The organism is Nostoc sp. 'Peltigera membranacea cyanobiont' 210A, from assembly GCF_002246015.1.
Lineage (GTDB): Bacteria > Cyanobacteriota > Cyanobacteriia > Cyanobacteriales > Nostocaceae > Nostoc.
The window spans coordinates 140,166-197,836 of record NZ_NOLJ01000007.1 but is presented as its reverse complement, the minus strand read 5'-3'; the positions used below and the strand labels follow the sequence as shown (position 1 = coordinate 197,836).

Sequence of the window (57,671 nt, the reverse complement as noted above, 5' to 3'; positions counted from 1 at the left end):
TGGGAATCATAACTATTTATTCGGACATGATATGAAACAGCCCTGCCCTTATAAAGGGGGGAAACAAGAAATTTAGTTCCCTCCCCAATACATACGGGGAGGGTTAAGGTGGGGTATTTTTAATGCTCTGTTAAATAACCACATATTACTGAGCAAAAATCAAAATATTCTTCCCTGTAAGAACTTCCGCTTTGACGTTTCCGTGTTATGCGCAGCCTGTAGCAGCTTCCGCCTTCCCTGTAAGAACTTCCGCTTTAACGTTTCCGTGTTACGCGCAGCCTGTAGCAGCTTCCGCTTTAACGTTTCCGTGTTTTGCGCAGCCTGTAGGAACTTCCGCTTTAACGTTTCCGTGTTACGCGCAGCCTGTAGCAGCTTCCACTTTCACGTGAAGCAAAACCATTTTGTCTCATTCCCAGTCTCCGACTGGGAACAAGGTTTTAAAAGAGTTTTAACTTATAGTTGACACCAGTTACAGCGGTTTTTTGACTTTTGCAAGAGGTCTAATCTGTTAACTTTGAGTCACAGCCTCTTTCGCCAAGAATTTCTCTAACTCTGTCAGCGCATCAGCATCAACTTTAGTTTGCATTGGACAGAACTTCGGCCCACACATCGAACAAAACTCAGCAGTTTTATAGATATCTGCTGGCAAAGTTTCATCGTGATATTCCTTAGCTCTTTCGGGATCGAGTGATAATTCAAACTGACGGTTCCAATCGAAGTTGTAACGCGCCTTAGAAAGTTCATCATCTCTATCTCTTGCACCAGGGCGATGTCTGGCAATATCAGCCGCATGAGCCGCTATTTTATAGGCAATCAACCCATTTCTGACATCTTCGGCATCTGGTAGACCCAAATGTTCTTTAGGTGTTACATAGCACAGCATTGCAGTACCGTACCATCCAGCCATCGCGGCTCCAATCGCTGAAGTGATGTGGTCATAACCGGGAGCAATGTCTGTCACCAATGGCCCCAACACATAGAAAGGTGCTTCAGAACACTCTTCCATCTGCTTACGGACGTTGAACTCAATTTGATCCATTGGCACGTGTCCAGGCCCTTCCACCATCACCTGTATATCATCTTCCCAGGCTTTGCGAGTTAGCTGTCCGAGGGTTTTCAATTCAGCTAATTGTGCTTCATCTGAGGCATCATGAGTGCAGCCAGGACGCAGGGAATCTCCTAAACTGAAGGAGACATCGTACTTTTTGAAAATCTCAATAATATCTTGAAAGTGGGTATAAAGCGGGTTTTGTTTGTGGTGATGTAGCATCCACCGCGCCAAAATCCCGCCGCCGCGAGAGACAATACCAGTGAGCCGATTTCTCACCAAAGGCAAATGCTCAAGCAAAATCCCTGCGTGGATAGTTTGATAGTCTACTCCTTGCTGGGCGTGCTTTTCGATGATATGGAGAAAATCATCAGCAGTTAGGTTCTCAATTGTGCCGTGGACGCTTTCTAAAGCTTGGTAAACCGGCACTGTACCAATGGGAACAGGTGAAGCCTTGATGATTGCGGTGCGAATTTCATCCAAATTACCGCCGCCTGTGGATAAATCCATCACGGTATCAGCACCATACTTCACCGCCAGATTCAGCTTATCAACTTCTTCTTGAAGATTAGAAGAATTAGGGGAAGCGCCGATATTAGCATTTACCTTACATTTAGAGGCGATGCCAATAGCCATCGGCTCTAAATTAGTGTGATTAATATTCGCGGGGATAATCATTCGTCCCCGTGCTACTTCCTCACGAATGAGATCGGCCGGGAGATTTTCCCGTTGGGCGACGTAGTGCATTTCTTCGGTGATAACACCTTGGCGGGCGTAGTGCATTTGAGATACATTAACCTGCCCACGTCGTTTAGCAACCCATTCAGTCCGCATATTGTATATTCCTCAATAAACAGCTTCCCTCCGCTGGTATTACCCAGACTCAGGTGTTAAGGGTTTGATCTCAGCCTCGTTATGTAGGCACCCCTAGCATGGATGTAGTGTAGCACCTTGGTTATATCTGGGAGCAAAGGTGTTAACAATTTATGAGGTAAAACAATTTTGGATTTTAGGGTTTAGGCGCGAATTTCATTTGCACAAGGACGACCCTGTTCAATATCGGTAATATTAGCAAAGGTTGTTTCTGCAATATTGTAGAGAGCTTCTGCTGTAAAAAAGGCTTGATGTCCGGTGATAAGTACATTGGGGAATGTTGTCAGACGCTGAAAAATATCATCTTGAATAATTTCGCCAGACAAATCCTCAAAGAACAATTCCGATTCTTGTTCGTAGACATCTACACCAAGATAGCCAATTTTACCAGATTTCAATCCCTCAATCACAGCTTGGGTATCAATCAGCGCTCCTCGGCTAGTATTAATTAGCATCACACCTGGCTTAATCTGTTCTATAGCCTCAGTGTTAATTAAGTGATGGGTTTCAGGAGTCAGGGGGCAATGCAGGGAGATAATATCGGAATTGGCAAATAGCTCAGGTAGTTCTACATACTTTCCACCTAGCGCCTCCAATTCGGGATTGCGATAAACGTCATAGGCGAGTAGGTTACAGCCAAATCCCTTCATAATCTGTCCTAAAATCAGACCGATTTTGCCGGTGCCAACAATGCCGACTGTGCGCTCATGCAAATTAAATCCCAACAGTCCATCTAAAGAAAAATTGCCTTCTCGAACACGGTTGTAGGCACGATGAATTTTGCGATTTAGGCTTAAAATCAATCCTACAGCGTGTTCTGCCACCCCATAAGGTGAATAGGCGGGAACACGCACAACGGTAATTCCTAAGTCTGCTGCGGCTTGTAAGTCTACATTGTTAAACCCTGCACAGCGAAGGACAATCAGACGAGTTCCCCGTGAGGCGAGAAGTTCTAAAGTTGTGGCATCAACCTGATCGTGGACAAATACGCAAACCGCTGGAAATTCGGCAGCAAGGATAGCCGTATCCCGATTTAAACGGGGTTCAAAAAATACTAACTCGTGTTGGATGGGAGAATTTGCAGCTGACAAAAACTGCCGATCGTAGGCTTTTGTACTGAAAACTGCTACTTTCATGCAAAACCTCAGATTTTATGTATGCTGCACGGTGTTCGAGTACATAATACCTTGACGTTTAGAAAAGCGATGTCTACAACGAGCGTAGCTGCGGCATTTTTGAATATTTTTTAATCGGTACTCTGGCAGGATAAGTTAAAGAAGCGATGTCTACGACGGGCTACGCCTACGCAATCCAGTACTCTCAATTAAAAGCTTTTAACGACCAGGTATGATGGGGCGATCGCCTTTTTGAAATCTGCTCCATGATTGTTGTAAAGCAGCAGGAGCAGGATTCTTAGCATCATAAACAACAATCACATTAGTTAGTGGGCGTCCGGCGGGGACTAAAATTTTACCGTTAGCAGCAAAAGCTTTCGATGCACCACCATCTAAATTCATCGCTTCGTGACAGCCGATTGCTTTCATTGCTTGCGCTTCTTGCTGTAAAGTTAATCCACTATCAAAATTGATCAAAAATAGCTTTTTACCATCAGCAGGAAACCCGATCGCAGTTCGGGCGCCAGTACCTAAAACACCAGGATCTTTAAATCCTTCAACATCCGGCTTCAGCCAAATTTGTCCCTGTCTCAACAGTCGAGGCCCGCAGGTAATAGACAACCAATGTTGATTCCATTCCGGTTTACCATCAACCCGTGCTGTCACCATTTCCGGTTTATTGCCAACTCGCAACCCCAAAGTAGTGCCATAATTTTCCCACTGGCTATATTTGATGAATCTTCCTGCTGCTACCATGTTACCCATCACTGTTTTCTGGGCATTCTTGGCAAAAAATGTACCATTAGCAACGACAGCGGCGCGATGACGAGCCACTAGGTTATTAAATTCTTCATCACCACTAGTTTTTTGATTAGTATTAGCCAAAGTTGCATTATTCGCTAAACCAATAGTAATGAAGGTTTTGGGGTCAGTGAGGTCAATAATAGTTTGATAAAAAGAGAAACCATTTACCTTACCCCTCTTAACTTGTACAGTTTGAGCGGCTGCGGGGAGTGCCAATGTTAATCCTTGTGCCAAGACAGCACCTCCTAAAAACAAGAAAGACCGTCGGCAAATTTTAGAACTTGGCATAAGCAACTCTTCACTATATTGTTTTTATTAGGATGCCCAAATCTTTGGATAATTTTGCCCAGTGTGATGGGGGCACTTCGGCTACGCTCAGTGACCGAGGAGTGACCGAGGAGCAGGGGAGCAGGGGAGCAGAGGAGAAGTTGCAGTAAGTTTTTCTCCTCTGCACCTTTTCCTCTTATACCTAATGACTAATGACCAATGACAAATGACAAATGACAAATGACCAATGACAAATGACAAATGACAAATGACCAATGACAAATGACAAATGACAAATGACAAATCATTACCGATATATTATTTTTTACAAACCATACGGCGTTCTCAGCCAGTTTACAAAAGATGCCCCTACACATAGCACCCTAAAAGATTATATTGATGTGTCTGATGTGTATCCTGTGGGGCGCTTAGACTGGGATAGTGAAGGATTACTGTTGTTAACCAATGATGGACAATTACAACATCGCCTTGCCCATCCGCGTTTTGGTCATAAACGTACTTACTGGGTACAGGTAGAGCGAATTCCAGATGCAGAAGCTATCAAAAGGTTGCAAACAGGTGTGGAAATTCAAGATTACCGCACTCAACCAGCAGAAGTTAAGCTCTTACCAGAAGAACCACAGCTACCTGAACGCACCCCACCGATTAGATTTCGCAAAAATGTACCGACAGCTTGGCTGGAAATAACTTTGACAGAGGGAAAAAACCGCCAAGTTCGGCGCATGACTGCGGCTGTCGGGTTTCCGACTTTGCGACTGGTCAGGGTCAGCATCGCTCACCTACAATTAGATGACCTACAATTGGGTCAATGGCGCGATCTCACCGCTTCTGAACTCCATAATTTTAGTAAATCGAAAAGTTTTACCCCAAAAGCCGCCCCATAATAGGAATATTGCTAATAATTCCAAAGACTCAATACGCTAGGGATTTCCAACATTACTAAATTTCTTTATACCGCGAATTACTAGCCAAGCTCCTCCAGAGGAGATCAACAACAACGGTGTTAACCAATCACCCCAACGCACATATAAAGTCTGTGTCTGTCGCCGATAAATTGTTTCAGCATGAGTTTCGTAGGTATTATATCCAGACATCCATAAGGTTTTGCCATGAGGATCTACAAAGGCTGAATATCCGGTATTAGTTGCTCGTGCTGACCAGCGATCGCTTTCAATAGCCCGCATGATATCCTGTGCATGATGCTGGAATGGCATGGATGCAGTGTAATGGGCATCGTTAGAAGAACTGAGAATAAATTGCCCACCCGCAGCCGCTTGACGGCGAAATTGTTCAGGAAAAGCAGATTCATAACATATACTAGCGATCGCTCGACCAAAAGGAGTGTCAAATAGCTGATTTGCTGAACCAGCAACTTGGTGTGCATCCAAAGGCGACAAGCGCTGAACTAGTCCACCTAAAATTCCTTCAAAGGGAATATATTCTCCCAAAGGTACTAGTTTTGACTTATCGTAGCGGCTAACAATTTCACCTTTAGGATTGAAAGTAAACAAACTAATTGTATAACTGTCTCCCCGTTCGCCAAAAGCTCCAATCCAAGCAACTACGCCTTTTTCCTTCACAGCTGCAACTAAGGCCGTTTCTAGCAAATTACGCTGGAAAATAGGTAAGGCTCCTTCTGGGGTCAGGACTGCATCTACACCTTGATTTGCTAAAGTTAGATATCCATTGGTGTAATTTTCTTGGGCGCGACGAAACCCTTCGGAACTTCGTAAAAGTCGGTTCGGGATATTACCTTGAATAATCCCCACTTTTAAGGCCGCTTCTGGGGGTTGAGCAATGGGGCGGCTGTATAAGATAAAACCTATGAGGTGTAAAGCAATTAATAATCCTGCGGCGGTAGCTAAGTATTTATTAACGAACCGCAGAGGCGCGGAGGACACGGAGGAAATTCTCTCTGCGCCCTCTGTGCCTCTGCGGTTCATCCATCCTTCAGCAATTAAGCCATTGACGGCAACGATCGCTGCTGTCACAGTATTAGGCCCAGACAGTTGCCCTAGATGTACAATTACAAGATTATGCGGACTTTGTGTGTAAGCAAGGGAACTCCACCACAAAGGCCCAGCACTCCACAGACTCTCTAAGCCACACCAGACGGCTGTACCAATTAGTATACGTAGCCACGGTTTTTGTCCGGCTAGGCGAACCATCACAGCCGCCCAAATAGCAAGAAATACCCCTCCCAATACACTGATAAATCCCCAACAAAAAAGGGTGATTGCCAAACTCGGCAACCAAGGAACGCCCAACCAAGTCATCGGATGAATTCCGGTAATCCAAGATAGTGCGACACCGTGATAACCTATACCCCACAGGAAAGCCGGGGGGAATTGGTTTTTGCCTTTGGCTGAGGTGACAATTAGCACCCATAAGGGGACTAGGGCAATCCAAGCCAGGAACCATGCACCTACTGGGGCTACGGTTAGCCCCATAAAAATGCCGCTAGCAAATGTAATCAAATAGGGGAGTAAGGCAATTAACCTCTCCCCCTGCTTTTTATTCTGCTTCTTCTGCATCGACAGCATCAGGTGGAACTATTGCTACTCCGGTAATAGCGTCATCTTCGTCTAAACGCTGCACTCTGACTCCAGTTGCCGATCGCGATTGGATAGAAATCGCATTCACTGCTTGACGAATGATAATACCGCGATTTGTCACCATCATGATTTCATCATCATCGTTGTTCACAATGCGTAGGGTTGCTAGCTTGTCTTTGGTTTTGCGGTTTTTGAACTTGGTTGCCATTAAACCCTGACCAGCACGATTTTGCAGCCGGAATTGAGCAACTGGTACGCGCTTACCATATCCACCCATTGTAATTACCAACACCCAAGGGCCAACTACGCCACTGCTAGGCACTTCTGCGGACTCTTCAGTAATTTCGGTAATTTCGATATCTTCTGTTTCGATTGTTTCGATTGCTTCGATATCTTCAATTTCGGCTTCTGTAACATCCAAAGTTTCCAGAATTGCTGCGGGCAGAATATCCATACCCACGAGTTCATCTTTATTTTTGAGTTTCATGGCTTTTACCCCACGAGTCGCCCTACTTAAAGGACGCAGTTGTTCGTGGTTGCACCGGAAGTTAATCGCCATTCCGTTACGAGAACCAATGATTACGCTGTCCTCTACTTTAGCGCGTCGTACCCAGCGCAGTTGGTCGCCTTCTTCTAAGGAAATGGCAATCAAGCCATTGGCGCGAATATGACTAAAGGCTGCCAATTCGGTTTTCTTGATATTGCCGCCCTTAGTGAGCATGACCAGATATTCTTCGCTGCTAAACTCGTCAACCGGTACAATTGAGGTGATTTTTTCCTCTTTGGGAATCGGTAGCATTTGGACGATTGGTGTGCCACGACTGGTACGCGAACTCGCTGGAATTTGATAAGCTCTCAGGCAATAAACAACACCACGCTCACTAAAGAATAAAATACTGTCGTGATCGCAGCAAGTCAAAAAATGCTCAATGGTATCATCATCTTTCACCTTGGCTGCGGCTTTGCCTCTGGTAGCACGGCTTTGGGCTTCAAAGGTGTTGACTGGCATCCGTTTGATGTAGCCTTGCTCTGTCACCAGAATTATCGCTTTTTCATTGGCAATTAAGTCGCGATCGTCTAATTCCCCTTCCCCTGGTAAAATCACCGTGCGGCGGGGTGTGGCGAAGTTAGTTTTGAGTTGCCCGACTTCAGTTTCAATGATTTCTAGCACTCTCTCCCGACGTGCCAAAATATCTTGCAAGTCGGTAATCTTCGTTTGTAATTCTTCGTGTTCCAGACGAATTTTATCTGCTTCTAAGGCAGTCAAGCGGCGCAATTGCATCTGCAAAATCGCATCTGCTTGCACTTCTGAGAGTCCGTAAGTTGTGATTAATTCGCCTTTAGCTGTGGGTGCATCGGGCGCATGGCGAATTAAGACAATAATCGGATCTAACTGAGATAGGGCAATTAATAACCCTTGGAGGAGATGATCGCGTTCCTCGGCTTTCCGCAATTCGTAACGGGTGCGTCTAGCAATGGATTCGATGCGGAAATCCAAGAAGACGGTTAAGAACTGCTTGAGGGTGAGTACTTGGGGTTCGCTATTCACCAACGCCAACATATTTGCGCCGAAGTTGGCTTGCAGTGGCGTTTGCTTGTAGAGGTTGTTCAGCACGACGCGGGGATAAGCATCACGCTTGAGTTCGATGACAACTCGCATCCCGTCGCGATCGCTTTCATCCCGGATATCTGCAATCCCTTCTAGACGCTTCTCGTTCACCATTTCGGCGATTTTTTCAATCAGCGCCGCTTTGTTGGTTTGATAGGGCAATTCGGTGATGATAATTGCTTCTCTATCTGGGCGTCCCCGTTGTTCAACGGTTTCAATGTTAGCTACACCACGCATGGTAATAGAACCGCGCCCGGTAGTGTAAGCTTCTCGAATGGCAGATGTTCCTAAAATTTGCGCCCCAGTCGGAAAGTCTGGGCCGTGGACATACTGCATTAATTCGAGATCGGTGATTTCTGGATTGTGGATTACAGCCACCAAAGCATCAATCAATTCGCCCAAGTTGTGGGGCGGAATGTTGGTTGCCATACCCACGGCAATCCCAGAGGAACCGTTAAGTAGTAACTGGGGAATCCGTGCTGGTAAAACTGTCGGTTCTTGCTGGGAACCGTCGAAGTTATCGGCAAAGTCTACAGTTTCTAATTCGATGTCGTGGAGTAGACCAGCACTAGTTAAAGCTTGCAAGCGGCATTCTGTGTACCGCATTGCGGCTGGCGGATCGTTGTCTACCGAACCAAAGTTACCATGCCCGTTAACTAGGGGCGATCGCATGGAAAAATCCTGCGCCATCCGCACCAAGGCATCATATACTGCCGTGTCACCGTGGGGGTGATATTTACCCAATACTTCCCCCACTACACGGGCGCATTTCTTAAAGGGGCGATCGTGGAGCAGACCTAGCTCGTGCATTGCGTAGAGAATGCGACGATGCACAGGTTTTAGACCATCCCTGGCATCTGGCAACGCCCGACCCACTATCACGCTCATGGCGTATTCCAGATAAGACTGCGACATTTCGGTTCGCAAGTCAATCGGGATAATCCTCTCCTGTGAGGTTGTCATAACCTAAAAATCTCCAAAAATCGTAGATTTTAGCTTTTTTACTCAACAAAGCGCAAAATTATTCTAAATTGCTCTTGAATAATTGCTATAATTTGATACAATCTTAGCATATATTGCTTTTTATTGCCTGGGCAGCTAACTCAGGCAATTGTTTGATCCGTAGCTTCTCTCTGGGATTTGAGTTGAGATGCAATCAGAGGAACTTTAGGGGCAAGAAAAAATCCAACCAAACTGGCAAAAAGGATTGGCGTAAAGGGACTCAAGTTAGTCAGTTTTGACAGTAGCAAAGTCGTACTGATCGGTGTGCGGGTTACGGCTGCGTTGACAGCCGCCATTGTACAAATCATGGCAAGGGCAGGATCGAGTCCCGGAACTAAGACTGCTATTGCTTTACCAATGCAAGCACCAGTGAAAAATAGGGGAATGATGAATCCACCGCGCCACCCACCTGTTACCGTAATGCTAATGGCAGCCATTTTCCCAAGAGCTAGAGTTAAGAGAAAAACAGCACCAAAGTTAGCAGTTAGGACTGAATCTAACTCCTCATGTCCAAAATAACGGGTGAGCGGTAATAAAACTGCTAAAATGCCAAGTCCCACTCCTGCTAGTGTTGTACGTACATAAATCGGAACAGGAGTTGGTGCAGAGACGCCCAGACGTGAAACGACTTGCCAAAAGGCATCGCAGCCGCGAAAAATACCCATAAAAATCCATCCTGCCACTGCCCCGATAATTCCAAACACGATCGCGATCGCAAAATCATCAATCCTTTCTAAGTGATACTGAGGAAAATGCCAAGTGGGGGCAATACCCAAATGTGTAATTGCTGCAAACACCAGATAGCTGGCGCAACTTGAAACAATAGCTGGCATTAAGGCTTCGTAATATTCCACAATATGCTCGTGGTGCAAAATCTCCAAAGCGAACATCGCACCACCAAGAGGTGCGCCAAACAACGCAGTGAAGCCAGCTGCCATTGCTGCTAAACTCATGGTTCTGAGGTCTTCACCTTGGAGTTTTAAGCGATCGGCAATCCAAGTACCAAAAGAACCTGTTACCTGTACGAGTGGTGCTTCTGGGCCAGCACTACCGCCTGCCGAGATGCTGACTAGAGAAGCAAGAATCATTGAAGGATTTTTGCGAATATCTAGGCGTCCGCCACGAAAATGAATATTATCAACAATCACAGCGATTTCACCGGGATTTCCCAAAAAATGAATCACCAGACCGATAATTAAACCGCTAAGTGGCATCACTATCAGCAGACTAAAACCCTCAAATCGCTGGAGTCTGTGAGTTAAAAACTCTAGAATATTCCAGTACAACGCCGCAAATAGACCACCAGCAGTGCCCACGACTATCCAGCGGATAACCCACTCCGAAATCATTAGGGGATTACGATTACGCTTTACCAGTCCAAAAAGTTGAGCAAATGTCCAGCGTTGAGTTTGATTGGGAGCGGGGGGCTTGTTTGGTAACACTGCTTATTTCCTATTTATTTGTGAAACCTAGAGTACTGAATATTTACGCTTTTTATGGTAGAGGCTATTTAGTTTAGTGAATCATTTTTGGTCTACAAAGTGCGATATTTTTGACGGGTCATAAAAAGGGACGTACATCTGTACGCCCCTAAAATATTTATCTGCGTAGGCGTAGCCCGCCGTAGGCATCGCTGTCACTGGAACCATAATATTTCCCTGACTGGAAGCATAACTTTTCCGTCAGGAGTGCTGTAACCAGTATTTCCCCGTTAGGCGATCGCACCCCTGATTGAAAAATTGGAAGCATAATATTTCCGAAAGTCTAAATTGGAAGCATAAGCTTTCCGTGAGACAAGATTAATTTTTATGAGGAAACTGCTTGACTACATCTCATCGCAAGTCGCTTAGAACAGAACCGTAATTCAGAAAACTAACGCAGCGAAAAACTATATCGAAGAAAAAAGAGATGAAAAAATACAAATTTGGTTTTTAGCGATCGCTCTCCTGCTCTCCTAAAGAATAGTCATACTTCCTAAAACTCCCAGGTTTGCTGTAAAACTATCTTTCTGCGCCCCGAAATGTAGATATAATAAGCAGATCGATATAGAGACACATGGCAGACCATCACCAACTCTCCAACTTCATTTGGCAAATTGCTGACTTATTACGGGGGCCTTACCGTCCACCGCAGTACGAGCGTGTAATGTTACCAATGACGGTGCTGCGTCGCTTTGATTGTGTACTTGCGCCAACTAAACCGCAGGTACTAAAGGAATATTACAAGAGGAAAGATACATTTAAGGATGATGCCCTAGACGCAATGCTGAATAAAGTAGCAGGGCAACGTTTTCATAATCGATCGCAACTTGATTTTGAGCAGCTTAAAGGTGATCCCGACAATATAGATCAACATCTCATCAGCTACATTAAAAGCTTCTCAAAAAACGTTTACGATATTTTCGAGCGATTTGAGTTTACTGCTGAAATTGAGAAAATGCGTGAAGCAAATATTCTCTATCTTGTTGTTTCTAAATTTTGTGATGTTAACCTGCATCCTGATGACTTGGATAACATCGATATGGGATTGCTGTTTGAGGATTTAATCCGCAGATTTAATGAAGCAGCTAATGAAACAGCAGGCGATCACTTTACGCCGCGAGAAGTGATCCGTTTGATGGTAGATATTTTGTTTGATCCCGATGACGATATCTTGACTAAACCGGGGATCATTCGCAAAATGCTTGACCCTACCTGTGGTACTGGTGGAATGCTGGCTGAGGCACAGAATTATTTACGCGAAAACCATGCAACTGCAAAATTGTGGGTATTTGGGCAGGATTTTAACCCCCGTGCTTATGCTATGGCTGCCTCAGATTTGTTGCTGAAAAGTAATGATAACAGTGATATTCGTTACGGTGATTCGCTGATTAATGACCAATATGAGAATGATAAATTTGATTATTTCCTTGCTAATCCCCCGTTTGGTGTGGACTGGAAAAGGCAACAAAAAGAGGTGCAACGCGAACACGAAAAGTTAGGTTTCGCTGGTAGGTTTGGCGCAGGTACGCCGCGAGTTAATGATGGCTCGTTGCTATTCTTACAGCACATGATTAGTAAGTTTGAGCCGTATCAACCTGAAGCAGGGAAAAATGGCTCACGTTTGGCGATCGTTTTTAATGGTTCACCGTTGTTTACTGGTGGTGCGGGTAGTGGTGAAAGTGAAATCCGTAAATGGGTGATTGAAAATGACTGGTTGGAAGCGATTATAGCCCTGCCAGAGCAAATGTTTTATAATACTGGTATTAGTACTTATATTTGGATTGTTACCAATCGCAAGCAGCGACACCGCAAAGGAAAGATTCAATTAATAGACTCTCGCACTCGCTGGCAACCTATGCGCCGTAGTTTAGGTGACAAACGCCGCTATATGGGTGAAGAAGATATCGCCGCAGTGGTGCGGGACTATGGTGAGTTTGTAGAAAGTGAAACAAGTAAGATTTTTGATAATGAAGACTTTGGTTATAATCGCGTTCCCATTGAAAGACCGCTACGTTTGCTCTACCAAATGGATGTAGAACGCAAAAGCCGATTTTTAGATGCTGTGCCTCACTTATTAGATGATGTGCAAGCGATAGATAGAGAATTAGGAAGAGAACCCCGTCCTAATTGGAGTGAGTTTGACAAGCTGATGAATGCTTTAATTAAGCGGCGTGGTAGCAAGTGGAAAAAGACAGAAAATAAGCTGTTTCGGGATGTTTTTACAGAGCGTAATCCAGAAGCCGAGGGGGTTATTCTCAAGCAACGTAAAGTGATTGACGAACCTAATGCGCGTGTTTGGGGTTGGTTCCGGGATGCTAAAGGCAAGGTAGAGCTTATGTATGAGCCAGATACGCAACTACGGGATTTTGAAAATGTGCGTTTGACAGATGAAATTGTGGGCTATTTTCACCGTGAGGTTGAGCCGCACGTAAATGATGCGTGGGCAGACGGTGATAAAATTCGCAGTGCTTATGAGATTAATTTTAATCGGCATTTTTATAAATACACTCCTCCGCGACCTTTAGCTGAAATTGATGCTGACATTAAACGCATGGAAGAAGAGTTTATGCGTTTGCTGCATGAGGTGATAATGTGACAAAGTTATGGTTACAACACCTGCCTGAGAGATGGAAAGCGGTGAGACTCAAAACAGTTGTTGAATTGAAAACACTTCGGGCTAATGGAAGTTCTATAGACGGAAATTATCTTGGGTTAGAAAACATCGAGCCGTGGACAGGAAGATTACTTAAGTCCGCAACGAGCGAAAACACATCTAATGACGAAGATGAAAAAGAAAGTGCAGTGAGTTGCTTTGAGCCAGGTAATATTCTATTTGGTAAGCTTCGCCCATACCTTGCTAAAGCGCATCTTGCACAAGAATACGGTATTTGCACAACTGAACTACTAGTCCTGAAGCCTAGTGAGCTTTTGTTTGAACGTTTTCTTCTTCAGGTATTGTTAACTCCTGAGTTTATTAACCTTGTCAATGCAGAGACATTTGGAGCCAAAATGCCTCGTGCTGATTGGAATACAATTGGTAATCTTTTAATTCCGCTACCCCCACTCTTTGAACAACGTGCGATCGCAAATTACCTTGATCGTGAAACTGCCAAAATAGACACACTCATCTCAGATAAAGAGCGTCTGCTTGATTTACTGACGGAAAAGCGCCGCGCTCTTATCACTGATGCTGTTACTCATGGTTTAAATCCCACTATTCCCTTGTGGAATTCAGGTTTTGAGTGGTTAGGGAAAATTCCACAACATTGGAATGTTAAAAGAATAAAGTTTTTGATATTTGGCATTGATACTGGCTTTTCACCACAGTGTTATAACTTTCCAGCACAGGAAAGAGAGTGGGGAGTATTGAAAACAGGATGTGTCAATGGTGGTATTTTCAATCCTCAAGAAAACAAAACTCTGCCTCCTGAAATTGAGCCACCTTTAGAACTTGAGGTAAAAAAAGATGATATTCTGATGTCTCGTGCCAGTGGCTCTAAAGACTTGATAGGTTCAGTAGTGCTTGTACAAAATCAACCTAGTGAGAGATTGTTGCTTTCAGACAAAATTTTTAGGCTTAAGCTTAATACTGAAATTTGTGATGCTAAGTTTTTTGTCATCACAATGGGATCATTCATTGTTCGACAGCAAATTCTACAGTTTGTAAGTGGTGCAGAAGGGCTTGCAAACAATATCGCTCAAAGTGATATTCGTGAGCTATTGTTTCCTGTACCTCTAATGGAAGAACAAATAAAGATTGTTTCATTTGTTGAAGAAAAAACAAGTAAAATTGATAAACTATCTCATGCTGCTGTAATGACTATCGACTATTTACATGAGCGTCGCGCTGCATTGATTACAGCAACAGTCACCGGACAAATTAAAATGACTGGATAATGTACTTAGTCAATATTAGTAAGTAAATTTTTATTTTCACCTCACTAAATGTATCAATTTTTGAAGAAAGAAACAATAAAATTGATACCTTATACAAACATGAGCTATAACCTATTAGCTTCAGCGTTTTGCTGCACAAATTATAGCAGCAATTACTGGACAGTTTACTGTAACAGTAGTCTAAAATGCAACTTAAGTCTCTGACACTTACTGATTTTCGTTCTTTCGAGCAAGCAACGTTTGAGTTCCAACCAGGTATGAATCTACTCGTCGGTATCAACGGTGTAGGCAAATCTAGTGTACTTGATGCCTTGCGGATTGTACTGTCAAGAGTGTTACCCAACTTTACTGCCTGTCAAGATAAACGCCTCAACTTTGAAGTTGATGACATTATGGTGGGGCGCGATCAACTTGCTGTTGACCTTAAATTTCAGGCGTTTGACATTCCTTTCGTCTGTAATGTAACCAGGGGTAAAAACCATAAGGTTGAGTTCAAGCCGGATAACAAGAATATTCTCGAACCTCTCAAAAGTGATGATGAGCAACCACTTGTAGTCTATTTTTCTACACGACGCTCTGTACCTATTGAAAAAGTGCTGAATGAGAAAAGTAGTGCGGGTAATCAGTCTGCTGCTTTTGCTGAGGCATTAACTCATCGAATGCTACGTCTCCGGGAATTTGCCGAATGGTGGTTGGTACAGCAGACTCTTTTAGGTGAGGACGCGGCGTTAGCACAGCAACGTCTGAAAGTTATGACAAACGTTGTTACAAGGTTTTTGGACTGGTGTACTAATCTGCGTGCTGTTGATAAACCGAAGACTACATTAATCCTAGACAAAGATGGAATGACAATTGATGTTAGTCAACTTTCAGATGGTGAGCGTGGTCTGTTGGCGTTGGTACTAGACCTAGCACGACGACTTTCTCAAGCTAACCCTAACCTAAAAGATCCACTAGAGAATGGTAAAGCTGTTGTCTTAATTGATGAAATTGATTTGCATCTACATCCACGCTGGCAACGCACGATTGTAGACCAACTAATCCAAACATTTCCAAAATGCCAGTTTATTGCTACGACACACTCCCCACAAATAGTGGGTGAAGTGCCAGCAGAGAGTATCCTTCTGCTGGAAAGTGGTCAGCAACCTTTCCGACCAGGCCAATCTCTAGGTATGGATAGTAACTGGGTGTTACGCTACTTGATGGGTGCTGCTACAAGGGATAGCACAACTGAACAGGCACTAAGCCGCATTGCGGACATGATTGAAAACGAGGAGTATGATGAAGCAACTAATGTGATCGATGATATGCGTTGTCAAATTGGCGAATTTCCAGAATTAGTACGTTTACAAACACGAATCGATAGGATACGGCTGTTAGGAGAGTAAATGAAGCATATTGCTAAAGGTTCTGAACCAAAAGAATTATGTAAATGGTTCGAGAGCGCGCCTATTGATGATCATGGCAAGCGAATTAATTGCAGTTATGAAAATGGTTTACCAAGTGATATCAGAAGGTTAGTTCAATACAATCTACTAAAAGAGCAAGGATGGCTATGTTGTTATACTGGCATCCGCATTAGTGAGGAAAGATCACATATCGAACACTTCAAGCCACAGAGCCTTTGTAGAAAGGAAGGCAACTATGAAGATGTAAATTACAATAATTTATTAGCAGCCTATCCTAAAGGAGAATGCCAATTCGGGGCAAGAGCCAGACATAACTGGTATGATGCTGATTCGTTTATAAGTCCGCTTGACAGACAGTGTGAAACAAAATTCATCTTTGATATGGAAGGACATATCAAACCTGCTGATGATAGAGATAAAACTATCCAAGATACTAATAAAAAAAATAATAAAAGTAGTCCTGCTAATATAACTATTAAAAAATTGGAGCTCGATCATGATCTTCTCATCGAAATGCGTCGAGAGGCTATTAACGAGGTATTTTTTTCAGAAAACAAAAAGTTGAGTGAAGCAAAACTACGCACAATTGTAGAGAATGGTTATAGTCATCGAGACAGACAGGGACGCTATCCACATTTCTGTTTTGTGATCGAGCAAGTAGCACAGGAACTTCTACGTAAAACAGAACAAAATCGCAGACGTAGAGAAGCCATTCACAGACAGTCACATCAATGAGCGATAATTCTTCTTCCTTTCGTCATAGCGAAACTGCATTTGAGAACGTAATTGAAAATCACCTTCTCACTCACGGCTATGTCAACGTAACAGATAAATTCGATCGCACTCGCGCTCTTTTTCCCAATATAGCGATCGCATTTATCCAGCAAACTCAATCCAAAGAATGGAAAAAACTAGAAGCACTCCACAAAGAAAAAACCAGTGAGCAAGTGCTGACAGACCTGTGTAAATGGCTGGACACTTACGGCTCACTACACACTCTGCGTCATGGATTCAAATGCTATGGTCGAACTCTGCGTATTGCCTACTTCAAAGCTGCCCACGGACTAAACTCAGATTTAGAAACCCGTTATGCTGCCAACTGCGTTGGTATCACCCGACAACTGCAATACAGTGAGCGAGAAAAAAAGCGATCGCTTGACATTACTCTTAGTCTCAATGGTATCCCACTTGTCACCCTAGAGCTAAAGAATCCACTCACAGGGCAAACAGTGGAAAATGCCAAACAGCAATACTGCCAAGACCGTGACTCCAGGGAAACTATCTTTGAGTTTAAACGCCGTACCTTAGTACATTTCGCCGTAGATACCGAAGAAGTATGGATGACTACACGCCTAGCCGGAGACGCTACCCACTTTTTGCCTTTTAACAAAGGATATGATGGCGGGGCAGGTAATCCACTAGACCCCCAGAGACGTAATTACCGGACTGCTTACCTATGGGAAGAAGTCTTACAACGCGACAGTCTACTTGATCTGTTGTGTCGATTTCTGCATCTCCAAACAAAAGAGAAGCGAGACGATGATGGTCGCAGGTTTAAAAAAGAAACCATGATATTTCCCCGCTATCATCAACTTCAAGTTGTGCGTTTACTGGTAGATGCGGCAAGGAGTGAAGGTGTAGGACACAACTATCTCATTGAACATTCAGCAGGTAGCGGTAAAAGTAACACCATTGGTTGGCTGACTCATCGCCTTGCCTCTTTATACAATGACCAAAACCGTCGTGTTTTTGATAGTGTAATTGTAATTAGCGATCGCCGCGTACTTGACCAACAATTACAAGACGCAATTTATCAATTTGAACATCGTCAGGGCGTTGTCGAGAAAATCGACGATAATTCCCGACAGTTGGCGCAAGCGTTGGAAAGTGCTGTTCCCATCATCATCACGACCCTCCAAAAATTTCCCTTTGTGACTCGCCAGTTAATCAAACTAGCAGAGGAACGTAACGAGCAGAGTAGTGGTATTCTACCTACCCGTCGCTGTGCCGTGATCATTGATGAAGCACACAGTTCACAATCAGGCGAAACAGTCACCGAGTTAAAAGGTGTACTTGGCGGCGAAGAGTTGCAAGCCCAAGCACGTAACCGCGCTCAGGAAGAAGGACTAGAAAATCTAGAAGAACTTTTCCGCAGTTTAGTCAAACGTTCTCATCAGTCCAACCTGAGTTTCTTTGCATTTACCGCCACACCAAAACATGAAACCCTAAAATTCTTTGGTCATCGCGGAGAGCCTTTTCATCGCTACACTATGCGTCAAGCAATAGAAGAAGGCTTTATCATCGATGTCCTGCGTAATTACACAACCTATAAAGTCTACTTCAACCTGATCAAAGCCGGTAAAAACGACCCCAACGTAGAACGCAAAAATGCTGCCCGCTCCCTGGCTCGGTTCATGCGCCTACACCCCCATAATATTGCCCAGAAGACAGAAGTAATGGTGGAACACTTCAACACCTTTACCCGCCACAAAATCGGTGGTCAAGCCAAAGCAATGGTAGTAACTAGCTCCCGCATAGATGCAGTGCGCTACAAACAGAGTTTCGACAAATACATCCAGGAAAAAGGGTATCCTATCAAAACCCTGGTAGCCTTTTCAGGTGTAGTCACAGACGACAAGATTCAAGATAAAACTTACAGCGAACAGGAGATGAATAAAGGTATTCGGGAGAAAGAATTGCCCGAAAGATTTGCTACCAATGAGTATCAGGTTTTACTTGTAGCTGAAAAATATCAAACAGGCTTTGACCAACCCTTGCTACACACCATGTATATTGACAGGCGATTGGCGGGTATTCAAGCAGTACAGACCCTTTCTCGCCTCAACCGCATTCACCCACTTAAAGAAGATACATTTGTCTTAGACTTCATTAACGATCGCGAAGAAATTCGCCAAGCATTTCAGCAGTTTTACGAAGGCGCAGAGTTAGGAGCAGAAGCAGACTCTCAACAACTTTACCAACTCCAGAGCGAACTAGACGCTTTAGGAATCTATTTAAATGAGGAAGTTGAACGCTTTTCTGAAATTTACTTTAAACCGAAACAGCGTCAGAGTATATCTGACCATCAAGGGATGAATGCAGCACTTGACCCAGCCGTTGACCGCTTCCGCGTTTTGGATCACGATCAACCAGAAGCAGCTAAAATTTGGCGTAAAAAGCTGACAGCATTTCGTAACCTTTACGCTTTTTTGAGCCAGATAATTCCCTACCAAGACTCTGATTTAGAACGCCTCTACATTTTTTTGCGTCACCTATCATCGAAACTGCCACGCCGCCCGAATGAAGTACAGTACGATTTTGATAGCGAAATCCAGCTAGAGTATTACCGCCTCCAGAAAATTAGTGAAGGCTCAATAGAGTTAAGCAAAGGTAATGCCCGTCCCCTAGATGGGCCAAAAGATGTCGGCACAGGTATTGTCCGTGGGGATACAGTCAAACTATCACAGCTAATCGACATTATCAACAATCGTTTTGGTACTGATTTTCATCAAGCCGATCAATTGTTTTTTGATCAACTTGTGGAGACTGCTGCCAATTACGAAGAATTACAACAAGCAGCACAGGTAAACTCTGCTGACAAATTCGCCTTGCTTTTCAATCAGATGTTAGATTCTCTGTTTGTTGAGCGAGTAGATCAAAACGAGGCAATTTTTGCACGTTACATGAATGACCGTGATTTTCAGAAGATGGTGTCAGATTGGCTAGTTTCAGAAGTATATCAGCGTCTCACTAGCAACTAAAAATCTGCGTATGACAATACAGTGATCCGCTATTTTTTTAGGATACAACGAGTTTGAAAACACGCTCTAGGCAATCTGTTGGGCTAATGAAAAATTCTCTCTCAGCAATGAATGTTAAAGGTTTCCCAAGCAGCAATAGCCGCCTTTTGCACGCGAAAGCTGAAGTCTACTACGTCTTTCATTAATAAGTGCCAGTTTCTCTCGGCTTCATCTTGAATTACCGCCCAAGAGTTTTCTAAGCGATCGCGTTGCATCAGTTTCTTTCCTTCAATATTATTTGCAGTATCTATATATTCTTTAAAAACTGCACCCTGTAATGATTAATCATTAGTCATTGTTAATTTCAAAAAGGACAAATGACTAATGACAAATGACTAACTAATAAGCTTTTGTTGGCAGTTGTTGCTCTAATTTTAGTAATGCTGCAACTCGCATTTCTGTAGCAGGGTGACTGGAGAATAAGTTACCCAGAAACTGTCCAGAGATGGAATTAATAATTAATAACGGCTCATAAGCTGGATTGGCATTTAAAGGTACTTGCTTTGCTGAGGCTTCTAAGCGTTGCAATGCCCTAGCTAAGGCGCGGGGATTACCAGTTAATTTCGCAGAACCTGCATCAGCAGAAAATTCTCGTGTGCGCGAAATAGCTAGCTGAATAATTGTCGCAGCCACAGGTGCAAGCATGACTGTTAATAAAACTCCTATTGGATTTCCACCTCTGTTGTCATCTCGCGAACCACCGCCAAACCATAGGCTGTAACTAACCATTTGGGCTAAGAATGAGATCGCACCAGCCACAGTAGCAGCAACGGCTTGGGTGAGGGTGTCACGATTAATAATATGGGTTAGCTCGTGGGCGATAACACCTTCAAGTTCATCGTCTGGCAATATATTTAAAATACCTTCAGTGACAGCCACAGCAGCGTGTTCGGGATCGCGCCCTGTTGCGAAGGCGTTAGCGCCTTGGCTTGGAACAATATAAACTCTAGGCATAGGAATGTTAGCGCGATCGCTCAATCTCTGCACCATCCGATAAAGTCCTGGTGCTTCCCTTTCACTTACCGGCTGTGCTTGGTATACTGCTAGCGCAATTTTATCTGATTGATACCAGGAAAACAGGTTTGTTGCTGCTGCCAAGCCAATGCCGATAATCAAACCACTAGAACCGCCAATTATCCAGTAACTAATTGCTATCAAAAGACCACTTAGTGCAGCTAGCAAAGCAGCCGTTTTCAATTGATTTGTCATGTTTTTGCTCTCCTGCTAATGCTGTGTAAATTTTTGAGAAAACAGCATTACTTCAGCTACATTTTGATTTTATCCAGCTAAACTTAGATATATGGTACAGAAAACCTATCAGATAAGTACGGTTTTCCTACTTAAGTTTTAGTCATAGAATTAATATTTATAGATACTAAAAACGCATCTATCTATAGGAATAAATTATTTATCTAGGCAGAAATTACAAGTGTGATGCTTAGATTGAGCTATGCCTAACTATTAGTTAAGATCCATTTACTTATAAAGGTTCTGAGTCTATTCCTTGTGCTTGATATATTTGTTGGGAAAATAGCTGAAAATCTAATTCACACGCCTTCAAAGCTTCAGTGGCTTGTGAGTATTTTGGGGCATCAAACAAATCGCGATCGCTAATTTTTGGCAACCAAGAACGCAGTTTCGTTAGTTCCGCTTCATTCTCTTCTAGTTCTGCAAAAGTGAGATTATTTATTTTCCGTTCCTCGCTCAATTCGCTATGGAAATCTCGACATTGCCCCAAAAACTCTTCATATTCTTGGTCTGCTTGCTGTTGAAAACGCTCTATCAACATAGCATTTTGCTCAGGTTCATCAATCCAAATAGTTAACAAATCTGCTTCACCGCTACCTGCTATAATGTTCGCTTTCAATTCTTCCAAATGGCTCTGCAAGTCTTTTCGCTGTGGTAGCAAGCAGACCGACTGCTGTAGATAAAGTGCGCCCAATCCCTTAAGTTTACGCCAAACATACACCCGCTGCGTCGAAGGCTGTGCGGGTACTTTGTAGACTAATAGGTTCCAAGATTCTCTATCCATAGAGGCATTGTAACAAGTGTTGCATTAGATTTAATTTATTGTTAAGTTGATTAATGAAACATCTGTTGCATTTAGAATAATTTATGAATCTGAACTATCAAGTTGGCAGCATTGACTGAAGTCCCATTATGCAAAAGATGGAACCTCTGGGGAATTGTCACTTACCCGCATATCCAGGGGATTTGAAAACTGTTTTACTGAATCATGCTGGTTTGGCTCAACATCCTCAAGGTGAGAAAGTCTATCAGATGGCGAGAGAAATTGCCCGATTGACTACCTTCAGCGATGCAGAAATCACCTATTGGTTCTCAAGAATTATAGAACTGATGTAGTATTTTCAAAAATCTTTGCAGCCAATAAATCTGCTGTAGAAGTGTACATAATAGATGTAGCAGAAACAGGCAATATGCAGGTACAAGATAAATTCGTCCAGAAAATTCCTCGGACTGTTTGGGTTTTGGGGTTTGTCAGTCTGCTGACAGATATTAGTTCCGAGATGATTAATTCTGTATTGCCTTTATTTCTAGTGTCAGTATTAGGGGCGAATATCTGGACTGTCGGCATCATTGAAGGTATTGCAGAAGCAACAGCTTCAATTTTAAAAGTCTTTTCGGGAGTGTTGAGTGATTACTTGGGACATCGTAAAGGATTAGCGGTGTTTGGGTACGGATTATCAACCTTTGTAAAACCTTTATTTGCTGTAGCTACCAGTCCAACTGGGGTGTTAATAGCTCGATTTGGCGATCGCATTGGCAAAGGTATTCGGGTAGCGCCCCGCGATGCTTTGGTTGCCGATTCAACTAACGCAGAGGTACGCGGTGCAGCTTATGGATTGCGTCAATCCCTCGATACTATCGGAGCATTTTTGGGGCCTTTGGCAGCATTTGCCCTGATGACTGCTTCCGAAAACAACTTCCGCCTAGTTTTTTGGTTAGCACTGATCCCTGGATTTTTCGCAGTGGCTTTATTAACAGTGGGAGTGCGCGAACCAACAAGTGAAACTCAAGAAAACCGAAGCAATCCTCTGCAATGGGAAGCTTTACGCAGTTTAGGTCAAGGATACTGGGTACTTGTAGCAGTGGCGCTGCTATTCAATTTAGGCAACTCCAGCAATGCTTTTTTATTGCTGCGAGCTGAACAAACAGGTATTTCAGCTTCACTCATACCGTTGACATTAATGGTGATGAACATCGCCTACTCATTCAGCGCCTACCCAATAGGAATACTTTCCGATCGCATAGGTAAATTTGGGTTATTATTAGGCGGATTTTTCCTATACGCTCTAGTCTATCTAGGCTTTGCTTTCGTGCAGACACCTTGGCAAGTCTGGGGATTGTTTGCCCTTTATGGTCTGCATTTAGGTATGAGTAAAGGATTGCTGTTGGCGCTAGTAGCAAATAGTATACCTGCAAATCTGCGCGGCACTGCTTTTGGATTCTTCAACTTGGCTATAGGATTAGCGCTTTTACCCGCCAGTTTGCTAGCTGGTGGATTGTGGCAAACACTGGGAGCAGAGGCAACATTTATAACTGGAAGCTTGTTTGCGATCGCTGCTGTCTTATTGCTGGTAATTAATAGAAAAAAATATTTACAAATCTAACTAGGACTTACGTAAAATATCTTTCAAACTCTCATTTCTCTGTGTCCTCTGCGCCTCTGCGGTTAGTTATTCTAATAAAATTTTAATTCTCAACAAGCCGCTGCACCCTGGCTGTAACTCTTAATTTACTGAGTCTTCGCACCAGTAACATAGCTTGTTGTTTATATAATGCTACTGGTAGCAGTCCAGGCAAATTATGCATCAACTCTCTAGCTGTGCCAATGTTACATCCCGATATTATACTTATTTCATTTGCACCATCAAAAATCGCATCTTGAGCTAAAACTTTCTCAACCTGCACTTGCCAATTGCGAGGAAACATTTCACCTCGCTCAATCCGCTGGAGGCTATTGCTATTTGCCAGAACAACCAGGCGATCGCCAACAGCAAGTTGTGTATGATCGGCAGGCATTAACTTAACAGGCGATCGCTTCAGGTTTTGGTATAAAATTGGTACAACTCCATAACCATAAGCAACTTCAGCTAATAGTAATCCATTCAGTGTATCTCCAGCTTCAATCGTGTACTCTACTACCAAAATAGTTTGAGTATCGAAATTAAACAAGCTGAGAATATTTTCTCCAAAAGCCGCAGCCGCAAATACTTCTGCTGAAATTGCAGAGGTGCAAATAACTTGAGCATAAGGAAACAAGCGTGCGACGTTATCACGAAAATATTGGTCATAAGTCCGAATAATCACACGAGTGTTAGGACTCTTAGCGTATGCCATCAAAGCTATTTCCAGATTCTCCATGTCATCATCCGTAACGACAACAACACTTTTACTATTAGCAAGATTCACCTTGCCTAGAGCATCAGCAATATTATCAATAATCAGTGGTATTTTGTTGAGAAAATCGGCATTTAGTGCTGTGGTGCTAATACCTACCAAAGGTTGCTTAAATTCTTGTAATAAAGCCGCGACTCGCTGGCCAACTCGATTTAATCCAATCAGAACAACATGGTCTTTTTGGGGGATTGATGGCCGGTAACTATTGAAAAACTTAAACCTTGAACTTAACAAAGCATCAGTTAGTAACGCATATAAAACCCCAACAAAACCTATACCCGTTAAAGTTAGTGCGAGACTAAACAATCGTAACCACCCTGGCATATTTTCCGCTGCCTCTGGTGGCGTTTTAAAATTCACACCGCCAAATATATCTCCGTATCCTCCTAAAAGTAAGATAGCAATAGCATAAAATGCTTCTAATATGTTACTTCCAGGATAATTTAAGATATAGATAATTGTTCCAAAACACCAAAGAAAAAGTACTGTAATTCCACAGATAATTGCCACCCGCAAACTCTGATAACGATATAATTTTCGCGAGAGATATGTTATTTTATATTTGAAATTATTCCAAGCTCTGCCTAATACAATTTCTTGCCATAACTGCTGCCAGTTGTATTTACGCACAGTAGCAAGTTGCTTCAAACTTTTAACTTGCTCTGTGACTTCGATATAAATAATCGTATCATCTGGGTGTAACGTCGCTTCTGGTTCCCACTGATGAAATTCTTTAGGCAAGGGAGATGAATCATTAGCGTGATTTAATACCCGACGATACAAGGTATTCAGTTCGTGTATACGCCATTTATTGCCCCAGTTATCACTCATTTTAATCTGACGCTTTACTACCCGAAATTGGCGTTCCTCCAGTTGGAAATATCCGAGATTATCATCTCCAAGGGCTGCGATAGCAAAGCCAGAAGCAGAAATTTGATTCGGTTCAAAGGCAATAAAATTACCAAGAGTTTGACTTAAAAGTTCATTGAGATTTTGTTTGTCAGAACGTACAACCAAGCGAATTTGAGGATTTAAAAGCCTCGCGGCAAAAGCAGCTTCTATATTTACCCGTTCATTACCAGTAACTAAAAGTACAGTTCGGCACTGAGAAATATTTGCCTGTTCTAAAATACTGGATTGACGGCAATCTCCGATTAATAAATGTTCTAATAAACTGGATAAATTTGATACCTGCAAATTTTTGGGTTGTTCTTGATCGATAGCATTGACAATAGCACCATACTCTTTCAGTACTGCAACACAATGCTGACCCAAACTTCCTAGCCCACAAACTAAAAACCGATCTAGTTTTGTTTGAGAATCTTTAACAGGCTGATAATTAGTTTCTGATGATGGCAGCATATAATACCGCCAATGATACACATGATTTATCTATATCGTAGAATACCAAAGATATTGACCTACAGCAAAAATGGTACTATTAATTAGATAATTAACGGCGATGGAGCTCGCCAAAACCGCCTTTCCAGCGCGATAAACTCTCTTCTGGAAGGCTGATGGCTCCTACTTTCCTTGCTGACTGCGGGAGAGTAGGGCTTGGCTAAATGCATTACCTGACTCTCCTGTAGAAAGTATTTGTCTACAAATCGCACTTCAAGGAGTCATGGTATGAAACACTTTCGTCAGTTTGAACCATTTATTGCCTTACCTCATCTAATCAAGTGGTTGCCTATTTCTTTTGTGGTCGGCATTCTTGCTGGAACAGCTTCGGCGGCGCTTTTAGCATCATTGGAATGGGCAACTGATTGGCGGGAATCACATCGCTGGATTATCGCCTTGCTTCCCCTTGGCGGCTTCTTGAGTGGTTGGATTTATCATCAATTTGGGCGGACTGTAGAAGCCGGAAATAACCTTTTGCTGGAAGAAATTCATAATCCTAAAAATATTATTCCCTTCCGTATGGCTCCTCTAGTTTTACTAGGAACAGACCTTACCCATTTTTTTGGTGGTTCAGCCGGTCGTGAAGGTACAGCATTGCAAATGGGTGCTTCTTTGGCAGACCAGTTAACTAAAATATTACATTTTAAAGGGGCTAATCGGCGAATTTTGTTAACCGCAGGTATCAGCGGGGGATTCGCTTCCGTTTTCGGTACTCCCTTAGCTGGAACCGTATTTGGTCTGGAAGTTTTAGCAATTGGTAAAATTCATTACGACGCTCTTTTTCCTTCTTTAATTGCTGCGATCGTTGGAAATCAAGTAACCTTGCTATTGGGTTTAAATCATACACCATACCGACACGCTCCGTTAATACCAACGCTCACAATTTGGGGGCTGATTTCTGCCATTATCGCAGGTGCAATTTTTGGAATAGTCGCAAGATTCTTTGCTAAAGTAACTCACCAAATTAGCCACTTGTTTAAAGCAAAAATATCTTATCCTCCAATGCGTCCTTTTATCGGCGGTGCAATGATAGCAGTAATTGTTGGGTTGAGTGGTACAACTAAATACATTGGGCTTGGTATCCCTACTATTGTTGATTCTTTTTTCACTCAGCTACCTCCTTGGGATTTTGCAGCCAAATTAGGTTTGACTGCTCTAACTCTAGGAGCAGGTTTTAAGGGCGGGGAAGTAACCCCTTTGTTTTTTATTGGTGCAACTTTAGGTAATGCTTTGTCGTTGCTTTTAGCATTACCTGCACCACTTTTAGCAGGAATGGGATTTGTGGGTGTGTTTGCGGGTGCAGCAAATACACCTTTAGCATCAACTTTAATGGGAATTGAACTATTTGGTCTGGAATCGGGGGTATTTATTGGTATTGGCTGTATAGTGAGCTATTTATTTTCAGGTCATTCAGGAATTTACTCTGCACAGCGTATTGGGTTGAGCAAATACTCTGCTGTATATTTAGAAGAAGGGGTGACTTTGGCTAATTATGGACGAGCAAAAGTTGAGCAAAAAATTGATTTACCTGATGATGGGGAAGAAGAAATAAGTAATTCTGAAAAATAATTTATAGACGCAATTAGAACCACTAAAATAATTTATCTGTTAGAGCTATTAAGCAAATTGTCTTAAGATTTTAAAAAAGCAAGGAATATGATATTTAGTGTCATTACTTTGTTCTGAATAAAATCTTCCTATTTCTAACAATAGTTGATCTTTAAATGTCTGAACTGAAGAAGTCCAGTCACTTGGTGGTTGAATTTGGTTCCAGTAAGACTTAGCTTTTTTAAGTGTTAATAAAGCTAAAATTAACTCATTCTTTTGAGTATCATCTTGAGCATTTTCAAACTGTTCTCTCCATGAATCTCTCAATTTATCTATTGCAGTACAATCTAATCCAGAGCAATGACTAATGCGATTAGATACTTTTGATAAATTGCTTTTTAAATCAGAATCAGTAATGATAGCATCTGCCATAGTCAGATAAATCTCTCTAAGTAGTAGAGAATTACTATTATAAAGTGTAGAAAAAGTATCAAATATTGGTTGTAATTCAGGTATGACAAAATATGCTTCTTTATGTATTAAACCCGTAACCCATATACGATGCTGTTTTGCATTTTCTTCATTTATATTGAGTTTTGTATAAAGATCACAGAAAATTGCTTCTGTATCTGAAAAAATATAACTATATTCTTTTGTTATATTTTGTGTTTGTAGATCAACATCTACAATTGCAAAAAGTTTTTCTAAACTTAAATAAGAGTTATCCTTATTTTCATCATGTAACTTTGAAAGAGTAAAATATGTATCTAATACATCTTTACGATCTCCGCAGTTAAAAAACTCTGGTCGATATTGACTCCATGATTTTGGAACACACGCCTTGTAAAAGTTGGAATCTGGCATCTGTTCCATCTTGCGATATGACTGAGGTGATGGTCTGCCTTCAGTATCCCAAATACCACCTTCGCCTTCGCACAGTACAACGATCTTATTTTTAATTCTACGAGAGCCAATTATTATTTCACAATGTTGTTTTAGTTGTTCCGGCTTAAGACTCATATTTAATTTTTAGCTTCTGGCTTTAAAAGTTTTGGTTCTAGTTCCTTAACGTGAGCAGGTGTAAGAGCTTGACATAACTCATATGAGTGAGTTGCAAGAATATATTGATTACTTGGTGCCCATTGGTTGATATCTGCAATTATTTGATATTGCCAATCTGGATGAAATGCTATTTCAATTTCATCCATGAGTACAATTGCATTTTCTATATTATGGTACTTTATCCATATATAAATGCTCAATCTTTTCAACTCACCATGACTGAGGTCTTCGGGATATAGCTCTAAACCATCTTTATCTAATTTAAAACTGACACCTGATAAATCTGTATCTATATTTATTTTTTTATTAAATATTATTATATTTAAATCATTTATTAGTGCTTTATAGCTATTACCATACTCCCCTTTTTTTATAGCTTCTGCAAAGTCTTTATCTCGAGCAGACTTAAAGGCTTCAATAAGGATATCTACAGCCAGAAAATCATAGGTAAAAAAACCTGATAGTTTAGATTTGGCTAATTTAAGCTGTGAATAGTAGTCAGTTTCGTTATCCTGCTCTTTAAATAAGAGTTTTCTAGATTCTTTAGAATTAAAAAGAAAAACTTGGGTAGAAGGAGCCGCAAGAAATATTTTTTGTGATAACTCTTTCATAAATGTTTCTACTTCGTTCATGTCTATGTTATCGATATGGCAAAGTAAAACTTCCTCTTCATCTTTATTACCATTAGCTGAATAATTACAGATATATAGTAGCTTTTCTAATTGCAAATATTTTAAAACTCTTTGTAAGATACTTTCAAGCTGCTCACGTTCTTCATAATATTTTTCTAGATTTAATTTAGATATATCGAGTCTTGTTTGAACTTCATCTTGAAATCTTTCTATAGATATATTTGCTATTGGTAATCTTAGAGTTCTAAATTCAAATCTTTGAAGTCTTTGCTTTAAGTCTCCCAATACATAACGTCTTTCCTCACTACTCTCAATTTTCCTCACATTATCTAATTTAATAATAGCTCTCTCTAAATCTTGTATTTCCTTTTCATTAGTTGAAATTTTATTTATCACCCTATCTAATTTATTTGATGAAACAGACAATTGTCGATAATTATCATTGTCAATTTCAGTCTTGTCATTTGATATTAATAGCTCCCTCAGATAAGAGTCGTTATAAGATAAAAATTCAAGCTGTATAATTTTATCGTCATTCCAAATATCAATTATGGCTAATACTCTTTTGTTAGAATTGTTATTAATCGTAAATCCATAAAGTATATTTTTCACGAAATCTTTTTTCTCGGAATCACTAGAACAATGCAATAAAATAAAAATTAATTGCAAAAGTGTACTTTTACCACCACCATTTTGACTTCCAAGGGGAAAAATACTGGGGATAAATTCTGGTTCAAAAGTTATATCAACGTTCTTTAAAATGCGAAAATCTGGAACTTGGACTCGTAGTAATTTCATAAAAAGCTCCTATTGCCAACTTGATACTAACTATCTTGGATTATCAAATAGGGTGGGCAGTATCCACCCTAATATTTGAGACTTCCAGATTGAGTTTAACTAAGATAGTCAGACTTAATGCAAAAAATGCCTTAAACCTTAAACTTCTCGGCAATCCGCTTCATCGCCTCTTCCACATTCTCCCGGCTGTTGAACGCCGAAATGCGGAAGTAACCTTCACCCGCAGCACCAAAGCCAGAACCAGGGGTTCCGACAACGTTGACAGTTTGCAGCAGCTTATCAAAGAATTCCCAACTGGATAAACCATTAGGCGTTTTTACCCAAACGTAAGGTGCATTCACACCTCCATAAACTGATAATCCGGCGGCTGTGAGTTTCTCGCGGATAATTTTGGCGTTTTCGAGATAGAAATTCACCAATCCTTTGATTTGTGCTTGTCCTTCTTCAGAATAAACTGCCTCGGCTCCGCGTTGGATGATGTAAGAAACACCGTTGAATTTGGTAGACTGGCGGCGATTCCAGAGTTTCCACAGTTCGACATCGGAACCATCGGCGGCTTTTGCTGTGAGTGTCTTCGGTACCACAGTTAAGGCGCAACGGGTTCCTGTAAAACCTGCGTTTTTAGAGAAAGAACGAAATTCGATCGCAACTTCTCTTGCACCTTCAATTTCATAAATTGAATGAGGAAGCGAAGGATCGGTAATATAAGCTTCGTAGGCTGCATCAAAGAAAATAATCGAGTTATTAGCTTTGGCATAGTCTACCCATGCTTTGAGATATTCTTTGGTAGCAGTTGCGCCAGTGGGGTTATTGGGAAAGCAGAGATAAATTAAATCTACTTTCTTTGAGGGAATCTCGGCGGTGAAGTTGTTATCAGCCGTAATTGGTAGATAAACTAAACCCTCAAATTCGCCTTTATCGTTAGCATCCCCAGTATTTCCAACCATCACGTTAGTGTCTACATACACAGGGTAAACTGGGTCAGTAACGGCAATTATATTGTCATGACCAAAGATTTCCAAAATGTTGCCTGTGTCGCACTTGGAACCGTCGGAGATAAAGATTTCCGATGCATCTATATCGGCTCCGCGTGCTTGGAAATCTTGAGTAGCAATTTTTTCTCGTAACCAAGCGTAGCCTTGTTCTGGGCCGTAACCTTTGAAGGTATTGCGATCGCCCATTTCTTCCACAGCTTTAATCATCGCTGTGCGGCAAGCCTCTGGCAGAGGTTCGGTAACATCGCCAATGCCCAGCCGGATGATTTTAGCATTACTGTTCGCTTCTGCAAAGGCATTCACCCGCCGAGCAATTTCTGGAAACAGATAACCCGCTTTCAGCTTCAGGTAGTTGTCGTTAATAGTTGCCATTATGTAGATTATGAAAAACGCCCTCAAATAGCTTACTGCTAATTTATGAGGGCGATAACTTTGTTGTGGGGAGTGGGGAAGAGGCAGGGGAGCAGGGTGCAGGGGGCAAGGGGGAGAATCAAAGAATTATCTCTTTCTCCTCTGCTCCCTGCTCCCTGCCCCTCTGCCCCATGCCCAATGTCCAATCAGACATTTATCGGCTGTTTATTATCGGTTGAGGTGTAACTGTTGCGATCGCTAACGACAAACTCCGTAATTGATTCTTTACCTGTAATCAATCTTGCTCCACGATTACGGGTGAAATAGCTCCATGCCCACTGAATCATTACTACTAATTTGTTGTTAAATTCAATTAAGAAGTAGATGTGAATAAATAGCCAAAACAGCCATGCAACGAAACCTTTCAGCTTGGTAAAGCCCAAATCTACCACAGCAGAATTGTGCCCAATCATTGCTAAACTACCATGATCGGTATAAGCAAAGGGTGGCAAAGTGTTACCTGCAAGCCGCTTTTGGACTAGTTCTGCTACATATTCACCTTCTTGCTTCGCTACAGGTGCAACACCGGGTAGCGGTTTACCATTTTGATGAGAAAAATTCGCTAAGTCGCCAACTACAAAAATATTGGGATGTCCCTTAATACTCAAGTCAGGTTCTACAATAATCCGTCCAGCGCGATCGCACTCTGCACCTGTGTGTTCTGCTAGCACTTTGCCCATTGCCGAAGCTTTCACACCTGCTGCCCATAATACCGTTTTTGAGGCAATTTCTTTAACTTCATCGCCTTGTTTGAGGGTAACAGTATCGTTTTCAATATTTGTTACCAGTGTTTTTGTCTGGACAACCACACCCAACCGCGTTAAGGATGCTTCTGCTTCTTGTGATAACTCTGGTGCAAAGGGTGGCAAAATCCGATCCAGCCCTTCTAATAGCAAAATCTTGGCTTCTGATGTGTCGATGTTGCGGAAATCTTCTTTGAGAGTTTGGTTTGCTAATTCTGCGATCGCACCAGCTAACTCTACACCTGTTGGGCCACCACCCACAATTACAAAAGTTAACCAAGCACGGCGTTTTTCTGGATCGGTTTCATTTTCTGCGGCTTCAAAGGCTGAAAAAATCCGGCTACGCATTTCTATGGCATCTTCTACTGTTTTCAAGCCTGGGGCGAATTCTTCCCAGTTATCTTTGCCAAAGTAGGAATGCTTGGCTCCTGTGGCGACAATTAACGTATCGTAAGCTATTGCTTCGTCGCCCACAATCACTTTCTGCGCTTCTGGATCGATATTATTCACCTCTCCCAGCAGCACTTTCGTATTCTTGCTCTTGCTGAGTACAGAACGCAACGGTGAGGAGATATCAGCAGGAGATAGCGCACCTGTGGCGACTTGATATAAAAGGGGTTGAAATAGATGAAAGTTACGTTTATCGATTAGAGTAACGTTTACTGCCGCCTTGGCGAGTGTTTTTGCTGCATAAAGTCCACCAAAACCACCGCCAACGATTACTACTTTATGGGGTGGATTATTGTCAAGTGAATTTACCATAAGAAATATTATCGTGTATGCCGACTATTGTAACTATTCTTAACAGATTTGTATCAAAATTGTCATCATATTTTTTGTATTGCTCTTTACATTTGAAAAAGTATTAAAGTAATCAAAACTACAGGATAAACAAAATTTTTTAACACAAAGGTGCAGACAATAAGAGTTTGGAATATTTGAATCCCTCTTTATCTGTGTAAATTTATCAAAGGTAGATGTAGAATTTATGCAAGTTTAGTTAGAACGAGTTGACTCTGGTGTTTGTGTCAAACGTGGTGAATGAGTTCGCCGCCAACGCCTAAAGCCATAGATAAGAGCAACAAAAATTAATAAATAGGGACTGTAAACAATTAACCAAATACCCAGCTTGAGTAAGCCAACAGAAAATGCACTCAAAGAATGGGTAGAGTTATTCCAAGTTTCCTTAACTTGCAAACCCAAGGCAGGTTGGGGACTGGTACTAGAAACTGCTGCTTCTAGGTTCAGCGTAATAGTGGAATATGCAACTTGATTTTGTAAGCTTTTGAGTTGGGCATCAATTTGTTCTATGGTTTGGCGGACATTACTCAGCTCTTGGGCAACACTAAGCACATCTCTCACCGAACCTGCCCGATCCATAATTTTTTGCAAATTGGCTTCAGTTTTCTGTAAGTTGGTTAATCTGGCTTGGAAATCTACGAGGCGATCGCCTACATCTTCGGCAGTGATATTACGACTCTCTACAGTGCCCAATTTAGCTAGTTGTTCTAGGGTAGGTTCTAGCCGATTCTCTGGTATCCGCAATTGAATTGTTGCTGTGTAACGCGGGTTGTCATTTTTGGGTTGTTGTTGTTTCAGCCCGATTAAATCCCCTTGCTGTTGATTGATAATTTGCGAAACAGCATCAATAGTCTTATCTACAGAGTTGACAGTCAAAGAGATTGCTGCCTTTTTGATGAGTTGGGGACGAGAACGGGCTATTGGTGAAGCTTCCGCCTTTTGGGAAAGACTGCTTTCACGAGCAGATAATTGATTTGCCGCGCCATCGGCTGCCATTTGAGGTGCAGACTGATTTGTTGACCGATCCGAAGAGGCGCAACTGGTGAAAATCACCCCTCCTAATAACGCACTGATAAATAAAGCAGATGTGCGCGGCAATTTAGTCGAAGTATACATAATCTATCCTCAGATGGATGAAGTTAACCCAAGTATTACTGAATAAAAACTCAAAGCCTGTATTGTTGCGATTTATGTAACAGGGTTAGTCATTTGTCATTTGTCCCCAATCCCCAATCCCCAAATTGAATGATTGATAGTTCATCTGTGTTACTCAATTTGGGGTACAATCGTAAGCCTGCCAATAAATGACGATGCTTGCTGACAGGAGATGCTTCTATGGCCCGGATGTATTATGACGAAGATGCCAATTTAGACCTTTTGGCTGGAAAAACTATTGCTATCATTGGCTATGGTTCCCAAGGTCATGCCCACGCTCTCAATCTCAAAGATAGTGGTTTGAATGTGATTGTGGGACTATATCCGGGTAGTAAGTCAGTCGCAAAAGCTGAAGCAGCGGGGTTAACTGTGAAAAATGTTGCCGATGCTGCTAATGCTGCTGACTTCATCATGATTTTGTTACCTGATGAAGTTCAAAAAACGATTTACAAAAACGAGATTGAACCCAATCTAGAAGAAGGAAATGTGTTAGCTTTTGCCCACGGCTTCAATATTCACTTTGGGCAAGTTGTACCACCAGATAACGTAGACGTGGTGATGGTTGCACCAAAAGGGCCGGGGCATTTGGTACGGCGGACTTATGAAGGTGGGGAAGGTGTACCAGCGCTGTTTGCAGTTTATCAAGATGCTAGTGGTCAGGCACGCGATCGCGCCATGTCTTATGCTAAAGGTATCGGTGGTACTCGCGCCGGTGTTCTGGAAACGACTTTCCGCGAAGAAACCGAAACCGATTTATTTGGCGAACAAGCGGTATTATGCGGTGGTTTGAGTGCTTTAATCAAAGCTGGATTTGAAACTTTGGTAGAAGCTGGTTATCAACCAGAATTGGCTTATTTTGAATGTCTGCATGAAGTCAAGTTGATTGTTGACTTGGTTGTAGAAGGTGGTTTAGCCAAAATGCGCGACAGCATTTCTAACACCGCTGAATATGGCGATTACACGCGTGGCCCGCGGATTGTGACTGAACAAACCAAAGCTGAAATGCAGAAGATTCTCAGCGAAATTCAATCTGGGCAATTTGCACGAGAATTCGTTCTCGAAAACCAAGCTGGTAAACCAGGATTTACCGCCATGCGTCGTAAAGAAGCTGAACACAAAATTGAAGAAGTTGGTAAAGATTTACGTGCTATGTTTAGCTGGTTGAAAAAGGCTTAAGCAAAAAAATAACATCAGACATCTCCAAAAAAAAAGAATGTAGAGACATAGCAGTGCTACGTCTCTACAAGAGTTCTGGTTACAGCATATTTAATTTCTGGAGATGTCTAAACATCATTTGCTTTGAGTTTTGAGATAATCTGCAATGTACTCTCCGTAAGTATCGCGCAATATTTGTTCCCGAAATTTGAATCCTAATGTTTTCCCTCGACAGGATAGAGATCCGCACAAGCATCCGAAGACAACAATTAATTCATATTCAGTGGTTTCGTAGTCCCAGCTAATTTCTTCATCTGCTTCGATATCGCACAAAGCAACGAAGTCATATCCTCCAAACTGATTGTTCCTTACCCCAGTATTTGGATTACAAGAATGGTTAATAATCCAAGAAGGCTCATCTAGGTGGACATGTAAATTAAAATCCATCTGAAATGTATACATTGTTCGTTCGGGAACTGCTTCAATTTGCATACCTACCACGACGATTTCCCCTTGGGCAAATTTTTTTGTAGCAAATACTCCTCGTCCTTTCGCTGTTTTCTGAATCGTGACATGAGAATTGAGCTTTGCAGCTGAAATCGACTCTATTGTAGTCATAGATAAAGACCCACTATGTTTAAATTTCTTGCAGCTTCCAAGTTTCAAACTTGGCTTAGTTAGATTTCACTTTCGAGGTAACAGTCCGTTAACCGCTCTGTACCTCAACTTTTCCTTCCGGCTCAATCTTTTGAGGGCTTTGACTTAGAAGCAGAGCAACTAACACAAGAATCGCGCCAATTAAACCGCGTATTCCCAGATGTTCTCCAAGTAGCCAAAACGAGAAAATTGTCGCGAACAATGGCTCAAGTGTAAAAAGTAAAGCAGCTTCGTCAGCTGAAACCCATTGCTGTGCCAATGTTTGAAGCCAGATGACAGCAGCCGTCGCCACCAGCCCTAAGTAGAAAATCACTCCCCAGTGCTGGTGAATTACCTCAAATTGGTTAATAATTTGCGTGTTGTTCCAGAGTACCCCTACCGTTGCAATGAACAAAAGTTGAACACTGGTGAGTGTTAAAGTGGGGTGACGGGAGGCGACTCGCTCTAGGAAAATTATGTACACTGCATAGACAAAAGCATCAACGAACATCAACAAATCGCCAATTCCTAGTTCTCCGCCTTCCCAAAACATCACACCAATACCGATGACAGCTACTCCAGCAGCTAGGAAAGTTTTCAACGGTACGCGCTGACCACTCAGCCATCCCAGCAGAGGTACGATGAGTGTGTTCAAACTGGCAATGAATACTGCCCGGTTTGCTGGTATAGTTTTGAGTGCAATTGTTTCTATAGCTAAGTAAAATAAAAGCAAAAGTCCTAGTACTGTACCATCACGAAATAAAAGTGCGTTAATATTACGTAAATTTAGGGTAAAAACTGCTGCGGCAATGACAAATCGTGTAGCAATCAATGCACTTGGTGGAAGGCTACTAACGATGTCTTTAGTCAATGGAAAAGTTGTAGCACCGATTATATTGACAAGGATAAGCAGAATTATTCCTTTGAAACGCAAGGTATTGTCAATTTGCATCAAACTAATTGATTGAATAATGTTTCTTTACATCCATAAAGAATCCGATCGCATAAATAATTTTGCTTTTGTTCCATCCCGTTACTACCTTCAGAATCGAGGCTTTTTAGTTGGCTAAGTACTACTAGTCCAATTTTCATAATTTCATATCTTTTTCCACATTGCAATTAAAAGGTAAAGGAAGTTTGCATTAATCTAATCTAAACTGTATCATTTGTTGTGTTATATTCAGTATTTGTAATTATCAAAAATCCGCGACCAATAAAAATTCTATCATTAAGTGGTTAGCGATAAGATAATTGCAAACGTAAGGAAGTACCTCGTTTGCAGGGTTCGATAAAATCATTGTTTGTCACTTTAGGAGGCATCCCCAAGAAAAAACTTAATTGATTGCCTAATTTGCCCAAACCTGATATTGCCGTAATTGCTCAACTCCAGATATCTGCATGAGAACCTTGAGAGCGATTGGCATCACAAAATTTCTGTGATGATTAATAGTCTCTGCTAATTAGTTGTAGTTGAAGCAGGTAAAATAACCCTCACTGCAAGCTAGGAGGGGACTATGATGTACCTTGTATGATTAGGAAAAGCTATGATATCATGATTTTTTTAGTTGAATTATGTTTTTTCGATGTCATTACTAATAGATGACTGAATAGTTATATTCTTGATAAAACTCACAGGGAACATAACTCCTGGCTTCTTAGTAGGAGGATTTAGTGTGTTGAATATTCTGTCCCAGAACCCCTGAATGCCATAGTTTCCATTAAAGCAAGTGTGATGAAGATCGTGGAAATCTGATGGAATGAAAAATATTGACAAAGAACTATGACCTTCTAAATTGTAAGCATTGCCGATAACGCTCCATGCACACAATTGAGTGATGTCATATCCAAATATAAAAATCGGTAATACATCAGCGATCGCAACAATAACATATTCGACCAAACTCTTGTGTCCAGCAACAAAACTTGATGAGTCACGAAACTCATGATGTTTAAGATGGATTTTCTGCAATAATCTTGTGTGCAAGAGGCGATGAGCAACATAAAAACAGAAATCAGCAGCAACTATTCTCATCAAGAACCATCCAAAGTTTAAGAGTAAGCTATTTCCTCTATGAACCTCTGGAGCTAAATATAGAATGATTAATGCTGATAGAAAAGCTTTAATTTCTCCTGTAATAATGCCTTGGACAGTAAAAGAAGGAAATGGTTGATTTTTAACTGTCTTGACTCTTGCAGTCAGCTTATCCCTTAAAACATCGTTGCTTTTAATTCCTTTTTCAATGAGGATGCCAATACTATAAAATGAGATAGAACCAACGAGCCAGTACAATAGCACCTGCGTTATCAAGTCGATCTCAATATTGTTTAACAGCAAATAAAATACTTGCTGAACAATCGTACAACTAATAGCGATCTTGAGATAAAATTCGATCTCAGAACAGAAATTCAAAAGCTTTTGCATCTCTGTAACCTTATAGTATGTAACCGAGGCATATTCTGTTAATCTTTAATATCTTGAACAATCCGAAAACCAGCGTGCTGATAAAAATTGGGACGGAACCAGTTGCGGTAATATTTTAAAGCTTCTGTACCATTAGTTATCCAACATCCTCCTAACATCATTTGATGTTTATCATCAAAGAATATCGCAGAATTATCTTCATAAAGAAAATGAGGTTGATATCCTGTAAGAGGGTTTAAGTTATTACTCAACCATTCCCAAACATTACCCCGCAAATCATACAATCCAGAAGAAGTTTTGGCTGTTTCTAACATCCCAACAGGACTAGGGGAGCCAAATTTTAAATTGAGATTATAATTTTCTACATTATCTAATAAACTATTACCATAAGTTGCTAAATGGTATTCTGGTTCACTCATTAAGCGAGTATCTTTTCCTTGCCAACGACAATAAGCCATTGCTTCATAGTGATTGACTTCTACAGGCCAATCTAGGGGTAAATCGATTTCATCAAACATAGCTCGATATTTGTAGCTACCATTTTCATGTAACCAAAATTTGGGACATTGAATATTGTATCGAGTTTTCCAATTCCAAGATTCTTCATCCCAATATTCTTGATTTTCGTAACCACCAGCCTTGACAAAATAGATAAAATCGGCATTGGTAATCAGATATTTACTGGCAAAAAAGGGTGCAACTTCAACAGTGCGATCGCCATAATCAATATCCCATCCATAAGTCGAATCATCATCGGCTTTACCAAGTTTTACTACTCCACCAGAAACTTCTATCATTTCATTCTCAGGAGTGTAACCATTAAAAGGAGCATATTGCCAATTTTGAGGACGTTTCACTCTCTCAATTGGTAATTGGCGAATTAACATCGAAGAAGTTTCAATGTGAATACGTTGGTGTTCAATTCCCATCATTAAAGCCCAAAGAGGATGATTGGGATGAATTGGCAGAGTAATTGGGGTTGTCTTAATTAGTTCGGAAATTACGGAATATGCTTGTTCTCGATACTGCCAAGTTTGTGAAACTTGCGGCCATTGCAGATGAGCGATCGCTGCATTCAACTCTTCTGGTTTTTCTGGATCTACTCCAATTTCAAATAAAATTTCATACTCTGGATTGAGGCGTTTTTCTAATAACCCCACCTGAATTAATTTATTGATGTAGAAAATTGCCGAATGTCCCAGGTAAAAAATTAGAGGATTTCTCAAAGGGTCAGGATTGAGATAAAATGTTTCTTCCCCAACTAGACTTTTCAATAACATATCTTCCAGTTGCCAAGCATTCTCAAAGTAATCGAGGATAACTTGGTTATTACAACTATCAAGTTTTGGAGGTTGAGCAGATTGCAGACTATTCATGGTGTAACTAAGTTGTTGTTAAAGAACAATAGACCTCTTGCAAAAGTCCCTAACACCCCACCCCCAACCCCTCCCCGCTCTTCGGGAGGGGAGACAAAGCTACGCTTTGGCGGGGTGGGGTTCTTTCTTATTTTTGATTTATGCAAGAGGTCTAATGAAAAAATTAATTATCTAGAAATCCGATTTGATTTCTGAATTGACTTGCATCGGTAGGGAACACGGAATAAAAAAATCGATGTGTACTGAGTTTTGTGAAAAATCAAATATGAGTCCTATAGAATGTGTTAAACACAATAGGATTGAATGAGGGATCAAATAAGATTCTTAAATATGACAGATTTAATATTTAATAGCAATACTTATTGTTAAATAATTAGTTTTTCAAATAGGACTAGAACTGTATCGACTTAGTGTAGTAACACAACATATTTGACTAACTTAATATTTGTTGAATAATTAATCTATCAGTTAACAAGTAATTCAGCGAGAATAAACATAACTATACGATTAAAGTAAAGACTCTTTAAACTCTTACCAATGAAAAATTACAACCCTCTTTAGACAGTTTTATTTGTCTTGACTTATTTAGAGCTAAGTTAAAAATAATTGTAAGAATTCAGGAGTCAGAACTCAGGATTCAGAATAGTTAAAGAATCAGCACAGCATTTGATGAATAAATATTTTAATTGTTTACATCGTCCTACTTAGGTGGCTAAAGTAATGACTACAACTTTGCAAGATACATCTCCAATAATCATTGCACACCGAGGCGCTAGCGGCTATCGTCCAGAACATACTTTAGCTGCTTATGAATTAGCGATCGCACTTGGGGCTGATTATATTGAACCTGATTTAGTTTCCACCAAAGATGGTATTTTGATTGCTCGTCACGAAAATGAGATTTCTGAAACCACCGACGTTGCAAGCCATGCAGAATTTGCTCATCTTCAAACCACCAAAATAATTGATGGCGAATCAAAAACTGGCTGGTTTACTGAAGACTTTACCCTAACAGAACTGAAAACACTACGAGCCAAAGAGCGAATTCCCCAAGTGCGATCGCAAAATACCCCCTATGATGGACTCTTAGAAATTCCCACGCTGCAAGAAATAATCGATTTAGTCAAGGTTAAAAGTGGCGAAATTAATCGGCCAATCGGCATTTACCCAGAAACTAAGCACCCAACTTACTTTCAATCTATTGGGTTAGCCCTAGAAGCACCCCTACTTGCAACTTTAACAGCCAACGGTTATCAGGGAGCTAACGCACCTATTTTTATTCAGTCTTTTGAAGTAGGTAATTTACAAGATTTATCCACAAAGACTGATTTACCTCTGGTGCAATTACTGAATAACAGTGGTAAACCTTATGATTTTGTCGTTAGTGGTTGCGTAGGCGTTGGCGTAGCCTCTCCAAGAGTTGCCCGCCGTAGGCATCGCACTTATGCAGATTTAGTTACTGCATCAGCTTTAGAAGAAATTGCCAAATATGCACAGGCGATTGGAATTCATAAAAATTTACTGGTTCCGAGAGACAACAATGGTAAATTGCGATCGCCTACATCTTTAGTGATAGATGCTCATGCGGCTGGTTTACTAGTTCATGTCTGGACTTTCCGTAATGAAGACTGTTTTTTGCCACTGGATTTTCAAGGAAATCCCCAAGGTGAATATGAATTATTTTTCGACTTAGGTGTTGATGGCGTATTTAGCGATTACCCAGATACGGCAGCTTGCCACCCTACTCTTCAGTGGTAATTTGGTAGGGTAATACAAAATCACAGAAAAGTAACATGGTTTTACTTAAGTGGAAATCCTGTATAGCAGCAATTACCTTCACCGCAATCAGTCTTGCTGTATCTAAATCAGCATTGGCGGTATCTTTATACTCAGTCACTGACTTAGGCAATCTTGTAGGAGAAGCCTACAGTTACGCTACAGATATTAATGACTCAGGTGAGGTAGCCATTAATACTTTGGGTAGGTCTTTTTTTTACAGCAATGGTTCGCTCAAAACAATTAGTCCGTTGCCTGGTGATAATCAACTTGCAGTGACTGGTATCAATAACTTGGGGCAAGTAGTTGGTAATTCGGGTAATAGTAATAACTTTACTGGAAATAACCCTTTCCTGTACAGCAATGGCCTCACCCAACCTCTCCCAATTCAAGATGCTATTCCTTATGCAATTAACGATCGCACCCAAGTAGTAGGGGGAGCGAACGGACTTGGGCCTTTTTTGTACGGTGATGGTGTAGCAACCAGCATAGGAACTCCTGGTACTGTTGCTTACGGTTTAAATAACTTGGGACAAGCAGTAGGTATTCTCAATTCAGGAAGAGCTTTTCTGTATGAAAACGGACAAACTACTAACTTGGGAACTTTGCCAGGTGACACCTACAGTCAAGCAAACGATGTTAATGACTCAGGACAAGTAGTTGGTAGTTCGGGACTCACTGGCGTAAATGATAGTCGTGCTTTTGTGTACAGTTCTAGCACGGGACTCCAAGACCTTGGTAGGTTACGTCCTACAGATTTGTTTAGTACTGGTTTGGGGATCAATAATTTGGGTCAAGTAGTCGGGTTTTCTGGCACTAACAATAACTTTTTTGCCGCAGATGGCAATAGTTTACGGGCTTTTCTTTATAGTGATAAGACTCTGTACGACTTAAATAACCTGATTGCTCCTAGTTCAGAGGGTGGCTTTAGCTTGACAGCGGCATCTGCCATTAATAATAATGGACAAATTGTCGGTCGTGGTGCAGTTAATGGTGAATTACACGCCTTCCTCTTGACACCAATCTCGTCTGTCTCTGTAGCTGAATCAACTTCAGGTGTTCCTATTTTGTCGTTCGGCGCTGGTGTAATTTTATTTGCAGCACTTAAGCGCAAACCTCACTCTAAAAGTGTAGCCATACAACAAAGAAGTTAATGCAATAACTTCAGGCAGACAAAATGATTACTTGGGAATATGAATTTATAAAAATGCTCGTTGAAAATCTTTGAGGATATGTCTCGAAGCGTGGCTTAGAGACACATCTGTACTTTAGGCAAGGGATGACATCACTTAAGTTGTTCTTGATTTTCACAAACTAGTCATCACCTGAGCTAATTGATTAGATAAATCAATTACAGACTCCTGGCATTTTTTAAATAAAACACCAGCTAAAAAATAATAATTACCAGAATAAAATGCCATCTGATTTTTTTGGAGTTCTTCTATGTGGTTCTTTACCTTGGGGTCAGAGCTATAGTAGCCGAACTCCAAAGGTAACACCATGAAGTTTTGAACAGAATAACCATTTTCTTTTGCTAAATCCAACGTATTTATGGGATTAGAAAAGCTAGATATTAAAACCAACACATTTTCATAATCTAGCGATAAAAGCTCATTGGTAACTGTGGCTCCATCTACGCCTCCAAATAAGAGTGGCATATAAATATCGTTATCTGGTGCGGGAAGATAGGGCGGATTAGCTACAAGATACTCAGCATCGGGTTGAGAAGAATTAAACAAAGATGAATTGTGAATGATGTATTTATTAGTCAGATTGTATTCATCAATGGTCGAATTGGCGACTTTCCATGCAGAAGTATTTAATTCAAATCCCTGGATGACTCCATCAAACTTGTTTCTCAATAACGAATTAATTACAGGGCTGCCATCTCCTGAGCCAAACTCCACAATAGATTCAGAATTTTGACAATTTCTGAACACAAAACTTTCTAAGCAATTTGAGTAGAAATTAGATTCTTCAGGACAAAAAAAGATATCTTTCATTTGACTAAAATTCAAAGTGTAAGGTATAATCAATCTACTAGGAGGTTATTTATTACCTTGCATTCAGGCAATAAATAACTGTTGCTTTAGCAAAGGGTTGCTAAAGAAATTTGTTTGCAAGAGAATTAGCAATAAAAATGACTTAAAATGTCAAATTAAAATGCTAAGAATAACCTGCTATTGATAATTTTTGGGATTGATCGCATAAGTAAGCGGCTTATTTTGCTTCGCGTATCGATCGCACAACAGCACTAGCGGCGCGATCGCCCATTTGTTTCTCTTGGTCATAGCCAAGCACGAGTTCCCACGCATCATTGGGATATCGTTCTGCCAAAGACAAAGCTACATCATCTAACATCCAACGACCGTGCCGTTCATCTTCCTTAATGTGTAGTTCCCAATAACCCATCGCCGCCTCTGATAGTTCCAATCGTTGCGCCGCCGCCAGATAGTTTTTATAAGTCGCAGGGCCAGCCACTTCAAAATATGTCAACGCGCCACTGTAACGTAGAAAATAGCGTTTGCGATCGGTAGTCAGAAAGTTATGATTATCGCAAGCTAAGACTTCCCAAGGCACTAAATCGAAGTATCCTTCCGGTTCAGTGTTCATTCCAAACTCAGCCAGCATTTGAGCAAAAAATGTCGAGTGCTTGCGGGCTAAACGACCATTGCCGTACTCTTCTAGTAGTACTCGCACCAGCGTACACTGGATTTCATTAGCAGCACCACCCAATACGTAGCAAAGACGACTACCTTCAACCAAACCATCAAAGGAGCCGATCGCTAGCAAGTGACGATAACCAGCTTCAGTCATTTCCTCACGAATGTAGCGGCTATTCTCCGACAAAGGCGGATTTAAATCGGCAGATGCACGCTCAATTAAAGCTTGTTTTACATCCAATTGTTGCAGTGCAGCCACATCGATTTGTGCTAGTTCCCACTGTTGCCAAGCAGCTTCAATTTGGTCGCGACAAGAGTGCAAATACAGCGATCGCTCATTGGTATAATGCTGCAAATCATCGTACCAGAAAAGCTTTAGCCGATTGATTCGATAAAGTATCCGTTGCAGAAAACGGTGAGCCTGTTCATCAGAGCGATCGTTTTTATAAGCAGCCTCAATTGCCATAGAGAGTGACTGTTCAAACTCACTAGCTATTGAAGGATTTGCATTCAATTTATTATCCAAATCTTCCATTGCTAGCAATTCTATAAATTGCTCCTCAGCACGGTCGTACTTGGTAATTGTTCTTTCTTTAGTTTGCCTGCTATTTTTCGCAGCCTCAGTCTTAGGAAATATAACTAAATTGCTTTGCATGGAATCTTCGGTACTTTGGAAAAGTGAGAAATTATTTTCACCCCTAATATCTAGGTTTCCACACCAGTAGCTTTCTGTACCTCTTTCCCTGGTTATAAAGAAAAATTAAGTTTCAAAGGAATGGGGAGTGGGAAGAGGCAGTGTTTCGACTTCCTTCCCTACGGGACGCTACGCGCAGCTTGCTTCCCCCGAGGGGTACGACTACGCTCAGGGCAAGTCGCTCAACAACCGAGCAAGGAGCAGAGGGAAAAAAGTAATTTTTTATTCTCCCCCTGCCCCCACTACGGCACTCCCTTCTGTTCCTCAATTGCCTTACTGGGCGGAATCTGCTCAAGAGGAATAAGTGCTTCGATCACCGACTTCACAATTGGCGCGGCGACAGTAGAACCATAAGCACTTTCTCCTTTTGGCTCATCCACCAGTGCAAACACTACATAGCGAGGGGATTCCACGGGTAAAATAGCCACGAAACTGGTCATTCTCGCACCCTTGATGTATCCCCCATTGGGACTAGCTTTTTGGGCTGTACCAGTTTTACCAGCAATGCGATATCCCGGAATTTGTGCCGGCTTACCGCTACCTTCAGTAACAACAGTTTCCATCATTTCCACAACCTTTTGAGTTGTTGCGGTTGAAAAAATTTGCCGGGGGATGGTGTGAGTAGGTGAATCATGCATCTGCCCTTTGCTATCAATCAACCCGCGAACTACATGGGGTGTAACTAACTTACCGCCATTAGCTAAAGCACCGTGCATTTGCACTAGCTGTAACGGTGTCATGGAAAAGCCTTGTCCAAAGGAAGTAGTAGCTGCTTCAATTGGCGAAGCGATAAATTCTTCTTGACTTTTGAGCCGTCCGCCGACTTCAAAAGGTAAATCTGTATCAACTTTTTGTCCTAGCCCTAAGCGTTCTAACCAGTTGTAGTAAATTGAAGGCTTTAAACGTTGGATAATTTGCACCATGCCAATATTGCTAGAATATTGCAAAATCTGAGCGATGCTGATTCGCCCATTACCATTATTCATTGCATTTTTGATGGTGTAATTAGCGACTCGAATAGAACCGGAGTCATTAAACATATCATCTGGTTTGATGATGCCATTTTCCAGAGCGATCGCCACATTCAAAGGCTTAAAAGTCGATCCCGGTTCATAAAGATCCGCTACTGTCCAGTTTTTAAATAGTGAAATATTAGCTTTAGCATATTCATTAGGATTATAAGTAGGCTGAGAAACGAGGGCGAGTAAGGAACCATCCAATGCATCCATGACAATTACCGCTCCACGTTTGGCGTCAAACTTCTCCATCTGTTGTTTGAGCGCAATCCGAGCAATTCGTTGTAGACGGCTATCGATAGTGAGTTGTAATCGCAAATCGTCAAAATGCAAAAAACCTTCGGGCGCACGATCCGGCATCAAGACCCCATTTCCCGACCGACTGAGCCGCACCGTTTGCACGGGACGTTCTAGCAACTTCTCTTGAGAGTATTCCACACCAGCTTGACCACGGCGGTCAACATTCACATAGCCCACCACATCAGCAACCAAATCGTCTGGTGGGTAAAATCGGGAGTATTTTTGAGTCCACTCCAGGCCATTTAAGCGCAAAGAGATGACGCGATCGATAATTTCTTCTGGTAAGGCTGGCGCAAGTATAATTCCGCTTCTTTTGCTTTGAAAAGTTTTCACCAATTCAGCAGTATCTTTTGCCAAAATTGGCGCAAGTCGCTCTGCCATACTTTCATTAGACTTATCAAACAGCTTGGGATGAGCGTACAAAGTATATACAGGACGGTCAATAGCCAACAGATCGCTATTGCGATCTACCACTGGGCGACGGGGCATAAAAGGTCGCACACTCACCATTTGCTGGTTGCGTGCATACTCGGTTAACTTTGGCCCCTTGACAATTTGGAGATTATACAAGTTAATAGTCAACCCCAACCCTGATACCATTAATATGCCCCAAACAATGAACAGTCGGGACTTAGTATTGGATGTTTGGTCTTGCATACTAGAGGCTAATTTTCCCAAAAGCCCTCGTTTATCACCCTTGTCCTTGTGTCGCCCTGTAAATTTTGAATTCTGAAACTTTCTGAATTTTGTTTTCTTTGGTGACTTCTGCATTGGGTTTGTCCTTTGTCCTTTGTCTGTTGCCTTTTGTGATTAACCAGAAGTCTCAGTCCTAATGACTAATGACAAATGACAAATGACTCTTAGAGATTAGTATCCCAGTGGCGAGAGTGTTTGCGGTTGCGTTTCAGAATTTGGCGTTGTGTTAGGCGATGCTGGCTTAGGACTCTGAGATGCTGGAGGCAAGAAAATCATTCTTTCAGGAGTTGGCGATACCAGCCCTGCTGTTGGTTGTTCTGCTTCATTAGCCATTTTATTTTTCAGCGTCGCGTTGGTTGTCGTTAGCAGCCGTTCATGACGTTGGAGGTTTTGCAGTCTGCGATATGACTGACCCCAAAGCTCCTGAGAATAGACTGTCCAAGCATAAACAGCAAGTGTCGATGCTACTAACAAGAACGCCACAACTGAGGAATAACGATGAAAGGTATACAAGCGCAGTAACCACAAAGGTGCAGCTCCAGAATTAGGCATTGTGGGAAGCCCAAGAAAACCTTCCCCTGGACTCTTTTGGTTCCCATTCAACTGCTCATTGAGATTTGGTAATTGTTGTCTACCCAACTGTTTCCCTGATTTGGCTATAACTGCCTCATTTGTGGGAGAAACCGCTAATTTTTTTGAGGAACGCTGTTGTTTTTGAGAGGATACTGGTGTAGAAGCGCTTTGTGCTGCTGACTTTATACGCGGAGAGCGTCGCCTTCCTAAAGAAAGGATAGAATCTCGCCGGAACCAATTACCCTTTGTAGAAACAGTAGATTTACGAGCAACTACCATAAATTTTTAAATTTTTTTAGATGGAAAATAATGCACTTTAGATTGATTGTCTGTTTTTGCTCAGGTTAAAATCACCTTCTGTGCAACAAGCACACATAACAGACTATACCCTTTTAACTTTTCTGAGAGGTAGCTGTATCAATGTTTGCATCCCCTAGATATGCAATGTTTGCAATCAGCGATTAGAAACTGGACAGCTTACCCTTTCTGTATCGCACCTAAAGTATGGCAACCTCACGTGGCAAGATGCAATACTCTGTGAAAAAAATAAAATTTTTTGCTATCATAGCTCCGTTTGCTAAATAAGTTGGTATTTTTCGTTTTGCTCCTGAGTTAAGAGAAACTAATCAGGATACGTAATTCCAAAAACAATACCCCAAAGGATTGTTTTTTTTGAATATGTAATCTCGCAGAATTTAAAAAAAGCAATAAATACGGTATCGTATTCAACAGGCGAAAAATTGTTCTAGCCACAATTGGTGAAAGAGGAGTTATGAAAACAAAAATCTTTGGTTTTGCTTTAATGTTAAGTCTGGCTGCAATTCTTGGGGCTTGTGAAGGTGGTGGTGATGGTGCTGGTACTGCTACTCCAGCTGCTACAGGTGAACCAACTGATGCACCTGGTAAGACTACCCCCGCAGCAACTCCCGCAGCGACTCCCGCAGCTACCACTCCTGCTACTCCTAAATAAGGCATCTTAAACTTTAGTTTAAATCGCACCCAGAACTACTTAGTGACAGCATTCCTCACTACATAGCTCGAATTAATTGGGTTAACGAAAAAGCCTCATTTTTATGCTGGTTTATCAGAGCCTAGAGTTTGCTCAAATATCAACTAAGTAGGGCAGTAAGTAGAGGACACTGGTAAAGAGGGTTATGTCCTCTACCAAGTGTCCTCCTGAAATTCCCACCCGTTCAAACCTTGTTACCAGTCCAAGAGAGTTGAGTCAATCTAAGCTATTTTGTCGGCAGGTACTTCCCTCGTTTGGCATTTTTAATTGCTTATACTACTGAGTTTTGAGAGGGTAAAATAATTTATCGCGATCGCTGGCAATTGCTCTTGAGGATTCCTGTAGTCTATTCCGTATCAGGAAAGACTTGGTAATCTCCCTTGATGTTGCCAGATTTTTATTGGGAAAATTTGGGCATGGGAAAAACAGATTTTCATCCTGCGTTGTGAAGGTAGTTCAGGAGATGAGGAGAGTTAAAACGAGAAAATCTATAAAATTACTGAGCTTAATTGTAATTACTGTAACTTCGATTGTTTTAAGTAGCTATTGGAGATCGGCAGCAATAGCATTACCGCCACCAGAAGATACACCAGAAGAAATATTACGGACAAAGATTATTATAGAAGCGCGATCGCCTATTGATGGAAGACTCCTAACAGCTGCTGAGTATATCCAATTGCAAGCCCAGCTGCAAGAAGTCCCGCCACCAAAACTAGACCCCAAAATTCGAGAACAAATTTTCTTGCTTCGCTTACGTAAAACCTTATTCCAGTTTTTTCCATTTTTAAATTTTTGATAAATTCGTCATTAGTCATTAGTCATTAGTCATTCATCCTCTGCCCAATACCCCTCAATAGTGACCAGTTATGTTAGCGGATAGCTAGGGTTTAGCCCGTGCTGAGTTCTGAGTAAAGAAGTTAAGATTCCCTACTCAGCGCTCGGAACTGTTTTGCCCTATGCCCTATGCCCAATGCCTCATGCTCAATACCCCATTCTGATGTAGGATAACGGTGACGACAAAATTGCAAATAAATGTAAAGAATATATATAGATATTAAAAAAGTAGATTTAGTCAATCACGTTATTTCACTTAGGTAGCTTCATGTCCATGACCACGATCGCCCCTGAACAGGTTAACAGCATCGTTTGGAATCAGCATAACGATCCCTTTGAAATACTAGGTTCTCATCCCATAGAACAAGACGGCAAAACTGTCTGGGCTGTGCGGGCCTACTTACCAAATGCAAGTGCAGCATGGGTCGTTCTTCCTGAACAACGTAAAGAATACCCAATGCAAACGGTGCACGATCCTCACTTTTTTGAATGCACCATTGAAACTGCCGAACTGGCAAACTACCAGTTACGGATTAAAGAAGGAGAACATGAGCGTGTCATCTATGACCCTTACGCTTTCCGTTCTCCCCGCTTGACAGACTTTGACTTGCATTTGTTTGGTGAAGGCAACCATCACCGGATATATGAAAAACTTGGAGCGCACCCCACGGAAATAGACGGCGTTAAAGGTGTTTATTTTGCCGTTTGGGCACCTAACGCTCGTAATGTTTCATTGTTGGGAGATTTTAATCTCTGGGATGGACGTAAAAACCAGATGCGTAAAGGCCCCACCGGAGTCTGGGAATTATTTATTCCTGAAATTGGTGTAGGGGAGTCTTACAAATATGAAATCAAAAATTTTGAAGGACACATTTACGAAAAATCCGATCCCTACGGTTTCCAGCAGGAACCCCGTCCAAAAACAGCATCCATTGTCACTGATTTAGATACTTACAGTTGGAGTGATGAAGAGTGGATGGAAAAGCGGCGTCGCACTGAACCGCTAACTCAGCCAGTTTCAGTTTACGAAGTGCATTTAGGCTCTTGGTTACACGCTTCGAGTGCAGAACCAGCTAAACTCCCCAATGGTGAAACGGAACCTGTAGTTGTCGTTTCGGAACTGAAACCGGGCGCACGCTTCCTTACCTACCGGGAACTAGCTGACCGACTCATTCCTTATGTCAAAGAATTAGGATACACCCACATAGAAATGCTGCCCATTGCGGAGCATCCCTTTGATGGTTCTTGGGGTTATCAAGTAACTGGTTACTATGCCCCTACCTCCCGTTTTGGCAGCCCCGAAGATTTCATGTATTTTGTTGACAAATGTCACGAAAATGATATCGGGGTAATTGTAGATTGGGTTCCTGGTCACTTCCCCAAAGATGGTCATGGTTTAGCTTTCTTTGATGGTAGCCACCTATACGAACACTCTGACCCCCGCAAAGGCGAACATAAAGGATGGGGTACTTTGGTGTTCAACTATGGTCGCCATGAAGTTTGTAATTTCTTAGCAGCAAATGCCCTCTTCTGGTTTGATAAATACCACATTGACGGGATTCGTGTCGATGCTGTTGCCTCAATGCTCTATAACGACTATTGCCGCGAACCAGGAGAATGGCTGCCCAATCAGTACGGTGGCAGAGAAAACCTAGAAGCAGCAGATTTTCTGCGTCAGGTAAATCACATTATCTTTAGTTATTTCCCCGGTATTCTCTCAATTGCGGAAGAATCCACTTCCTGGCCAATGGTATCTTGGCCCACCTACACAGGCGGACTGGGCTTTAACTTGAAGTGGGATATGGGGTGGATGCACGATATGCTGGATTACTTCAGCATGGACCCTTGGTTCCGTCAGTTCCACCAAAACAATATCACTTTTAGTATGTGGTACAACCACAGCGAGAACTTCATGCTGGCTTTGTCTCACGATGAAGTGGTGCATGGTAAGAGCAATATCATCGGCAAAATGCCGGGGGATACATGGCAGAAGTTAGCTAATGTGCGTTGTTTATTTAGCTATATGTTTGCTCACCCAGGCAAGAAAACCATGTTTATGAGCATGGAGTTTGGGCAGTGGAGTGAGTGGAATGCTTGGGCAGATTTGGAGTGGCATTTATTACAGCATGAAGCCCACCAAAAGTTAAAAACGTTTTTCCAAGAGTTGAACCATCTTTATCGTTCTGAGCCAGTTTTGTATACCCAGGATTTTGCTGAACCGGGGTTTGAGTGGATTGATTGTAGCGACAATCGCCATAGTGTAGTTTCCTTCATGCGTCGTGACAAGGATTCTGATGATTTTGCGATCGTGGTTTGTAATTTTACACCACAACCCCATTCTCATTACCGTATCGGTGTACCGCAAAAGGGATTTTATACCGAGTTGTTCAATAGTGATGCGCGTCAGTATGGCGGCAGTAATATGGGCAACTTAGGTGGTAAATGGACGGATGATTGGTCTTTGCACAGTCGTCCTTATTCACTGGATTTGTGTTTACCACCTTTGGGTGTGTTGATTCTGAAGTTGGATAAGAAGAAGACTGCTGAGGTAATGGGATAACTATTTGGAGTGGGGCGATGCCCATAGGTGTCAACTTAACGCTAAACCCGCTTGGTGACAACGTTTTGCCCTCACCCCCAGCCCCTCTCCCATCGGTGAGAGGGGAGCTAGACATTCAATTCCCCTTCTCCCTTGGGAGAAGGGGTTAGGGGATGAGGGCGTGAGGAATTTGCAAAACGCCTGTCCGATATAGTTTTCGGCTTAAGTTGACACCAATGGTAATGCCCACCCTACACAAAATTTCACCTATTCACAGCTACTCAACCCAGTTCTCTAATAGACTCTGTTGAAATTAAATATGCGTTATTAAGCTATTCCACATTTAAGTTGCAATAGTAATATTACCCTTATTCTTAATTTTTCTTCCCCATTTAATAATTAATTCTCCTTGATTTAACAGCTTATCAAGTAAATTTTTTAGTTCATCGACTGATTTAAATAACCTGTGGGCTACATATTCTTTAGCTGAATGCCATACCAATTCTACTAAATTCATATCTGGGCTATATGCCGGCAGAAAATATAGTTGAATGTTTGGCAACTCTTTCTCAATTGCCTCTATAATTACTTTCTTTTTATGGTAACTAGCGTTATCCAGAATAATTAAAATTACTGGGCCATTCTCGGAAAAATTAGATTCTAGATTTCCTGCTAAAACCCATTCTTTTTTCACAAATTCATTTAATTTTTTTAACTGCGCATAAAAAATTTCACCATTCCCTTTCTCAATGAAATAACACATTCTCTTGCTGTCGTGATATCTTACTCCTCCCATTATATTTACACGCCCGCGACTCCTCTGACCTGTTACTTTTTTACTCGAACCTTTTTTGCTCCAATTTTTACGTCTAATTACCCTGAGACTAAAACCACTCTCATCCCAAAACCAGACTTGTAACCTTTCAGGGCAAGACTTTGAAGCTTCTAGATATCCAAGCAGTTTTTCTTTAAAGACCTCTCTTTTTATCGGATCTTGCTTATCCTCTAGACTGTATTTTGCCCAAAGGTAAGCATACTTTTTTTGCTTTAATATTCTCCTGACTTGTTCTCCGCTTAACTTAATATCAGTTCTTTTGTCTAAATATGTAGCTAATCTTGCTGTTGTCCATCGTCCAAATTCATAGCCTAATTCACTTGGTTCTTTGTCAATAACTTCCATTAATAATTCAATATATTCATTTGTTGCTTTCTGGTAATTTCCTTTTCTCCTGCCATCTTTTAGACTTTCTAAATTGTCTGGATCACCATGAACACACCAATATGCTACACTTCTACATGAACAGCCTAAAAATTCACTTATCTCCTGATAAGTTTTTCCATCATTCATCAGAAGTAACATCAATATTCTCTGTATAAATTGAGAGCGATCGCTATCTTTTAAAGCTTTTTGTAAATTGTCTTTTTGAGATTGAGCTAGAAACCCTTTAGCAGGCATGATAACGCTATAGACACGGATATATCTATTTTACCATTTATGCAATTTAAATGTGGAACAGCTTACCCTTGTAGAGATGTAGCAGTGCTACCTCTCTACATTCTTTTATATAGCGATTTATTGACTTGCGATCGCTCTGCATTTACCCGTGGAATTATACTTAGTACTCAGAGAAAGCAGACTACTGAAGGCTGACAGTAGCTAGTTGCTAAGTAATAATAAATCCATCTGTCGATAGATGCACTTTTCTACTGAGACAAAGTTTTGCGATGCGATCGCCCTATTCAAGTATTGGGTAGCGGGGGATATGGCTCAAAAGCCAAAATTTTGTATAGTACAAATGTATGATTTGTTAGCCCTAATCCTAGATATTTTATAATAATTCTCATGACACAGATTAAGCCTCAAGTAAAGCGCACAGAAGAATTGCGCCAGTTATTGCAGCAAGCAAGCTATGCTTATTACGTCCTAGATGCTCCAATCATGGAGGATGCAGTCTATGACCAGCTATATCGAGAATTGCAACAACTAGAAACTCAATATCCAGAATTGACAGCACCCGATAGTCCGACTCAGCGCGTGGGTGAGCTTAGGCATACGCAGTTTACCTCGGTGCGGCACAATATCCCCTTGTACAGTCTGGAGAATGCATTCAATATTGATGAGTTGCAAGCATGGGATCAGCGTTGGCGGCGACAAGTACCGAAAATAGATTCAGTGGAATATGTCACTGAACTTAAAATTGATGGTTCTGCTTTGGCTCTTACTTACCAAGATGGCATTCTAGTTAGAGGTACAACTAGGGGTGATGGGGTAACGGGTGAAGATATCACTCAAAATGTGCGGACAATTCGCTCAATTCCCTTACGTTTGAATTTTGAAGGGTTAGAAATTCTAGAAAGGGTAGAAGTTCGAGGTGAGGCGTTTTTGCCGTTGGAAGTGTTTAAACAAATCAACGAGGAAAGACAAAAAGCCAGCGAGCAATTATTTGCCAATCCCCGTAATGCCGCAGCTGGAACACTCAGACAACTAGACTCCCGCATTGTGGCTAAACGGCGGTTAGATTTCTTTGGCTACACCCTGCACATTCCTGGTAGAGATGACACTAGTATTGCTAATACCCAATGGGAAGCGTTGGAGTTGTTGGAAAAGATGGGTTTTCGAGTCAACCCCAACCACAAACGCTGTGCTTCGATCGCAGAAGTGGCAAAATATTACGAATATTGGGATACAGAACGGCTGAATTTACCCTACATGACTGATGGGGTAGTGGTGAAGCTGAATTCTTTTAAACTTCAGGAACAGCTAGGATTTACGCAAAAATTTCCCCGGTGGGCGATCGCTTTGAAGTATCCAGCCGAAGAAGCACCTACGCGTGTGGAAAATATTGCTGTAAATGTTGGGAGAACAGGGGCATTAACGCCATTAGCAGAGATGCGCCCGGTGCAACTAGCGGGTACAACAGTTTCCCGCGCTACTTTACATAATAGCGATCGCATTACTCAATTAGACATCCGCATTGGCGATACTGTGATTGTCCGCAAAGCTGGAGAAATCATTCCAGAAGTGCTGAGGGTAATCAAAGAACTCCGTCCCGCTGACACCGAACCCTTCGTTATGCCTACCCATTGCCCAGTCTGCGGCCAATCGGTGGTGCGAGAATTAGGTGAGGCGGTGACTCGCTGCGTCAATGCTTCCTGTGCGGCGATTCTCAAAGGTTCCATTGAACATTGGGTAAGTCGTGATGCCTTAGATATTAAAGGCATGGGGGAAAAGTTGGTATATCAACTCGTTGATAAAGGTTTGGTGCATTCCGTTGCTGATTTATATGAGTTGACAGCAGAGAAGTTATCTGCATTGGAAAGGATGGGGAAAAAGTCGGCAGAGAAATTAATCGATGCGATCGCTCAGTCAAAAAATCAACCTTGGTCAAGGGTATTGTATGGTTTAGGCATCCGTCACGTTGGCAGTGTAAATGCTCAATTATTGACTCAGAAATATTTCACTGTAGACCAGTTAGCGGCAGCAAAGCAATCAGATATTGAAGGAATTTACGGTATTGGTGCTGAAATTGCCCAATCTGTGTACCAGTGGTTTCGGATTGATGCTAACCAAAGGTTAATAGAACGCTTACAAGCAGAAGGATTGCAATTAACTGCCACCGAGGAAACAAAAATAGTTGGTGATGGTAATCAAAAGTTTGCAGGTAAAACTTTTGTAATTACGGGAACATTGCCAACCTTAAAGCGGGATGAAGCGAAGGCTTTGATTCAAAAAGCTGGGGGAAAAGTGACTGATTCAGTGAGTAAAAAAACAGATTATTTAGTTTTAGGAGAAGATGCCGGTTCCAAGTTAGAAAAAGCTCTTTCTTTAGGAATTACGCAGTTAAATGAGGCGCAATTTTTAGAGATGGTTGAAGGTTGAAACAAGGTATCTATTCTGCAAATAATTTAGGATTTCTATAGCACAATGCAGTTCATATAAGCCCAAAACCCTGATGTAGAGACGCGATTTATCGCGTCTTGAAAGACCAATCATATCATGTCCGACTAAATACTTGTCATTACGTTCGCTCTTAGCGTTCCCGCAGGGTACGCAGCGATAGCGGAGTGAAGTAATCGCAATGACTCTGTGATTCCTTCGTTTCACTCCGTTCCAATCGCAATAACATATCATAAGTGATTAAGCGGACATGATATCATCTACTAAAACGAGGGCAAGTTATTCGGGTCAATACCCTGAGATTGCAAATAAGCAATCAGTCGTTCTTTTTCCTGACGTTCTTGTTCAGCGCGTTGGCATTCTTGTTCTGCACGTTGACGTTCTTGTTCGGCGCGTTGACGTTCTTGTTCAATCTGTTCTACAGCCCACGCTAACAAATTACCATCTCGATCCCACCAGCGCAACCAATAACCAGTGCGACCTTCTTTTGTTCCTTGCCAAGTTCCTAAAAATAAGCCCATTACATCAATCCAATGACGACCATTTTCGTCAGGTTGCTTTAACTCATAGCGTTTATTTTCTAGTTGATAATATTCTAATAAACCGCCATAAGGTTCAAAAATTATGTAGATGGGAATTTGCAAAATTTGCTCATAGAAAAACCATTTTCCTGGTGGATAAGTTCGCTTGACCGAATATTCTCCACCCTCAGTATCGGATAAAAATTCGATAGCGATCGCCGGAATATCTCCTTCTAAATTCGGTGTATAACTTTTGCGGTTAGCCACCACTTCATTAACCGACGGCACATAAACCCAGTCTGGTGCTTTGGCAATAAATTGCTCGTTAATAGTGGCACAAAGACCAAAGTTTGAAGCTATCAACATTTGGGGTTGAATGAATCCACTGATTTCTAGGCTTTCACGCAAAGCACCAGCCAAAAGTGGCTGACCGGTATTCTCCACTGGTTCATCCTCTAGTTGAAAATCCTTAGGTAAGGCTTCCCAAGAGATTACCAGTTCTGTTGCAGATTTGCTTTGGCTGAGTTGGGTTGCCATAAACACAGCATGAATTTATTCTCGATCTTATCGCAAGCGATACTAGGATCAAAAAAAGGGGCAGAAAACCCGCCCCTCTATTTAACCCAACGGTGTACACACAAATCGAATTACCCCCCTTAATCCCCCCTTATAAAGCTATCCATTACCCGCATCTTTCTCAACAAAAATACAACTTACTTAAAATATGCCAAAAGCATTGATAGGTATAGTTTTTGAGAGAAGAGAATATTTGAGGGTAATGGTGCATCATGGAAAAATGGGCAGCATCCGAATTAAAACAGGCAGATTTAGGAGACGCAAGACGAAACAAGCGTCTGGTAAGGATCGTAGAAGACTTGGCAGCACAACCAAGCAGCAGCGTACCTCAAGCCTGTGGAAACATACAAGCAAAACCCAGAGCGTGATGCAAGGACAGCAAAACTAACACTCTTTCAAGCCACTTTTGAGATACAAGTACCCTTACACCATATCCGACGTTTACAGTTGAAGCCTGTAAAATTGCAGGTAATTCTGGCACTTGAAGAAAACCCGCCAGATGGAATCAAACCGATTAGCTGGTTGTTGCTTACTACCCTTAAAGCTAACAGTTTTGAAGAGGCTGCCCGTTGCGTTCGCTGGTACACATATCGTTGGTTGATAGAACGTTACCACTACACATTAAAAAGTGGTTGTGGAATTGAAAAATTACAGCTTGAAACCGCAAGGCGAATCGATATGGCACTGGCAACATATTCAATTGTGGCGTGGCGTTTGTTATGGCTAACTTATGAAGCCAGATTTAACCCTGATATGCCATGTGATTCTGTTCTAGAAATCGATGAATGGCAGTCTTTGTGTGCCACTATCAACAAAAATCCAATCCCACCCAAAAAGCCGCCTTCTTTACGCGAAGCAGTACGAATGATTGCAATATTAGGTGGCTTTTTAGGTCGAAAGGGTGATGGAGAACCTGGTGTTAAGACTATTTGGCGGGGATTACAGCGATTACACGATATCGCTGCAACCTGGAAACTACTCTACCAGAATTGTCAAATATGTATTTAGCGATCGCCGATCAAATTAACCTTATTCACATTCTCCTCCTTTTGTCAACTATCTACATGTTGCATTGTTCCATAATCCTTTTCCTGACTTACTTACAGCAATGTTAAGAAACATGTGACTAATGCATAGC

General features: G+C 41.6%; 45 protein-coding genes, 1 pseudogene and 2 riboswitches. Of the genes and pseudogenes, 19 read left to right on the top strand and 27 right to left on the bottom strand.

The genetic code is table 11. The features are described from left to right. Positions 1 to 508: 508 nt before the first annotated feature. The 3 genes from thiC to CDG76_RS22930 all read right to left on the bottom strand — a co-directional run bounded on the left by thiC (position 509) and on the right by CDG76_RS22930 (position 4,128). Entirely contained in the window at positions 509 to 1,882 is a 1,374-nt protein-coding gene (thiC, locus tag CDG76_RS22940) for a phosphomethylpyrimidine synthase (RefSeq protein ID WP_094351230.1), read from the bottom strand. An 8-nt stretch (positions 1,883 to 1,890) separates the two neighbouring features. Further along, positions 1,891 to 1,987, bottom strand: a riboswitch (TPP riboswitch). A 77-nt stretch (positions 1,988 to 2,064) separates the two neighbouring features. After that, positions 2,065 to 3,057 carry a 2-hydroxyacid dehydrogenase gene (locus tag CDG76_RS22935; RefSeq protein WP_094351229.1) on the bottom strand — a complete coding sequence of 331 codons (993 nt, stop codon included), beginning with the start codon at positions 3,055 to 3,057 and terminating at the stop codon, positions 2,065 to 2,067. 198 nt (positions 3,058 to 3,255) lie between these two features. Then, a complete protein-coding gene (locus CDG76_RS22930; protein ID WP_094351228.1) occupies positions 3,256 to 4,128 on the bottom strand; it encodes a phosphodiester glycosidase family protein in 873 nt (290 codons plus the stop codon). A gap of 275 nt (positions 4,129 to 4,403) precedes the next feature. On the opposite strand from CDG76_RS22930, the gene CDG76_RS22925 reads away from it, so the two are divergent. Continuing rightward, positions 4,404 to 5,012 (top strand): rRNA large subunit pseudouridine synthase E, encoded by a 609-nt coding sequence (locus CDG76_RS22925; RefSeq protein ID WP_094351227.1) that lies wholly within the window; start codon positions 4,404 to 4,406, stop codon positions 5,010 to 5,012. A gap of 36 nt (positions 5,013 to 5,048) precedes the next feature. Here the strand turns inward: CDG76_RS22925 and lnt are convergent, their stop codons facing one another. The 4 genes from lnt to CDG76_RS37580 form a co-directional block, all read right to left on the bottom strand. Continuing rightward, complete coding sequence (gene lnt / locus CDG76_RS22920) at positions 5,049 to 6,662, bottom strand: apolipoprotein N-acyltransferase (protein ID WP_094351226.1); 1,614 nt, start codon at positions 6,660 to 6,662, stop codon at positions 5,049 to 5,051. Then, a complete protein-coding gene (gene gyrA / locus CDG76_RS22915; protein ID WP_094351225.1) occupies positions 6,643 to 9,255 on the bottom strand; it encodes a DNA topoisomerase (ATP-hydrolyzing) subunit A in 2,613 nt (870 codons plus the stop codon). Before gyrA ends, lnt begins: the two co-directional genes overlap by 20 nt. A 140-nt stretch (positions 9,256 to 9,395) precedes the next feature. Then, positions 9,396 to 10,736 (bottom strand): chloride channel protein, encoded by a 1,341-nt coding sequence (locus CDG76_RS22910; protein WP_094351224.1) that lies wholly within the window; start codon positions 10,734 to 10,736, stop codon positions 9,396 to 9,398. A 157-nt stretch (positions 10,737 to 10,893) separates the two neighbouring features. Continuing rightward, entirely contained in the window at positions 10,894 to 11,043 is a 150-nt protein-coding gene (locus tag CDG76_RS37580) for a hypothetical protein (RefSeq protein WP_190240950.1), read from the bottom strand. 306 nt (positions 11,044 to 11,349) lie between these two features. Here CDG76_RS37580 and CDG76_RS22905 point away from each other — a divergent pair, with 306 nt between their 5' ends. The 5 genes from CDG76_RS22905 (at position 11,350) to CDG76_RS22885 (ending at position 19,842) form a co-directional block, all read left to right on the top strand. Continuing rightward, positions 11,350 to 13,371 (top strand): type I restriction-modification system subunit M, encoded by a 2,022-nt coding sequence (locus CDG76_RS22905; RefSeq protein ID WP_094351223.1) that lies wholly within the window; start codon positions 11,350 to 11,352, stop codon positions 13,369 to 13,371. Next, complete coding sequence (locus tag CDG76_RS22900) at positions 13,368 to 14,672, top strand: restriction endonuclease subunit S (RefSeq protein WP_094351222.1); 1,305 nt, start codon at positions 13,368 to 13,370, stop codon at positions 14,670 to 14,672. Before CDG76_RS22905 ends, CDG76_RS22900 begins: the two co-directional genes overlap by 4 nt. Before the next feature lie 185 nt (positions 14,673 to 14,857). After that, on the top strand, positions 14,858 to 16,060 hold the full coding sequence (locus tag CDG76_RS22895) for an AAA family ATPase (protein WP_094351221.1): 1,203 nt from the start codon (positions 14,858 to 14,860) through the stop codon (positions 16,058 to 16,060). Beyond that, positions 16,061 to 16,816, top strand: coding sequence for a retron system putative HNH endonuclease (locus CDG76_RS22890; RefSeq protein WP_094351220.1), 756 nt, complete (start codon positions 16,061 to 16,063; stop codon positions 16,814 to 16,816). Next, a complete protein-coding gene (locus CDG76_RS22885; protein ID WP_094351219.1) occupies positions 16,813 to 19,842 on the top strand; it encodes a type I restriction endonuclease subunit R in 3,030 nt (1,009 codons plus the stop codon). Before CDG76_RS22890 ends, CDG76_RS22885 begins: the two co-directional genes overlap by 4 nt. Before the next feature lie 101 nt (positions 19,843 to 19,943). Here CDG76_RS22885 and CDG76_RS37575 read toward each other — a convergent pair whose 3' ends face one another. The 3 genes from CDG76_RS37575 to CDG76_RS22875 form a co-directional block, all read right to left on the bottom strand. After that, entirely contained in the window at positions 19,944 to 20,096 is a 153-nt protein-coding gene (locus CDG76_RS37575; protein WP_190240949.1) for a hypothetical protein, read from the bottom strand. A gap of 124 nt (positions 20,097 to 20,220) precedes the next feature. Then, complete coding sequence (locus CDG76_RS22880) at positions 20,221 to 21,090, bottom strand: zinc metalloprotease HtpX (protein ID WP_094351218.1); 870 nt, start codon at positions 21,088 to 21,090, stop codon at positions 20,221 to 20,223. Positions 21,091 to 21,361: 271 nt separating this feature from the next. After that, positions 21,362 to 21,913 (bottom strand): Chromate resistance protein ChrB, encoded by a 552-nt coding sequence (locus tag CDG76_RS22875; RefSeq protein WP_094351217.1) that lies wholly within the window; start codon positions 21,911 to 21,913, stop codon positions 21,362 to 21,364. A 128-nt stretch (positions 21,914 to 22,041) separates the two neighbouring features. Between CDG76_RS22875 and CDG76_RS22870 the strand changes: the two genes are divergently transcribed. Beyond that, the gene (locus CDG76_RS22870) at positions 22,042 to 22,245 is read left to right on the top strand and encodes a hypothetical protein (protein WP_223265339.1); all 204 of its coding nucleotides are present in this window, start codon (positions 22,042 to 22,044) and stop codon (positions 22,243 to 22,245) included. Positions 22,246 to 22,319: 74 nt separating this feature from the next. After that, a complete protein-coding gene (locus CDG76_RS22865) occupies positions 22,320 to 23,513 on the top strand; it encodes an MFS transporter (protein ID WP_094351492.1) in 1,194 nt (397 codons plus the stop codon). Positions 23,514 to 23,595: 82 nt separating this feature from the next. Here CDG76_RS22865 and CDG76_RS22860 read toward each other — a convergent pair whose 3' ends face one another. Then, positions 23,596 to 25,665, bottom strand: a complete 2,070-nt coding sequence (locus tag CDG76_RS22860) for a potassium channel family protein (RefSeq protein WP_190240948.1) — start codon at positions 25,663 to 25,665, stop codon at positions 23,596 to 23,598. 87 nt (positions 25,666 to 25,752) lie between these two features. Further along, positions 25,753 to 25,837, top strand: a riboswitch (Fluoride riboswitch). Between the two features lie 95 nt (positions 25,838 to 25,932). On the opposite strand from CDG76_RS22860, the gene CDG76_RS22855 reads away from it, so the two are divergent. Next, entirely contained in the window at positions 25,933 to 27,273 is a 1,341-nt protein-coding gene (locus tag CDG76_RS22855; RefSeq protein WP_094351216.1) for a voltage-gated chloride channel family protein, read from the top strand. 48 nt (positions 27,274 to 27,321) lie between these two features. On the opposite strand, the gene CDG76_RS22850 is transcribed toward CDG76_RS22855, so the two are convergent. From CDG76_RS22850 to CDG76_RS22830, 5 genes are all read right to left on the bottom strand, one after another. After that, positions 27,322 to 28,272 (bottom strand): hypothetical protein, encoded by a 951-nt coding sequence (locus CDG76_RS22850; RefSeq protein ID WP_094351215.1) that lies wholly within the window; start codon positions 28,270 to 28,272, stop codon positions 27,322 to 27,324. 2 nt (positions 28,273 to 28,274) lie between these two features. Then, positions 28,275 to 29,744 (bottom strand): AAA family ATPase, encoded by a 1,470-nt coding sequence (locus CDG76_RS22845; protein WP_094351214.1) that lies wholly within the window; start codon positions 29,742 to 29,744, stop codon positions 28,275 to 28,277. Between the two features lie 131 nt (positions 29,745 to 29,875). Further along, positions 29,876 to 31,111, bottom strand: a complete 1,236-nt coding sequence (locus CDG76_RS22840) for an LL-diaminopimelate aminotransferase (RefSeq protein WP_094351213.1) — start codon at positions 31,109 to 31,111, stop codon at positions 29,876 to 29,878. A 185-nt stretch (positions 31,112 to 31,296) separates the two neighbouring features. Further along, complete coding sequence (locus CDG76_RS22835; protein WP_094351212.1) at positions 31,297 to 32,655, bottom strand: NAD(P)/FAD-dependent oxidoreductase; 1,359 nt, start codon at positions 32,653 to 32,655, stop codon at positions 31,297 to 31,299. 234 nt (positions 32,656 to 32,889) lie between these two features. Further along, positions 32,890 to 33,810 (bottom strand): DUF4349 domain-containing protein, encoded by a 921-nt coding sequence (locus tag CDG76_RS22830; protein WP_094351211.1) that lies wholly within the window; start codon positions 33,808 to 33,810, stop codon positions 32,890 to 32,892. Between the two features lie 219 nt (positions 33,811 to 34,029). Here CDG76_RS22830 and ilvC point away from each other — a divergent pair, with 219 nt between their 5' ends. Then, the gene (gene ilvC / locus CDG76_RS22825) at positions 34,030 to 35,025 is read left to right on the top strand and encodes a ketol-acid reductoisomerase (RefSeq protein WP_094351210.1); all 996 of its coding nucleotides are present in this window, start codon (positions 34,030 to 34,032) and stop codon (positions 35,023 to 35,025) included. Between the two features lie 114 nt (positions 35,026 to 35,139). On the opposite strand, the gene CDG76_RS22820 is transcribed toward ilvC, so the two are convergent. From CDG76_RS22820 to ovoA, 5 genes are all read right to left on the bottom strand, one after another. Continuing rightward, positions 35,140 to 35,622 carry an SET domain-containing protein gene (locus CDG76_RS22820; RefSeq protein WP_094351209.1) on the bottom strand — a complete coding sequence of 161 codons (483 nt, stop codon included), beginning with the start codon at positions 35,620 to 35,622 and terminating at the stop codon, positions 35,140 to 35,142. Between the two features lie 88 nt (positions 35,623 to 35,710). Further along, on the bottom strand, positions 35,711 to 36,592 hold the full coding sequence (locus tag CDG76_RS22815) for a DMT family transporter (protein WP_094351208.1): 882 nt from the start codon (positions 36,590 to 36,592) through the stop codon (positions 35,711 to 35,713). Next, the gene (locus CDG76_RS37570; RefSeq protein ID WP_190240947.1) at positions 36,592 to 36,732 is read right to left on the bottom strand and encodes a hypothetical protein; all 141 of its coding nucleotides are present in this window, start codon (positions 36,730 to 36,732) and stop codon (positions 36,592 to 36,594) included. The genes CDG76_RS22815 and CDG76_RS37570 overlap by 1 nt, the downstream gene beginning before the upstream one ends. A 478-nt stretch (positions 36,733 to 37,210) precedes the next feature. Then, positions 37,211 to 38,062 carry a sterol desaturase family protein gene (locus CDG76_RS22810; RefSeq protein ID WP_094351207.1) on the bottom strand — a complete coding sequence of 284 codons (852 nt, stop codon included), beginning with the start codon at positions 38,060 to 38,062 and terminating at the stop codon, positions 37,211 to 37,213. A 38-nt stretch (positions 38,063 to 38,100) separates the two neighbouring features. Beyond that, the gene (gene ovoA, locus CDG76_RS22805; RefSeq protein ID WP_094351206.1) at positions 38,101 to 39,438 is read right to left on the bottom strand and encodes a 5-histidylcysteine sulfoxide synthase; all 1,338 of its coding nucleotides are present in this window, start codon (positions 39,436 to 39,438) and stop codon (positions 38,101 to 38,103) included. Positions 39,439 to 40,158: 720 nt separating this feature from the next. Between ovoA and CDG76_RS22800 the strand changes: the two genes are divergently transcribed. Both CDG76_RS22800 and CDG76_RS22795 read left to right on the top strand, forming a co-directional pair. After that, entirely contained in the window at positions 40,159 to 41,196 is a 1,038-nt protein-coding gene (locus CDG76_RS22800; protein WP_094351205.1) for a glycerophosphodiester phosphodiesterase, read from the top strand. A 35-nt stretch (positions 41,197 to 41,231) separates the two neighbouring features. Further along, entirely contained in the window at positions 41,232 to 42,368 is a 1,137-nt protein-coding gene (locus tag CDG76_RS22795; RefSeq protein WP_094351204.1) for a DUF3466 family protein, read from the top strand. Positions 42,369 to 42,521: 153 nt separating this feature from the next. On the opposite strand, the gene CDG76_RS22790 is transcribed toward CDG76_RS22795, so the two are convergent. The 4 genes from CDG76_RS22790 to CDG76_RS22775 form a co-directional block, all read right to left on the bottom strand. Then, on the bottom strand, positions 42,522 to 43,217 hold the full coding sequence (locus CDG76_RS22790; protein ID WP_094351203.1) for an SAM-dependent methyltransferase: 696 nt from the start codon (positions 43,215 to 43,217) through the stop codon (positions 42,522 to 42,524). Positions 43,218 to 43,434: 217 nt separating this feature from the next. Continuing rightward, on the bottom strand, positions 43,435 to 44,532 hold the full coding sequence (locus tag CDG76_RS22785; protein ID WP_094351202.1) for an iron-containing redox enzyme family protein: 1,098 nt from the start codon (positions 44,530 to 44,532) through the stop codon (positions 43,435 to 43,437). A gap of 281 nt (positions 44,533 to 44,813) precedes the next feature. Next, positions 44,814 to 46,544, bottom strand: a complete 1,731-nt coding sequence (locus CDG76_RS22780) for a peptidoglycan D,D-transpeptidase FtsI family protein (RefSeq protein ID WP_442946384.1) — start codon at positions 46,542 to 46,544, stop codon at positions 44,814 to 44,816. Positions 46,545 to 46,754: 210 nt separating this feature from the next. Next, positions 46,755 to 47,435, bottom strand: coding sequence for a hypothetical protein (locus tag CDG76_RS22775; RefSeq protein WP_094351200.1), 681 nt, complete (start codon positions 47,433 to 47,435; stop codon positions 46,755 to 46,757). A 493-nt stretch (positions 47,436 to 47,928) separates the two neighbouring features. On the opposite strand from CDG76_RS22775, the gene CDG76_RS22770 reads away from it, so the two are divergent. The 3 genes from CDG76_RS22770 to glgB all read left to right on the top strand — a co-directional run bounded on the left by CDG76_RS22770 (position 47,929) and on the right by glgB (position 51,559). Next, the gene (locus CDG76_RS22770; RefSeq protein ID WP_094351199.1) at positions 47,929 to 48,126 is read left to right on the top strand and encodes a hypothetical protein; all 198 of its coding nucleotides are present in this window, start codon (positions 47,929 to 47,931) and stop codon (positions 48,124 to 48,126) included. Positions 48,127 to 48,628: 502 nt separating this feature from the next. Continuing rightward, entirely contained in the window at positions 48,629 to 48,961 is a 333-nt protein-coding gene (locus CDG76_RS22765) for a hypothetical protein (RefSeq protein ID WP_094351198.1), read from the top strand. 306 nt (positions 48,962 to 49,267) lie between these two features. Next, positions 49,268 to 51,559: a 1,4-alpha-glucan branching enzyme gene (gene glgB, locus CDG76_RS22760; protein WP_190240946.1), complete on the top strand. Its 2,292-nt coding sequence runs from the start codon at positions 49,268 to 49,270 to the stop codon at positions 51,557 to 51,559. 322 nt (positions 51,560 to 51,881) lie between these two features. Here glgB and CDG76_RS22755 read toward each other — a convergent pair whose 3' ends face one another. Next, positions 51,882 to 52,994, bottom strand: a complete 1,113-nt coding sequence (locus CDG76_RS22755) for an IS630 family transposase (protein WP_094347467.1) — start codon at positions 52,992 to 52,994, stop codon at positions 51,882 to 51,884. A 39-nt stretch (positions 52,995 to 53,033) separates the two neighbouring features. Between CDG76_RS22755 and CDG76_RS37565 the strand changes: the two genes are divergently transcribed. Both CDG76_RS37565 and ligA read left to right on the top strand, forming a co-directional pair. Beyond that, the gene (locus CDG76_RS37565) at positions 53,034 to 53,189 is read left to right on the top strand and encodes a hypothetical protein (RefSeq protein WP_190240945.1); all 156 of its coding nucleotides are present in this window, start codon (positions 53,034 to 53,036) and stop codon (positions 53,187 to 53,189) included. A 192-nt stretch (positions 53,190 to 53,381) separates the two neighbouring features. Then, positions 53,382 to 55,418, top strand: coding sequence for an NAD-dependent DNA ligase LigA (gene ligA / locus CDG76_RS22750; RefSeq protein ID WP_094351196.1), 2,037 nt, complete (start codon positions 53,382 to 53,384; stop codon positions 55,416 to 55,418). 281 nt (positions 55,419 to 55,699) lie between these two features. Here the strand turns inward: ligA and CDG76_RS22745 are convergent, their stop codons facing one another. Further along, entirely contained in the window at positions 55,700 to 56,494 is a 795-nt protein-coding gene (locus tag CDG76_RS22745; RefSeq protein WP_094351195.1) for a Uma2 family endonuclease, read from the bottom strand. 251 nt (positions 56,495 to 56,745) lie between these two features. On the opposite strand from CDG76_RS22745, the gene CDG76_RS22740 reads away from it, so the two are divergent. Together CDG76_RS22740 and CDG76_RS22735 are read left to right on the top strand one after the other, a co-directional pair. Further along, positions 56,746 to 56,901 (top strand): IS4/Tn5 family transposase DNA-binding protein, encoded by a 156-nt coding sequence (locus CDG76_RS22740; protein WP_094348690.1) that lies wholly within the window; start codon positions 56,746 to 56,748, stop codon positions 56,899 to 56,901. Continuing rightward, positions 56,882 to 57,541: pseudogene (locus CDG76_RS22735) on the top strand (IS4 family transposase); the annotation flags it as partial. The gene CDG76_RS22740 and the pseudogene CDG76_RS22735, both read left to right, overlap by 20 nt. Positions 57,542 to 57,671 lie beyond the last annotated feature (130 nt).

Excerpts from the sequence above, each read along its gene's own strand:
- CDG76_RS22815 (WP_094351208.1), bottom strand. The coding sequence starts at position 36,592 with ATGCAAATTGACAATACCTTGCGTTTCAAAGGAATAATTCTGCTTATC.
- CDG76_RS22890 (WP_094351220.1), top strand. The coding sequence starts at position 16,061 with ATGAAGCATATTGCTAAAGGTTCTGAACCAAAAGAATTATGTAAATGG.
- CDG76_RS22800 (WP_094351205.1), top strand. The coding sequence starts at position 40,159 with ATGACTACAACTTTGCAAGATACATCTCCAATAATCATTGCACACCGA.
- CDG76_RS22860 (WP_190240948.1), bottom strand. The coding sequence starts at position 25,665 with ATGCTGCCATCATCAGAAACTAATTATCAGCCTGTTAAAGATTCTCAA.
- ilvC (WP_094351210.1), top strand. The coding sequence starts at position 34,030 with ATGGCCCGGATGTATTATGACGAAGATGCCAATTTAGACCTTTTGGCT.
- CDG76_RS37565 (WP_190240945.1), top strand. The coding sequence starts at position 53,034 with ATGCAATTTAAATGTGGAACAGCTTACCCTTGTAGAGATGTAGCAGTG.
- CDG76_RS22740 (WP_094348690.1), top strand. The coding sequence starts at position 56,746 with ATGGAAAAATGGGCAGCATCCGAATTAAAACAGGCAGATTTAGGAGAC.
- CDG76_RS22785 (WP_094351202.1), bottom strand. The coding sequence starts at position 44,532 with ATGCAAAGCAATTTAGTTATATTTCCTAAGACTGAGGCTGCGAAAAAT.
- CDG76_RS22820 (WP_094351209.1), bottom strand. The coding sequence starts at position 35,622 with ATGACTACAATAGAGTCGATTTCAGCTGCAAAGCTCAATTCTCATGTC.
- CDG76_RS22770 (WP_094351199.1), top strand. The coding sequence starts at position 47,929 with ATGAAAACAAAAATCTTTGGTTTTGCTTTAATGTTAAGTCTGGCTGCA.
- CDG76_RS22880 (WP_094351218.1), bottom strand. The coding sequence starts at position 21,090 with ATGACAAATCAATTGAAAACGGCTGCTTTGCTAGCTGCACTAAGTGGT.
- CDG76_RS22745 (WP_094351195.1), bottom strand. The coding sequence starts at position 56,494 with ATGGCAACCCAACTCAGCCAAAGCAAATCTGCAACAGAACTGGTAATC.
- CDG76_RS22875 (WP_094351217.1), bottom strand. The coding sequence starts at position 21,913 with ATGGATAGAGAATCTTGGAACCTATTAGTCTACAAAGTACCCGCACAG.
- ovoA (WP_094351206.1), bottom strand. The coding sequence starts at position 39,438 with ATGAATAGTCTGCAATCTGCTCAACCTCCAAAACTTGATAGTTGTAAT.
- CDG76_RS22795 (WP_094351204.1), top strand. The coding sequence starts at position 41,232 with ATGGTTTTACTTAAGTGGAAATCCTGTATAGCAGCAATTACCTTCACC.
- CDG76_RS22885 (WP_094351219.1), top strand. The coding sequence starts at position 16,813 with ATGAGCGATAATTCTTCTTCCTTTCGTCATAGCGAAACTGCATTTGAG.
- CDG76_RS37580 (WP_190240950.1), bottom strand. The coding sequence starts at position 11,043 with ATGCTTCCAATTTTTCAATCAGGGGTGCGATCGCCTAACGGGGAAATA.
- CDG76_RS22930 (WP_094351228.1), bottom strand. The coding sequence starts at position 4,128 with ATGCCAAGTTCTAAAATTTGCCGACGGTCTTTCTTGTTTTTAGGAGGT.
- CDG76_RS22840 (WP_094351213.1), bottom strand. The coding sequence starts at position 31,111 with ATGGCAACTATTAACGACAACTACCTGAAGCTGAAAGCGGGTTATCTG.
- CDG76_RS22870 (WP_223265339.1), top strand. The coding sequence starts at position 22,042 with ATGCAAAAGATGGAACCTCTGGGGAATTGTCACTTACCCGCATATCCA.
- glgB (WP_190240946.1), top strand. The coding sequence starts at position 49,268 with ATGTCCATGACCACGATCGCCCCTGAACAGGTTAACAGCATCGTTTGG.
- CDG76_RS37570 (WP_190240947.1), bottom strand. The coding sequence starts at position 36,732 with ATGAAAATTGGACTAGTAGTACTTAGCCAACTAAAAAGCCTCGATTCT.
- thiC (WP_094351230.1), bottom strand. The coding sequence starts at position 1,882 with ATGCGGACTGAATGGGTTGCTAAACGACGTGGGCAGGTTAATGTATCT.
- CDG76_RS22830 (WP_094351211.1), bottom strand. The coding sequence starts at position 33,810 with ATGTATACTTCGACTAAATTGCCGCGCACATCTGCTTTATTTATCAGT.
- CDG76_RS22905 (WP_094351223.1), top strand. The coding sequence starts at position 11,350 with ATGGCAGACCATCACCAACTCTCCAACTTCATTTGGCAAATTGCTGAC.
- CDG76_RS22895 (WP_094351221.1), top strand. The coding sequence starts at position 14,858 with ATGCAACTTAAGTCTCTGACACTTACTGATTTTCGTTCTTTCGAGCAA.
- CDG76_RS22845 (WP_094351214.1), bottom strand. The coding sequence starts at position 29,744 with ATGAAATTACTACGAGTCCAAGTTCCAGATTTTCGCATTTTAAAGAAC.
- CDG76_RS22765 (WP_094351198.1), top strand. The coding sequence starts at position 48,629 with ATGAGGAGAGTTAAAACGAGAAAATCTATAAAATTACTGAGCTTAATT.
- CDG76_RS22855 (WP_094351216.1), top strand. The coding sequence starts at position 25,933 with ATGAAACACTTTCGTCAGTTTGAACCATTTATTGCCTTACCTCATCTA.
- CDG76_RS22755 (WP_094347467.1), bottom strand. The coding sequence starts at position 52,994 with ATGCCTGCTAAAGGGTTTCTAGCTCAATCTCAAAAAGACAATTTACAA.
- CDG76_RS22835 (WP_094351212.1), bottom strand. The coding sequence starts at position 32,655 with ATGGTAAATTCACTTGACAATAATCCACCCCATAAAGTAGTAATCGTT.
- CDG76_RS22790 (WP_094351203.1), bottom strand. The coding sequence starts at position 43,217 with ATGAAAGATATCTTTTTTTGTCCTGAAGAATCTAATTTCTACTCAAAT.
- CDG76_RS22850 (WP_094351215.1), bottom strand. The coding sequence starts at position 28,272 with ATGAGTCTTAAGCCGGAACAACTAAAACAACATTGTGAAATAATAATT.
- CDG76_RS22935 (WP_094351229.1), bottom strand. The coding sequence starts at position 3,057 with ATGAAAGTAGCAGTTTTCAGTACAAAAGCCTACGATCGGCAGTTTTTG.
- ligA (WP_094351196.1), top strand. The coding sequence starts at position 53,382 with ATGACACAGATTAAGCCTCAAGTAAAGCGCACAGAAGAATTGCGCCAG.
- CDG76_RS22865 (WP_094351492.1), top strand. The coding sequence starts at position 22,320 with ATGCAGGTACAAGATAAATTCGTCCAGAAAATTCCTCGGACTGTTTGG.
- CDG76_RS22780 (WP_442946384.1), bottom strand. The coding sequence starts at position 46,544 with ATGCAAGACCAAACATCCAATACTAAGTCCCGACTGTTCATTGTTTGG.
- CDG76_RS22925 (WP_094351227.1), top strand. The coding sequence starts at position 4,404 with ATGACAAATCATTACCGATATATTATTTTTTACAAACCATACGGCGTT.
- gyrA (WP_094351225.1), bottom strand. The coding sequence starts at position 9,255 with ATGACAACCTCACAGGAGAGGATTATCCCGATTGACTTGCGAACCGAA.
- CDG76_RS37575 (WP_190240949.1), bottom strand. The coding sequence starts at position 20,096 with ATGCAACGCGATCGCTTAGAAAACTCTTGGGCGGTAATTCAAGATGAA.
- CDG76_RS22775 (WP_094351200.1), bottom strand. The coding sequence starts at position 47,435 with ATGGTAGTTGCTCGTAAATCTACTGTTTCTACAAAGGGTAATTGGTTC.
- CDG76_RS22810 (WP_094351207.1), bottom strand. The coding sequence starts at position 38,062 with ATGCAAAAGCTTTTGAATTTCTGTTCTGAGATCGAATTTTATCTCAAG.
- lnt (WP_094351226.1), bottom strand. The coding sequence starts at position 6,662 with ATGCAGAAGAAGCAGAATAAAAAGCAGGGGGAGAGGTTAATTGCCTTA.